Origin of the sequence: Streptomyces sp. NPDC006326, assembly GCF_040612915.1 — a bacterium.
GTDB lineage: Bacteria > Actinomycetota > Actinomycetes > Streptomycetales > Streptomycetaceae > Streptomyces.
Genome location: NZ_JBEXRC010000002.1, coordinates 226433 through 282966, shown reverse-complemented (window position 1 = coordinate 282966; position 56534 = coordinate 226433). Strand labels below are relative to the sequence as shown.

53 protein-coding genes, 3 tRNA genes and 2 pseudogenes (2 of these 58 running past the window's edge) are annotated in these 56534 nt (G+C 71.3%); 22 read left to right on the top strand and 36 right to left on the bottom strand.

Annotation, left to right across the window (positions count from 1 at the left end):
- The 3 genes in view from ABZ128_RS03000 to pdhA are tightly spaced (at most 50 nt apart) and all read right to left on the bottom strand, a layout consistent with a single transcriptional unit that may run on beyond the window.
- Positions 1 to 84, bottom strand: partial view of a dihydrolipoamide acetyltransferase family protein gene (locus tag ABZ128_RS03000; RefSeq protein ID WP_356845686.1) — the 5' end (the start) only. Its footprint begins 1242 nt before the window's first position; only the first 84 of its 1326 coding nucleotides appear in the window; it begins with the start codon at positions 82 to 84; the stop codon falls past the left edge of the window.
- The gene (locus ABZ128_RS02995) at positions 84 to 1052 is read right to left on the bottom strand and encodes an alpha-ketoacid dehydrogenase subunit beta (protein WP_356845724.1); all 969 of its coding nucleotides are present in this window, start codon (positions 1050 to 1052) and stop codon (positions 84 to 86) included. The genes ABZ128_RS03000 and ABZ128_RS02995 overlap by 1 nt, the downstream gene beginning before the upstream one ends.
- A 50-nt stretch (positions 1053 to 1102) precedes the next feature.
- Complete coding sequence (gene pdhA / locus ABZ128_RS02990) at positions 1103 to 2254, bottom strand: pyruvate dehydrogenase (acetyl-transferring) E1 component subunit alpha (RefSeq protein ID WP_356845685.1); 1152 nt, start codon at positions 2252 to 2254, stop codon at positions 1103 to 1105.
- 193 nt (positions 2255 to 2447) lie between these two features.
- Here pdhA and ABZ128_RS02985 point away from each other — a divergent pair, with 193 nt between their 5' ends.
- Entirely contained in the window at positions 2448 to 3002 is a 555-nt protein-coding gene (locus ABZ128_RS02985; protein WP_356845723.1) for an Lrp/AsnC family transcriptional regulator, read from the top strand.
- A 122-nt stretch (positions 3003 to 3124) separates the two neighbouring features.
- Here ABZ128_RS02985 and ABZ128_RS02980 read toward each other — a convergent pair whose 3' ends face one another.
- From ABZ128_RS02980 to ABZ128_RS02970, 3 genes are all read right to left on the bottom strand, one after another.
- Complete coding sequence (locus ABZ128_RS02980; protein WP_356845684.1) at positions 3125 to 4810, bottom strand: PKD domain-containing protein; 1686 nt, start codon at positions 4808 to 4810, stop codon at positions 3125 to 3127.
- 117 nt (positions 4811 to 4927) lie between these two features.
- On the bottom strand, positions 4928 to 5518 hold the full coding sequence (locus tag ABZ128_RS02975) for a TetR/AcrR family transcriptional regulator (protein WP_356845683.1): 591 nt from the start codon (positions 5516 to 5518) through the stop codon (positions 4928 to 4930).
- Positions 5515 to 7041, bottom strand: coding sequence for a 3-hydroxyacyl-CoA dehydrogenase (locus tag ABZ128_RS02970; protein ID WP_356845682.1), 1527 nt, complete (start codon positions 7039 to 7041; stop codon positions 5515 to 5517). Before ABZ128_RS02970 ends, ABZ128_RS02975 begins: the two co-directional genes overlap by 4 nt.
- A 168-nt stretch (positions 7042 to 7209) precedes the next feature.
- Here ABZ128_RS02970 and paaN point away from each other — a divergent pair, with 168 nt between their 5' ends.
- Positions 7210 to 8892 carry a phenylacetic acid degradation protein PaaN gene (gene paaN / locus ABZ128_RS02965; protein WP_356845681.1) on the top strand — a complete coding sequence of 561 codons (1683 nt, stop codon included), beginning with the start codon at positions 7210 to 7212 and terminating at the stop codon, positions 8890 to 8892.
- On the opposite strand, the gene ABZ128_RS02960 is transcribed toward paaN, so the two are convergent.
- Genes ABZ128_RS02960 through ABZ128_RS02950 form a run of 3 tightly spaced genes read right to left on the bottom strand, consistent with a single transcriptional unit; the run spans position 8889 to position 11648 of the window.
- Positions 8889 to 9659, bottom strand: coding sequence for a TrmH family RNA methyltransferase (locus ABZ128_RS02960; protein ID WP_356845680.1), 771 nt, complete (start codon positions 9657 to 9659; stop codon positions 8889 to 8891). The two genes, paaN and ABZ128_RS02960, sit on opposite strands and share 4 nt — an antisense overlap.
- A gap of 10 nt (positions 9660 to 9669) precedes the next feature.
- Entirely contained in the window at positions 9670 to 10809 is a 1140-nt protein-coding gene (locus tag ABZ128_RS02955) for an HTTM domain-containing protein (RefSeq protein WP_356845722.1), read from the bottom strand.
- A 47-nt stretch (positions 10810 to 10856) separates the two neighbouring features.
- On the bottom strand, positions 10857 to 11648 hold the full coding sequence (locus ABZ128_RS02950; protein ID WP_356845679.1) for a DUF5819 family protein: 792 nt from the start codon (positions 11646 to 11648) through the stop codon (positions 10857 to 10859).
- Positions 11649 to 11786: 138 nt separating this feature from the next.
- On the opposite strand from ABZ128_RS02950, the gene paaA reads away from it, so the two are divergent.
- The 6 genes from paaA (at position 11787) to ABZ128_RS02920 (ending at position 16773) form a co-directional block, all read left to right on the top strand.
- The gene (gene paaA, locus ABZ128_RS02945; RefSeq protein WP_356845678.1) at positions 11787 to 12830 is read left to right on the top strand and encodes a 1,2-phenylacetyl-CoA epoxidase subunit PaaA; all 1044 of its coding nucleotides are present in this window, start codon (positions 11787 to 11789) and stop codon (positions 12828 to 12830) included.
- The gene (gene paaB / locus ABZ128_RS02940; RefSeq protein ID WP_356845677.1) at positions 12827 to 13111 is read left to right on the top strand and encodes a 1,2-phenylacetyl-CoA epoxidase subunit PaaB; all 285 of its coding nucleotides are present in this window, start codon (positions 12827 to 12829) and stop codon (positions 13109 to 13111) included. The genes paaA and paaB overlap by 4 nt, the downstream gene beginning before the upstream one ends.
- Positions 13108 to 13833: a 1,2-phenylacetyl-CoA epoxidase subunit PaaC gene (gene paaC / locus ABZ128_RS02935; RefSeq protein WP_356845676.1), complete on the top strand. Its 726-nt coding sequence runs from the start codon at positions 13108 to 13110 to the stop codon at positions 13831 to 13833. Before paaB ends, paaC begins: the two co-directional genes overlap by 4 nt.
- Entirely contained in the window at positions 13830 to 14354 is a 525-nt protein-coding gene (paaD, locus tag ABZ128_RS02930) for a 1,2-phenylacetyl-CoA epoxidase subunit PaaD (protein WP_356845721.1), read from the top strand. Before paaC ends, paaD begins: the two co-directional genes overlap by 4 nt.
- Positions 14355 to 15509, top strand: coding sequence for a 2Fe-2S iron-sulfur cluster-binding protein (locus tag ABZ128_RS02925; protein ID WP_356845675.1), 1155 nt, complete (start codon positions 14355 to 14357; stop codon positions 15507 to 15509).
- 121 nt (positions 15510 to 15630) lie between these two features.
- Complete coding sequence (locus tag ABZ128_RS02920) at positions 15631 to 16773, top strand: acyl-CoA dehydrogenase family protein (protein WP_356845674.1); 1143 nt, start codon at positions 15631 to 15633, stop codon at positions 16771 to 16773.
- A 28-nt stretch (positions 16774 to 16801) separates the two neighbouring features.
- Here the strand turns inward: ABZ128_RS02920 and ABZ128_RS02915 are convergent, their stop codons facing one another.
- The 6 genes from ABZ128_RS02915 to ABZ128_RS02890 form a co-directional block, all read right to left on the bottom strand.
- Entirely contained in the window at positions 16802 to 17146 is a 345-nt protein-coding gene (locus ABZ128_RS02915) for a rhodanese-like domain-containing protein (RefSeq protein ID WP_356845673.1), read from the bottom strand.
- A gap of 89 nt (positions 17147 to 17235) precedes the next feature.
- A complete protein-coding gene (locus ABZ128_RS02910; protein WP_356845672.1) occupies positions 17236 to 18054 on the bottom strand; it encodes a J domain-containing protein in 819 nt (272 codons plus the stop codon).
- A gap of 121 nt (positions 18055 to 18175) precedes the next feature.
- A complete protein-coding gene (locus ABZ128_RS02905) occupies positions 18176 to 19621 on the bottom strand; it encodes a DUF2252 domain-containing protein (protein ID WP_356845720.1) in 1446 nt (481 codons plus the stop codon).
- A gap of 92 nt (positions 19622 to 19713) precedes the next feature.
- Positions 19714 to 20397 carry a response regulator transcription factor gene (locus tag ABZ128_RS02900; RefSeq protein ID WP_356845671.1) on the bottom strand — a complete coding sequence of 228 codons (684 nt, stop codon included), beginning with the start codon at positions 20395 to 20397 and terminating at the stop codon, positions 19714 to 19716.
- An 8-nt stretch (positions 20398 to 20405) separates the two neighbouring features.
- Positions 20406 to 22085 (bottom strand): sensor histidine kinase, encoded by a 1680-nt coding sequence (locus tag ABZ128_RS02895; RefSeq protein ID WP_356845670.1) that lies wholly within the window; start codon positions 22083 to 22085, stop codon positions 20406 to 20408.
- Positions 22086 to 22413: 328 nt separating this feature from the next.
- Positions 22414 to 22496, bottom strand: a tRNA-Leu gene (locus ABZ128_RS02890).
- 293 nt (positions 22497 to 22789) lie between these two features.
- Between ABZ128_RS02890 and ABZ128_RS02885 the strand changes: the two genes are divergently transcribed.
- The 6 genes from ABZ128_RS02885 (at position 22790) to pknB (ending at position 30838) form a co-directional block, all read left to right on the top strand.
- Positions 22790 to 23602 carry a DUF3662 and FHA domain-containing protein gene (locus ABZ128_RS02885; protein ID WP_356845669.1) on the top strand — a complete coding sequence of 271 codons (813 nt, stop codon included), beginning with the start codon at positions 22790 to 22792 and terminating at the stop codon, positions 23600 to 23602.
- A gap of 10 nt (positions 23603 to 23612) precedes the next feature.
- Positions 23613 to 24113 carry an FHA domain-containing protein gene (locus ABZ128_RS02880; RefSeq protein WP_356845668.1) on the top strand — a complete coding sequence of 167 codons (501 nt, stop codon included), beginning with the start codon at positions 23613 to 23615 and terminating at the stop codon, positions 24111 to 24113.
- Positions 24114 to 24257: 144 nt separating this feature from the next.
- A complete protein-coding gene (locus tag ABZ128_RS02875) occupies positions 24258 to 25721 on the top strand; it encodes a Stp1/IreP family PP2C-type Ser/Thr phosphatase (RefSeq protein WP_356845667.1) in 1464 nt (487 codons plus the stop codon).
- A gap of 31 nt (positions 25722 to 25752) precedes the next feature.
- Positions 25753 to 27177, top strand: coding sequence for an FtsW/RodA/SpoVE family cell cycle protein (locus ABZ128_RS02870; protein ID WP_356845666.1), 1425 nt, complete (start codon positions 25753 to 25755; stop codon positions 27175 to 27177).
- Positions 27174 to 28640, top strand: coding sequence for a penicillin-binding protein 2 (locus ABZ128_RS02865; protein WP_356845665.1), 1467 nt, complete (start codon positions 27174 to 27176; stop codon positions 28638 to 28640). Before ABZ128_RS02870 ends, ABZ128_RS02865 begins: the two co-directional genes overlap by 4 nt.
- Positions 28641 to 28816: 176 nt before the next feature.
- Positions 28817 to 30838 carry a Stk1 family PASTA domain-containing Ser/Thr kinase gene (pknB, locus tag ABZ128_RS02860; protein WP_356845664.1) on the top strand — a complete coding sequence of 674 codons (2022 nt, stop codon included), beginning with the start codon at positions 28817 to 28819 and terminating at the stop codon, positions 30836 to 30838.
- A 126-nt stretch (positions 30839 to 30964) separates the two neighbouring features.
- On the opposite strand, the gene ABZ128_RS02855 is transcribed toward pknB, so the two are convergent.
- The 6 genes and pseudogenes from ABZ128_RS02855 to ABZ128_RS02830 form a co-directional block, all read right to left on the bottom strand.
- Positions 30965 to 31681, bottom strand: coding sequence for a class E sortase (locus ABZ128_RS02855; RefSeq protein WP_356845663.1), 717 nt, complete (start codon positions 31679 to 31681; stop codon positions 30965 to 30967).
- Between the two features lie 49 nt (positions 31682 to 31730).
- A pseudogene (locus ABZ128_RS02850) lies at positions 31731 to 32573 on the bottom strand (class E sortase); the annotation flags it as partial.
- A 14-nt stretch (positions 32574 to 32587) separates the two neighbouring features.
- Positions 32588 to 33226, bottom strand: coding sequence for an aminodeoxychorismate/anthranilate synthase component II (locus tag ABZ128_RS02845; protein ID WP_356845662.1), 639 nt, complete (start codon positions 33224 to 33226; stop codon positions 32588 to 32590).
- Positions 33223 to 33399 (bottom strand): hypothetical protein, encoded by a 177-nt coding sequence (locus tag ABZ128_RS02840; RefSeq protein ID WP_356845661.1) that lies wholly within the window; start codon positions 33397 to 33399, stop codon positions 33223 to 33225. The genes ABZ128_RS02845 and ABZ128_RS02840 overlap by 4 nt, the downstream gene beginning before the upstream one ends.
- 91 nt (positions 33400 to 33490) lie before the next feature.
- Positions 33491 to 34255 (bottom strand): class E sortase, encoded by a 765-nt coding sequence (locus ABZ128_RS02835; RefSeq protein WP_356845660.1) that lies wholly within the window; start codon positions 34253 to 34255, stop codon positions 33491 to 33493.
- Positions 34221 to 35048, bottom strand: coding sequence for a DUF881 domain-containing protein (locus ABZ128_RS02830; RefSeq protein ID WP_356845659.1), 828 nt, complete (start codon positions 35046 to 35048; stop codon positions 34221 to 34223). The genes ABZ128_RS02835 and ABZ128_RS02830 overlap by 35 nt, the downstream gene beginning before the upstream one ends.
- A gap of 91 nt (positions 35049 to 35139) precedes the next feature.
- On the opposite strand from ABZ128_RS02830, the gene crgA reads away from it, so the two are divergent.
- The gene (gene crgA, locus ABZ128_RS02825; protein ID WP_356845658.1) at positions 35140 to 35394 is read left to right on the top strand and encodes a cell division protein CrgA; all 255 of its coding nucleotides are present in this window, start codon (positions 35140 to 35142) and stop codon (positions 35392 to 35394) included.
- A gap of 128 nt (positions 35395 to 35522) precedes the next feature.
- Here the strand turns inward: crgA and ABZ128_RS02820 are convergent, their stop codons facing one another.
- Together ABZ128_RS02820 and ABZ128_RS02815 are read right to left on the bottom strand one after the other, a co-directional pair.
- A complete protein-coding gene (locus ABZ128_RS02820) occupies positions 35523 to 36398 on the bottom strand; it encodes a rhomboid family intramembrane serine protease (protein WP_356845657.1) in 876 nt (291 codons plus the stop codon).
- 96 nt (positions 36399 to 36494) lie between these two features.
- Positions 36495 to 37022 carry a peptidylprolyl isomerase gene (locus tag ABZ128_RS02815; RefSeq protein ID WP_356845719.1) on the bottom strand — a complete coding sequence of 176 codons (528 nt, stop codon included), beginning with the start codon at positions 37020 to 37022 and terminating at the stop codon, positions 36495 to 36497.
- A 178-nt stretch (positions 37023 to 37200) separates the two neighbouring features.
- Here ABZ128_RS02815 and ABZ128_RS02810 point away from each other — a divergent pair, with 178 nt between their 5' ends.
- On the top strand, positions 37201 to 37890 hold the full coding sequence (locus tag ABZ128_RS02810; protein ID WP_356845656.1) for a DUF5324 family protein: 690 nt from the start codon (positions 37201 to 37203) through the stop codon (positions 37888 to 37890).
- Between the two features lie 80 nt (positions 37891 to 37970).
- Here the strand turns inward: ABZ128_RS02810 and ABZ128_RS02805 are convergent, their stop codons facing one another.
- Both ABZ128_RS02805 and ABZ128_RS02800 read right to left on the bottom strand, forming a co-directional pair.
- Positions 37971 to 38420, bottom strand: a complete 450-nt coding sequence (locus tag ABZ128_RS02805) for a LysM domain-containing protein (protein ID WP_356845655.1) — start codon at positions 38418 to 38420, stop codon at positions 37971 to 37973.
- Between the two features lie 161 nt (positions 38421 to 38581).
- Positions 38582 to 38654, bottom strand: a tRNA-Ala gene (locus ABZ128_RS02800).
- Positions 38655 to 38816: 162 nt separating this feature from the next.
- On the opposite strand from ABZ128_RS02800, the gene ABZ128_RS02795 reads away from it, so the two are divergent.
- Positions 38817 to 39365, top strand: coding sequence for a DNA-binding protein (locus ABZ128_RS02795; protein WP_356845654.1), 549 nt, complete (start codon positions 38817 to 38819; stop codon positions 39363 to 39365).
- Positions 39366 to 39398: 33 nt separating this feature from the next.
- Complete coding sequence (locus ABZ128_RS02790) at positions 39399 to 40562, top strand: serine/threonine-protein kinase (protein WP_356845653.1); 1164 nt, start codon at positions 39399 to 39401, stop codon at positions 40560 to 40562.
- Here the strand turns inward: ABZ128_RS02790 and ABZ128_RS02785 are convergent.
- The 11 genes from ABZ128_RS02785 to dnaA form a co-directional block, all read right to left on the bottom strand.
- Positions 40559 to 41860, bottom strand: a complete 1302-nt coding sequence (locus ABZ128_RS02785) for a hypothetical protein (RefSeq protein ID WP_356845718.1) — start codon at positions 41858 to 41860, stop codon at positions 40559 to 40561. The genes ABZ128_RS02790 and ABZ128_RS02785 overlap by 4 nt on opposite strands.
- A 123-nt stretch (positions 41861 to 41983) precedes the next feature.
- Positions 41984 to 42118 carry a DLW-39 family protein gene (locus ABZ128_RS02780; protein WP_208809277.1) on the bottom strand — a complete coding sequence of 45 codons (135 nt, stop codon included), beginning with the start codon at positions 42116 to 42118 and terminating at the stop codon, positions 41984 to 41986.
- Between the two features lie 143 nt (positions 42119 to 42261).
- Positions 42262 to 42335 (bottom strand) — tRNA-Ile (locus tag ABZ128_RS02775).
- Positions 42336 to 42429: 94 nt separating this feature from the next.
- Positions 42430 to 42999, bottom strand: coding sequence for a DUF3566 domain-containing protein (locus tag ABZ128_RS02770; RefSeq protein ID WP_356845717.1), 570 nt, complete (start codon positions 42997 to 42999; stop codon positions 42430 to 42432).
- An 87-nt stretch (positions 43000 to 43086) separates the two neighbouring features.
- Positions 43087 to 45681: a DNA gyrase subunit A gene (gene gyrA / locus ABZ128_RS02765; RefSeq protein WP_356845652.1), complete on the bottom strand. Its 2595-nt coding sequence runs from the start codon at positions 45679 to 45681 to the stop codon at positions 43087 to 43089.
- Between the two features lie 42 nt (positions 45682 to 45723).
- Positions 45724 to 47781, bottom strand: coding sequence for a DNA topoisomerase (ATP-hydrolyzing) subunit B (gyrB, locus tag ABZ128_RS02760; protein ID WP_356845651.1), 2058 nt, complete (start codon positions 47779 to 47781; stop codon positions 45724 to 45726).
- A gap of 297 nt (positions 47782 to 48078) precedes the next feature.
- Positions 48079 to 48567, bottom strand: coding sequence for a DUF721 domain-containing protein (locus tag ABZ128_RS02755; protein ID WP_356845716.1), 489 nt, complete (start codon positions 48565 to 48567; stop codon positions 48079 to 48081).
- Between the two features lie 59 nt (positions 48568 to 48626).
- Positions 48627 to 49763, bottom strand: coding sequence for a DNA replication/repair protein RecF (gene recF, locus ABZ128_RS02750; RefSeq protein WP_356845650.1), 1137 nt, complete (start codon positions 49761 to 49763; stop codon positions 48627 to 48629).
- Positions 49764 to 49881: 118 nt separating this feature from the next.
- The gene (gene gnd, locus ABZ128_RS02745; RefSeq protein WP_356845649.1) at positions 49882 to 50757 is read right to left on the bottom strand and encodes a phosphogluconate dehydrogenase (NAD(+)-dependent, decarboxylating); all 876 of its coding nucleotides are present in this window, start codon (positions 50755 to 50757) and stop codon (positions 49882 to 49884) included.
- Positions 50758 to 50932: 175 nt separating this feature from the next.
- A complete protein-coding gene (gene dnaN, locus ABZ128_RS02740; RefSeq protein WP_356845648.1) occupies positions 50933 to 52063 on the bottom strand; it encodes a DNA polymerase III subunit beta in 1131 nt (376 codons plus the stop codon).
- Between the two features lie 864 nt (positions 52064 to 52927).
- On the bottom strand, positions 52928 to 54697 hold the full coding sequence (dnaA, locus tag ABZ128_RS02735; protein WP_356845647.1) for a chromosomal replication initiator protein DnaA: 1770 nt from the start codon (positions 54695 to 54697) through the stop codon (positions 52928 to 52930).
- 355 nt (positions 54698 to 55052) lie between these two features.
- On the opposite strand from dnaA, the gene rpmH reads away from it, so the two are divergent.
- The 4 genes and pseudogenes from rpmH to yidC all read left to right on the top strand — a co-directional run.
- Entirely contained in the window at positions 55053 to 55190 is a 138-nt protein-coding gene (gene rpmH / locus ABZ128_RS02730) for a 50S ribosomal protein L34 (protein WP_018547628.1), read from the top strand.
- A 21-nt stretch (positions 55191 to 55211) separates the two neighbouring features.
- Complete coding sequence (gene rnpA / locus ABZ128_RS02725; RefSeq protein WP_356845646.1) at positions 55212 to 55586, top strand: ribonuclease P protein component; 375 nt, start codon at positions 55212 to 55214, stop codon at positions 55584 to 55586.
- A pseudogene (gene yidD, locus ABZ128_RS02720) lies at positions 55583 to 55837 on the top strand (membrane protein insertion efficiency factor YidD); the annotation flags it as partial. The gene rnpA and the pseudogene yidD, both read left to right, overlap by 4 nt.
- Before the next feature lie 30 nt (positions 55838 to 55867).
- On the top strand, positions 55868 to 56534 hold the 5' portion of the coding sequence (gene yidC / locus ABZ128_RS02715; protein WP_356845645.1) for a membrane protein insertase YidC. 437 nt of this gene lie beyond the right edge of the window; the window shows 667 of its 1104 coding nt (coding positions 1-667); it begins with the start codon at positions 55868 to 55870; the stop codon falls past the right edge of the window.

Genomic DNA, 56534 nt, shown 5'->3' with positions numbered 1-56534 from the left:
CACCGCGACCAGCCAGCGGACGATCTCGGCCTCGGTCAGGCCCTCCCCGAGGTCGGGGAGCTTGAACTCCATTACCTGGGGCATCAGTTCTCCCACTGCAGGCGGGCCACGGTGTCCAGGATCCGGTCGACGCCGGGCAGGTGGTGCTTCTCCAGCATCGGCGGCGGGTACGGGATGTCGAAGCCCGTCACCCGCAGCACCGGCGCCTCCAGGTGGTGGAAGCACTTCTCCTGGATGCGGGCGGCGATCTCCGCGCCCGGTCCGGCGAAGCCGTTCGCCTCGTGCACCACCACCGCGCGCCCCGTACGCCGTACGGACGCCACGACGGTCTCCTCGTCGAACGGGACCAGCGAGCGCAGGTCCACGACCTCCAGGTCCCAGCCCTCCTCGCGCGCCGCCTCCGCCGCCTCCAGGCACACGGGCAGCGAGGGCCCGTACGTGATCAGGGTCGCGCTCGTGCCGGTCCGCCGGACCACCGCCTTCCCGATGCCCGGCACGGTGGCCGGCGCCTCAGGGTTCCAGTCCGCCTTCGACCAGTACAGCCGCTTCGGCTCCAGGAAGACGACCGGGTCGTCGCTGGCGATCGACGCGCGCAGCAGCCCGTAGGCGTCCTCGACCGTCGCCGGGGTCACCACGTGCAGGCCGGGCGTGGCCACGTAGTACGCCTCGGAGGAGTCGCTGTGGTGCTCCACCCCGCCGATCCCGCCGCCGTACGGCACGCGGATGGTGATCGGCAGCGGCATGGCGCCCCGCGTGCGGTTGCGCATCCGCGCCACGTGCGAGATCAGCTGCTCGAACGCCGGGTACGCGAACGCGTCGAACTGCATCTCCACGACGGGCCGCAGCCCGTACATGGCCATGCCCACCGCGGTGCCGAGGATGCCGGCCTCCGCGAGCGGCGTGTCCGTGCAGCGGTCCTCGCCGAACTCCTTCGCGAGGCCGTCCGTGATCCGGAAGACCCCGCCCAGCGTCCCGACGTCCTCGCCCATCACGTGGACCGCCGGGTCCTCGGCCATCGCGTCCCGCATGGCCCGGCCGAGCGCCTGCGCCATCGTCGCGGGCTTCGCCGCCGCCTTCACCGCGGACTTCGCCGCCACCGTCGTCACGACTGCTCCTCCGCTTCGGCCGCTTCGGCCTCCAGCTCGGCCCGCAGCATCCCGGCCTGCTCGCGCAGTCGCTCCGTCTGCTGCGCGTACACGTTCTCGAACAGGTCCATCGGGTTGAGGACCGGCTCCGCGTTCATCCGTTCCCGCAAGGTCGCCGCCATCTCCTCGGCGGCGTCCTTGGCCGCCCGTATGCCCTCCGCGTCCAGCAGCCCGCGCGCGGTCAGCTCGCGCTCCAGCAGGTCCACCGGGTCGTGCGCCTTCCAGGCCTCGACCTCGGCGTCGCCGCGGTAGCGGGTGGCGTCGTCGGCGTTGGTGTGGGCCTCGATGCGGTAGGTGACGGCCTCGATCAGCGTCGGTCCGCCGCCGGCCCGGGCCCGCCGCACCGCCTCGGACAGCACCTCGTGCACGGCGGCGATGTCGTTGCCGTCGACGAGGCGCCCGGGCATCCCGTACCCGACGGCCTTGTGGGCGAGGGTCGGGGCGGCGGTCTGCTTGGCCAGCGGGACCGAGATCGCGAAGCCGTTGTTCTGGACGAGGAAGACGACGGGGGCCTGCCAGACGGCCGCGAAGTTCAGCGCCTCGTGGAAGTCGCCCTCGCTCGTCCCGCCGTCGCCCACCAGGGCGAGGGCGACCACGTCGTCACCGCGCAGCCGGGCCGCGTGGGCCAGGCCCACCGCGTGCGGCAGCTGGGTGGCGAGCGGGGTGCACAGCGGGGCGATGCGGTGCTCGTGCGGGTCGTAGCCGGTGTGCCAGTCGCCGCGCAGCAGGGTCAGCGCCTGGACGGGGTCGAGTCCGCGCGCCACGGCCGCGAGGGTGTCGCGGTAGCTCGGGAAGAGCCAGTCCTGCTCCTCCAGGACCAGGGCGGCCGCGATCTCGCAGGCCTCCTGGCCGACGGTCGAGGGGTACACCGCGAGCCGGCCCTGCCGGGTGAGGGCGGTGGCCTGGGCGTTGTAGCGGCGGCCGCGCACCAGCTCGGCGTAGCAGCGGCGCATCAGCTCGGGGTCGAGCCCGTCGGCGGCCGGAGTGCCCAGCACCCGGTACGGCTCGGGGTCCGGGAGCAGCGGCGCGGCGTCCGTACGGGGCCTCCAGGCGGGCGGCGGGGTGGAGCGGTGGGACGCACCGGCACCGGGCAGCTCTTGGACCGTCATGGCGGCGTGCACCTCCTCGTGGGAAGCGGGCAGGGGGTACCCCGGATGTGAGGCCCCTCACCAACCGATTGTTCGGTTGTCTGCGCAATTTGGCTACAGGCGGCTCCAGGCTGTGGACAAAGTGGCCCCGGGGCCCTGGGATGGATGCAGGACGTCCAGGAGAGTGAGGCAGTGGCCCATGTCGGATGAACAAATGGCCGCGGCGGGAGCTACCGCCGGTAGCGCACCGGCGGGCCCGGGAGGCGCCGGCGCGGTCCCACAGGTGCCGCCCCGTCCCCTGGACCCCATCGACCGTTCCATCATGCGACTGCTGCAGGCGGACGGCCGGGCGTCCATACGCTCGGTGGCGGAGCAGGTCCACGTCTCGCGCGCCAACGCGTACGCCCGTATCAACCGGCTGATCGACGACGGGGTGATCCGCGGCTTCACGGCCCGCATCAACCACGAACGGGCAGGCCAGGGCGCCTCCGCGTACATCACACTCAAGATCGTCCAGAACTCCTGGCGCACGGTCCGCGAGAAGCTCAGCGAGCTCCCGGGCGCGGCGCACATCGCCCTGGTCAGCGGCGATTTCGACGTCCTCCTGCTGGTCCACACGCCGGACAACCGCAGCCTTCGGGAGCTGGTCCTGACCCGCCTCCAGTCCATCCCGGAGGTCCTCTCGACGCGCACCCTCCTGGTCTTCGAGGAGACCGACCTGCTGGCCCCGGGGTCCCCGGCGGGGGCCCCGGGGATCGCCGAGGAGTAACGCGAAACGCCCCGGGGACGGCCTGGCAGGGCCGTTCCCGGGGCGCTTCAGGGAGCACTCGCCCCGCACGGAGGCTCGCGCCGCACGGAGCACTCACCCCGCAGGGAGCACTCAGCGGTGGATCACTTCGTCTCGTAGTACCCGAAGATGTCGACGATGAGGTCGGTGGTGTTGAAGCTCTGGTTCCAGAAGTCGACGACGCCGTTGACGCCGCCGGAGCTCGCCTGGACCAGGTTGGGGACCGTCTTGCCCGCCGTCCAGTTCAGGGTGGACGAGGTGGGCCGGGTCAGCGGGACCTCGGTGCCGTTGTCGTACTGGTCCGGGGTGTTCGAGTCGGGGGCGACCGACAGGAAGCCGCTGTCCTTGGTGTTGGTCACCGTGGTGTTGAGGACGTAGCCCGCGATGCCCTCCTCCCCGTGGGAGATGGGCATCCAGATGTAGCCGCGGGCGTACATCGGCCCGTAGCCCCAGGAGCGGGTGTCGAGCATCCGGTGCGGGGCCACCGACATGAAGGAGCCCGCGCTGTCCGGGCTGTAGTAGCCGACGACGTCGACGATGACGTCGGCACCGGCCCAGGCGCCGTTGAAGACGTTGATCCGCCCGTCGGAGCCGAGCGGGACGATCACCGAGTTGGCGACGGTCTGGCCGGCCCGGAAGTTCACGTTCGAGGTGTTCGGGGCCTGCTGGCCGCTCGGGTAGGCCGTCAGGTGGCCGTCCTCGCGCGGATTGGTGACCGTCACGTTCAGCGCCACGGCGGTCGCCCGCTCGGGAACGTACGAGCCGCCGAGCTGGACGCCGATCGAGCTGCGGCCCGCGACCTGGCGCGCAGGCGCGCCCAGGCCGGAGCGGGTGTCCACGGCGCGGACCGGGGTCATCGGCGTGTAACCGCTGGCCGCGGTGCGGGTGAAGTAGCCCGTGGCGTCGGCGATCAGGTCCACCGACTTCCAGCTGCCGTTGTACAGCTCGACGGTGCCGTCCTTGCCGACCGGGACGACGACCATGTTCGGGACGGTCTGGCCGGCCTCGAAGTTCAGGTTCGAGGTGGTCGGACGCGTGCCGCCGCCGGGGAACGCCGTGACGTGCCCGGGGGTTGCGGTGTTGGTGACGGTGACGTTGAGGGCCACGGCGGTGACCCCGGCGGGGATCTTGCCGTTTCCGCCGACCTGGAGCTTGACCGAGGTGTACGGGGCGACGTACCCCCGCGGGGCTCCGATGCCGTCCCGGGTGTCGAGGAGGCGGGTCGGCGCGTACGGGGTGAACTCCGAGCCGACCGTGGACAGCGGGAGCGTGTTGACGACCTCGGCCTGGTTCGCGACGTCCGTCACGGTGACCTTGACGTTGTACGCGCCGAGCTCGGCGTAGCTGTGCTTGAACGACACCTCCAGGCCGGGGGAGGCGTTCGTGGCGTCGGTGGTCCCGTCGCCCCAGTCGTAGGTGACGTGGAGCGTGGCGCCCGGGGAGCTGAGGACCTGGGACCGCACCTCGACGCCGTGCGCGGAGATGCTCTGGGCGTCGAGGACGAGGCCCAGGTCCGGGTTGCCCGCGGCCGCGTCCACACCCTGGGCGGTGGCAGCCGCCTTGCCCTGGGCCGCCGGCAGCGCCTTGCGGACCGAGTGCTCCTTCGGGCTGTGGAAGGTCTTGACGTCGGCCCCACCGAGCGCGGACAGGTCCGTCGCGGGAGCCGACACCCCCTTGGTTCCCGGTGCCGCCGGGCCGGCCGCCTGGGCCGTGCCCGCGACCAGGCCCATGCCGATGCCGGTCGCGGTGACCACGGCGACGGCGGAAAGTACGAGACGGCGATTGCGCACCGGCCCCCCCATTTTCATTTTTGAACGTGCTCAGGAACGAGTGGGCCCAGCCTACCCGCCGCGCGGGGGTTGTTCGGACACTTTTTCGGTCGATCGCCGCGGGCCCGGCCCGGACGGCTACGCCGCCGTGCGGCGCAGACCGTCGAAGGCCATGTGGACGATGGTGTCGGCCAGTTGGTCCGGGCTCGTGCCGGGGTGCGGGCGGTACCACTCGACCAGGGAGTTCACCATGCCGAACAGCAGGCGGGTGGCGAGGCGGATGTCCACGTCCGCGCGGAGGTCGCCCTCGGCTGCGGCGGCCTTGAGGAGGTCGGCGACCTGGTGGTCGAACTCGCGGCGGCGCTCCAGGGCCCAGCGCTCGGTGCGCGTGTTGCCGCGCACGCGCAGCAGCAGCGTCACGTACGGGAGCTCCGCGACCAGCACCTCGACCGTGCGCCGGGTGACGTACTCCACCCGCTCGACGGCCCGGCCGCGGACCGCGCCGGGCTCCTCTAGCACCGCGAAGAGGCCGTCCAGCGCGCGGCTGACGGCCCGCTGGAGGAGCTCCTCCTTGCCCGCGACGTGGTGGTAGATCGAGGACTTGGAGATGCCCGCCGCCTTGGAGAGGTGCTCCATGGACGTGCCGTCGTAGCCGCGCTCGTTGAAGACCTGGACCGCCACGGACAGCAGCGTCTCCGGGGTGTACGTGTCCCGCTTGGCGGTGGTCATTCCGTGTCCTCCCCCTCGTCCGCGTCCTGGCCGTCCTCCGCGTAGCCGAGCTTGAACAGCGCCAGCGAGGGCGCGTAGCGGCCGCCCGGGCAGCGCTCGTCGAGGTGGTGGAGCAGGTCGTAGGCCCAGTCGCGGCCGAGCCGGCCGTGCCATTCGGACGGGCCCAGCGGGTAGTTCACGCCGAGCCGCATCGCCGTGTCGATGTCCTCGGCGCTCGCCACGCCCCGTGCGACGGCGTCGGCGGTCAGGTCGATCAGCATGGCGACGGTACGCGCCACGATCATGCCGGGCACGTCGCCGATGACGGAGACCTGCTTGCCGAGCTTCTGGAAGAGGCCGACGGCCTCGGCGAGGGTCCGCTCGCTGGTGTCCGCCCCGGCGGACAGCGCGATGCGGGTGGCGCCGCGGTAGTCGAGCGCGAGGTCGAAGTAGACGACGTCGGCGAATTCGATCGAGGTCTTGCCGTCCGCGAGGACGAGCTGGCCCTCCCCGGGCAGCTGGATGTACGGGCCCCCGTGCTCGGTGGTGGTGACCGCGATCCCGGCCTCCTCCAGCAGCTCGACCAGTCCGGCGGCCGGTCCGAGGTCGCCGACGACCGTCACCTTGCCGGGGGCTTCCTCCGGACCCGCGGTGTGCGGGGCCGGCGCCGCGGCGTCCGGCCCGTACGGGAACCAGCCGTGTCCCGACTTGCGGCCGAGGCGGCCCGACTGGACCAGCCGGCGCTGCGCGAGGGACGGCGTGAACTTCGGGCTGCGGAAGAAGGACTCCCACACCGAGCGGGTCACGGCCTCGTTGACGTCCTGGCCGATCAGGTCGGTCAGGGCGAATGGGCCCATCTTGAAGCCGCCGCACTCGCGGAGCACGGCGTCGATGGTGGCCGGGTCGGCGCCCTGCTCCTCGTAGACCGCGAAGGCCTCGGCGTAGAAGGGGCGGGCGATCCGGTTGACGATGAAACCGGGGGTGTCGGCGCAGCGGACCGGCGTCTTCCCCCAGCCCAGCACGGTGCGGTACGCCAGGTCGGCGGCGGCCGGGTCGGTCGCGAAACCACTGACCACCTCGACGAGGGGGAGCAGCGGGGCCGGGTTGAAGAAGTGCAGGCCGAGGAAGCGGCCGGGGTGTCCCAGGCCCGCGGCGAGCTCGGTCACCGACAGGGAGGAGGTGTTCGTGGCCAGCAGGGCCTCGGGCGCCACCACCTCTTCGAGGGCGGCGAAGAGCGCACGCTTGACGCCGGCGTCCTCTACGACGGCCTCGATCACGAGGGCGGCGTCGGCGAGATCGGCGAGCGCGTGCGCCGAACCGATCCGGCCGACCGCGTCCTCGGCCTCTGCGGGATCGAGGCGGCCCTTCGCGGCCATCCGCTCGACGCGGTCCTGGACGATGCCGACGCCGTCGGCGGCGAGCGCGGCGTTGATGTCGTAGATCAGCACCCGGTGACCTGCGAGGAGGGCCACCTGGGCGATGCCCTGGCCCATGGTGCCGGCGCCGACGACCGCCACAGTGCGGGACCGCTCGATTGCTGTCATGGATCTGATCCTCCCGCACCGGGTTGTCCACAGGTCTGGCGGGCCCTCTTGTCCCGACCGATCGTTCGGTTACTCTAGCTCCAGTCTGCTCTTCTTCACCCGCCCCTGCCTGATCTCAGACTGCGAACCAGCCTGATCTTGCCCGGCTCAACGAGGAGTTGGTCCCTGATGGCCGCCGAGCTCACCGTCCCCCAGCTGTCCGCCAAGCACCGGACGACCCTCGACCAGGCGCTGGCCGCCATCCGCAGCCGCGCCTACTGGTCACCGCACCCCGAACACCCCAAGGCGTACGGCGAGACCGCGCCGGCCGACGGGCTCGCCGCCTTCCAGGCGCTGCACGGCACCCGGCTCGACCTGGGCCAGCCCGGCACCGACGGCTGGACGGGCGGCGAGGTGTCCCCGTACGGCCCGGAGCTGGGCGTGGAGTACCCGCACGCCGATCTTGACGTGCTGCTGCCCGCGATGCGGGAGGGGATGGGCGCCTGGCGGGACGCCGGCCCCGAGGCGCGCGCCCTGGTCTGCATCGAGATCCTGTCCCGGATCAGCGCGCGGACGCACGAGTTCGCGCACGCGGTCATGCACACCAGCGGCCAGGCGTTCATGATGGCGTTCCAGGCGGGCGGCCCCCACGCGCAGGACCGCGGCCTGGAGGCCGTGGCGTACGCGTACGCGGAGCAGACCCGGGTTCCCGGCCGGGCCGACTGGTCCAAGCCGCAGGGCAAGAAGGACCCGCTGGAGCTGGGCAAGACCTTCACCGCCGTCCCGCGCGGCATCGCGCTCGTGATCGGCTGCAATACCTTCCCGACCTGGAACGGCTACCCGGGCCTGTTCGCCTCCCTCGCCACCGGCAATGCGGTGCTGGTCAAGCCGCACCCGCGGGCCGTGCTGCCGCTGGCCCTCACGGTGCAGGTCGCCCGCGAGGTCCTCGCCGAGAGCGGCTTCGACGCCAACCTGGTGGCGCTGGCGGCCGAGCGCCCGGGGGAGGGAATCGCCAAGACCCTCGCCGTCCGGCCGGAGATCAAGCTGATCGACTACACCGGGTCGACGGAGTTCGGCGACTGGCTGGAGTCCAACGCCCGCCAGGCCCAGGTCTACACGGAGAAGGCCGGCGTCAACACGGTCGTCATCGACTCGACCGACGACTACAAGGGGATGCTCTCCAACCTGGCCTTCTCGCTGTCCCTCTACAGCGGCCAGATGTGCACCACCCCGCAGAACCTGCTGATCCCGCGCGACGGCATCGCCACCGACGCCGGCCACAAGACGTACGACGAGGTCGTCGCCGACCTCGCGGCCTCCGTCGGCGGCCTGCTGGGCGACGACGCCCGGGCCAATGCGCTGCTCGGCGCCCTGGTCAACCCGGACGTCAAGGCCCGCCTGGAGGCGGCGGCCGCCCTCGGCGAGGTCGCCCTGCCGTCCCGCGAGGTCGTGAACCCGGAGTTCCCGGGCGCGGTGGTGCGCACCCCGGTCATGGTGAAGCTGGACGGCTCCAAGCCGGACGCGGAGGCTCCCTACTTCTCGGAGTGCTTCGGCCCGGTGTCCTTCGCGGTGGCGGTCGACTCGACCGCGGACGCGCTGGAGCTGCTGCGCCGCACGGTGCGGGAGAAGGGTGCGATGACGGTGGGCGCGTACACGACGTCCGCGGACACCGAGCGGGCGATCGAGGAGGTCTGCCTGGAGGAGTCGGCGCAGCTCTCGCTGAACCTCACCGGCGGGGTCTACGTCAACCAGACCGCGGCCTTCTCCGACTTCCACGGCTCCGGCGGCAACCCGGCGGCCAATGCGGCCCTGTGCGACGGGGCGTTCGTCGCGAACCGCTTCCGCGTGGTGGAGGTCCGCCGCCAGGCCTAGGCGGTCGCGGGGTGCGGCCCGCCCGGGTGCGGGCCGCCCCAGTGGAAGAGCGTCATGGCCACGCTGGTGGCCAGGTTGTAGCTGGAGACCTGCGGCCGCATCGGCAGCGACACCAGGTGGTCGGCGCGGGCGCGCAGCTCGGGCGAGATGCCGTGGCGTTCGGAGCCGAAGGCGAGCAGGGCGTCGTCCGGGAGCGTGAGGGCGCGGATGTCCTCGCCCTCCGGGTCGAGCGCGTAGAGCGGACCCTGCGGCAGGGTCCCGATCTCCACCCGGTCGACGGTGGTGGCGTAGTGCAGCCCGGCACCGGCCCGGACCACGTTGGGGTGCCAGGGGTCGAGGTCGCCGCGGGTCACCACCCCGGTGGCGCCGAAGCCGGCGGCGAGCCGTACGACGGCGCCGACGTTGCCGAGGTTGCGGGGGTTGTCCAGCACCACCACGGGCGCGGTGCGCGGCATCCGCTCCAGGTGCGCCCGGCCCTCGGCCCGGTCCGGCCTGACCGCCAGCGCGGCGACGCCGGTGGGGTGGCTGCGGGTCAGCAGCGTCCGCAGCTCGGCCGTGCGCACCAGCCGTGCCACGTCCGCCTCCACGTCCGGGGCCAGCTCGGCGGCGAGCGCCCGTACCGCCTCGGGGTCGTCGGCGACGGCGGCCACCACGCGGGCCCCGAACCGCAGGGCGTGCTTCAGCGCGTGGAACCCGTCGAGGAGTACCACGTCCTCCCGTTCGACGGCTTCCCGCCACGCCCGCGCCGTCTGCTCCCGCTCACTCATACCGCCGACCCTAAGGCCCCGCCGGAGCAGGCACGGGATCGCCGTCCGCGGCCGTCCGCGCGGCCCCGTCCCGCCGAGCAGCCGGCACGAGCCCGGCGGCCCTGCCCCCCGCCCACACCAGGAACCCCGTCGGCAGGAACACCGCGTCGGCGGCGATCATCGCCAGCGAGAAGAACGGCAGCCCCAGCAGCACCGCGATCCCGGCGTGCTCCAGCATCATCAGCGCCAGCAGCACGTTCTTGATCCGCCGGTTGAACACGGTGAACGGGAAGGCGACCTGCACCACCACCGTCCCGTACGACAGCACCATCACCACCAGCCCGCTGCCCGCCACCAGCGAGGACAGCCCCGGCCACGGGCTGAAGTAGTCCAGCCCGAGCGGGTAGTACAGCGCGGTCCCGTCCTGCCAGCGCGAGCCCTGGACCTTGTACCAGCCGGCCGTCGCATAGATCAGGCAGACCTCCGCCATGATCACCAGCATTCCGGCGTTGTGCAGCACGTTCGCCAGGACGTCCAGGACCGCCCGGCCCTCTCCCTGCGGCTCGTACCGGTCCACCATCCACCACACCGCGCCCAGCACCCACAGCGCCGCGAAGACCGCGAGCCAGCCGTAGCCGAAGCGCGCCGTCACCGCCCCGTACGCGAACACCGAGCCCAGCACGGCCCACAGCACGGGCCCGGCCGCCCCGGCCGTCGCCGAGCCGCTGCGGCGGGCCCTGCGCGCGTCCAGCGACCACACCTGCGCACACCGGGTCAGCACCAGGTACATCGCCATCAGGTGGATGACGTTGTCCCCGCCGTCGCCCATGAACACACTGCGGTTCTGCAGGGACAGCACCCCCACCATGAACAGCAGGGACATCGCCCGCGTCCGCCAGCCCAGCAGCAGCAGCGCGCTCGCCAGCAGGGCCACCGCGTACACGGCCTCGAACCACAGCGCCGAGTCCGACCACATCAGCACCGTGAAGGCCCGGTTCGAGTGGGTCAGGCGGCGCGCCAGCTCCCAGCTCCAGGGCCCGTCCGGGCCGTACAGCTCGTGCCGGTTGGGGAACTCCCGCAGCAGGAAGAACAGCCAGGTCGCGGAGAAGCCGATGCGGACCACCGCGCTCTGGTACGGGCCCAGTGCCCGCCCCGTGACCTCGGCGAGCACCCGTCCGGCGGCGGCCCGCGCAGCCCGGCCGGCCTCCGCCGGGCGCCTCACACCGTCCACCACGGCAGCTCCCGGTAGTACGTCTGCGTGTCCGTCGTCTCGTCGCTCCACTTGGGCGCGGCCACCGCCCGCGTCGCCGAGCGCAGCTGGATCCGCACGATCTCGCCCTCCGCCGCGCCTCCCCCGGGGGCGGTCAGCCGCTCCAGCGCGATCCGCCGCAGGTACTGCTCCGAGAGCTCGCCGCGTTCGCCGGACGGCTTCTCGTCCTCGTCGTGGGAACTGGTGTAGAAGTCCCAGGCCCGGCGCAGCTCGTTCTGCCGCGTGTGGCTCGGCAGCAGGCGGTGCCGGATGGCCGCGCCGTCCTCGGCGGACAGGTCGCGCCAGCTGCCGGTGACCACCGCGCCGCCGGCCGTCCGGGTCTCCGCGCGGACCTCGACGGCGATGTTCTGCTGGAGCGGGTTGGGGGCGAAGAGCTTCCAGTTCTGCTCGAACTCGGGGTAGATCCAGTCGTCGATCGCCTCCGCGTGCCGCTTGCTGACGGTGTTGGCGGGGGCGACGTGCAGGAAGACCAGGGCCAGGTGGGTGCAGGCGGCGAGGGCCACGACCGCCGCCGCGAGGGCCGCGAGGACCCGATAGGGGGCGGACAGCCCGGCGATCCCGGCGGCCCGCGCCGGAGCACCGGCGGGCGGCGGGCCGGGGGACGGGTGGCGGGACGCGTCGGGGGATGGGTCCGGTGACGCGTCCGGTGACGCGTCCGGGGAGGGCCCGCCCGGGGAATCGCCCGGCGGGGCGACCGTCGGAACGACCCGTTCCGCGGCCTCGCGCTCGTTCGAAACCATCCCGCCCCGTCCCGTCCGGCGACCACACGGTTGACCACAGAGGTTGACACCCTACGGGCCCTCGTCTCACCATTGAAGAGGACGAACCGAACGATCGGTCGGTCGGGCGGTCAACGAAGACTCTGGCAGGGGGCCGGGATGGTGGCAGTGACCCCGGAAACGGGGCAGGACACGGGCCTCGGGGCTGACCTCGGGGCACAGCTCGCGGCAGCCTTCGACGCGGCCGTGGCCGCGGACGAGCGGGTGGAGCCGCGCGACTGGATGCCCGAGGAGTACCGGGCCTCGCTCGTACGCCAGATGGCCCAGCACGCCCACTCCGAGATCATCGGCATGCAGCCGGAGGCCAACTGGATCACCCGGGCGCCCTCGCTGCGCCGCAAGGCCATCCTGATGGCCAAGGTCCAGGACGAGGCCGGGCACGGGCTGTACCTCTACAGCGCCGCCGAAACCCTCGGCACCAGTCGCGACGAGCTGCTCGACAAGCTCCACTCCGGCAAGCAGAAGTACTCCTCGATCTTCAACTACCCCACCCTGACCTGGGCCGACGTCGGTGCGATCGGCTGGCTCGTGGACGGGGCGGCGATCACCAACCAGGTGCCGATCTGCCGCTGCTCGTACGGGCCGTACGCGCGCGCCATGGTCCGGATCTGCAAGGAGGAGTCCTTCCACCAGCGCCAGGGCTTCGAGCTCCTCATGACCCTCTCCAAGGGCACCGAGGCGCAGCACGCCATGGCGCAGGACGCGGTCGACCGCTGGTGGTGGCCCTCGCTGATGATGTTCGGCCCGCCCGACGACGAGTCGGCGCACTCCGCGCAGTCGATGGCGTGGCGGATCAAGCGGCACTCCAATGACGAGCTGCGCCAGCGCTTCGTGGACATCGCCGTGCCGCAGGCTGAGGCGCTGGGCCTGACCCTGCCCGACCCGGACCTCAAGTGGAACGAGGAGCGCGGGCACTACGACTTCGGCCCGATCGACTGGGCCGAGTTCTGGGACGTGCTGAAGGGCAACGGCCCGTGCAACGAGCAGCGGATCGGCCAGCGGCGCCGGGCCCACGAGGAAGGCGCCTGGGTCCGCGAGGCAGCCGCGGCGTATGCGCGCAAGCACGCGCCGGAGCCCGAGGGCCGCACCGGAGCCCCGGGCGGGAACGCCCACCAGAACGTGAACGAGGAGGCAGGGGTATGACGCAGAACTGGCCACTGTGGGAGGTGTTCGTGCGCTCGCGCCGCGGCCTCTCGCACACGCACGCGGGCAGCCTGCACGCACCCGATGCGGAAATGGCCCTGCGCAATGCCCGCGACCTCTACACCCGGCGCGGCGAGGGCATCTCGATCTGGGTGGTGCCCTCCACCGAGATCACCGCCTCCTCGCCCGACGAGCGGGACCCGTTCTTCGAGCCGTCCGCCGACAAGCCGTACCGCCACCCCACCTTCTACGACATCCCCGAGGGGGTGAGCCACCTGTGACCAGCACCGACGTCACCCACGCGGCCGCCCTCGCGCTCGGGGACGACGCGCTGATCCTCTCCCACCGCCTCGGCGAGTGGGCCGGTCACGCCCCGGTCCTGGAGGAGGAGGTCGCCCTCGCCAACATCGCGCTCGACCTGCTCGGCCAGGCCCGCGTCCTGCTGTCCATGGCCGGCGACGAGGACGAGCTCGCCTTCCTGCGCGAGGAGCGGTCCTTCCGCAACCTCCAGCTGGTCGAGCAGCCCAACGGCGACTTCGCCCACACCATCGCCCGGCAGCTGTACTTCTCCTTCTACCAGCACGAGCTCTACGCGGAACTCGCCGCCGGGGACGGCCCGTTCGCCGCCCTCGCCGCCAAGGCCGTCAAGGAGACCGCGTACCACCGCGACCACGCCGAGCAGTGGACCCTGCGGCTCGGCGACGGGACCGAGGAGAGCCACCGCCGGATCCGGGCCGCCCTGGACGGGCTGTGGAAGTACACGGGCGAGCCGTTCCAGCCGGTGGAGGGGCTCGACGGGGTGGAATGGAGCGCCTTGGAGGGCCGCTGGCTCGCCGCGGTGGGCGACGTACTGGAGCGGGCCGGGCTCGCGCTCCCCGCGGGGCCGCGCACCGGGGCCTGGGTGGCCGGAGCGGGCCGCGAGGGCCTGCACACGGAGCCGTTCGGCAGGCTGCTGGCCGAGATGCAGCACCTGCACCGCAGCCACCCGGGGGCATCGTGGTGACGGACCCGGCGCAGACCGCCGCACCGCACGAGGGTTCGACCCGCCTGGAGGCGGAGCTGGCCGAGCTCGCCGGCTCCGTCCCGGACCCGGAGCTGCCCGTCCTCACCCTCGCCGAGCTCGGCGTGCTGCGCGGGGTGCGGGTGCAGGAGGACGGCCACGTCGAGGTCACCCTCACCCCCACCTACACCGGCTGCCCCGCCATCGAGGCCATGTCCGCCGACATCGAGCGGGCCCTGACCGACCACGGCATGGCGGACGTCCGGGTGCGCACGGTCCTGTCCCCCGCCTGGTCGACCGACGACATCAGCGCCGAAGGACGCCGCAAGCTCGCCGAGTTCGGCATCGCCCCGCCCCGTCCGCACGCGGCGGGCGGGCCGGTCCCGCTGATCCTCTCGGTCCGCTGCCCCCACTGCGGCTCGACCGACACCGAGCTGCTCAGCCGGTTCTCCTCCACCGCATGCAAGGCGCTGCGCCGCTGCACCGCCTGCCGTGAACCGTTCGACCACTTCAAGGAGCTGTAGATGGCCGAGTCCACGCCGTCGCCCGCGCCGTCGTCCGCTGCGGTGGCCCCGCGCCCCGCGCGCCACGGCGCCTTCCACCGGCTGACGGTGGCGGCGGTCGACCGGCTCACCGACGACTCGGTGGCACTGACCCTGCAGGTCCCGCCGGAGCTGCGCGCCGAGTACCGGCACGCCCCCGGCCAGCACCTCACCCTGCGCCGCAGCACCCCGGAGGGCGTGGAGATCCGCCGCACCTACTCCATCTGCTCGCCCGCACCGGAGCCCGGCGGCCCCGGTCCCGCGCAGCTGCGGGTCGGCGTGCGGCTGGTGGAGGGCGGCGAGTTCTCCACCTTCGCGCACAAGGAGGTCGCGGCCGGGGACGTGCTCGACGTGATGGTCCCGGCCGGCCGGTTCGTACTGGACCCCGCCGCCGCCCCGGACGCCGGGCACTATGCGGCGATCGTCGGCGGCAGCGGGATCACGCCGGTGCTGTCGATCGCGGCCTCGTTGCTGGCGGCGCGGCCCGACGCCCGGTTCTGCCTGGTCCGCAGCGACCGTACGGCGGCCTCGACGATGTTCCTGGAGGAGGTCGCCGACCTCAAGGACCGCTACCCGGACCGCTTCCAGCTGGTGACGGTGCTGTCCCGGGAGGAGCAGGAGGCCGGACTGCCGTCCGGGCGCCTGGACGAGGAGCGGCTGAAGTCCCTGCTGCCGGCCCTGCTGCCGGTCGCGGAGGTGACGGGCTGGTTCCTCTGCGGCCCGTACGGGCTGGTGCTGGGCGCGGAGCAGGCGCTGGGCGCGCTCGGGGTCGGCCGGAACCGGATCCACGAGGAGGTCTTCCACGTCGAGGACGCCACGGTGCCGGCTCCCGCGGCGGCGTCCGCGGCCGCGGCGGCATCGTGCGGGCAGGTCACCGCCCGCCTCGACGGCCGCTCCGGCACCTGGCCGGTCCGTGAGGGGGAATCCCTGCTCGACGCGGTCCTGCGCAACCGCGCCGACGCCCCGTACGCCTGCAAGGGCGGGGTGTGCGGCACCTGCCGGGCCTTCGTGGTGCGGGGCGAGGTCCGGATGGACCGGAACTTCGCGCTGGAGGCGGAGGAGACGGAGGCCGGGTTCGTGCTGGCCTGCCAGTCGCACCCGGTGACGGACGAGGTGGAGATCGACTTCGACCGCTGACCGACGGGCACGGACCGCTGGTCGGGCTGCCGTTCCCGCCCCTGGGCATTTACGGGAAGCTGTTCTATCTTGACGCACCGTCAGAACAGAACGGGTTCCGGTGTGCGCGGGAGGACTGGCAGTGGACTTCACCTTCACCGAGGAGCAGCAGGCCGCCGTCGAGGCGGCCAAGGCCGTCTTCACGGACGTCGCCCCGGACGGCGTGCCCAGCCCCGCGCTCACCCCGGGGGCGGTCGCCGACGACTTCGACCGGCCCCTGTGGGCCAAGCTCGCCGCGTCGGACCTGCTGGGCCTGGTGCTGGCCGAGGAGCACGGCGGGGCCGGACTCGACACCATCGCCCTGTGCCTGGTGCTGCGCGAGGCCGCGAAGGTACTGGCCCGGGTGCCGCTCCTGGAGCACTGCGCCACCGCCATGGCCGTCCAGGCCCACGGCAGCCCCGAACTGGCCGCCGCCCTGCTGCCCGGCGCAGGGCGCGGAAGCCTGGTCCTCACCGCCGCCGCCCAGGGCCGCAGCGGGCACGACCCGGCCGAACTCGCCGTCACCGCCCGTCACGAGGGCGGCGGGTGGGTCCTCGACGGGGTGCAGACCGCGGTCCCCTGGGCGCACGGCGCCGACTGGATCGCCGTACCGGCCCACACCGGCGAGGGGGAGGCCGTCCTCGCGCTGGTCCCCCGGTCCACCGGAGGACTCTCCCTGGCCGACCAGTTCTCCACCAGCGGGGAACGGCTGGCCCAACTCGTCCTGGACGGGGTGCGGGTGCCCGGAACCCACCTCATCGAGGCCCCGGAAGCCTGGGAGCACCTCCGCCGGCTGCTCACCACGGGGACCTGCGCACTGGCGCTGGGCCTCGGCGAGCGCGTCCTCGGCATGACCGGCGAGTACACCGGCAAACGCGAGCAGTTCGGCTTCCCGGTGGCCACCTTCCAGGCCGTGGCCGTCCAGGCCGCCGACCGCTACATCGACCTGCGCGCCATGGAGGTCACCCTCTGGCAGGCCGCCTGGCGGCTCGATGCGGCGACCGGCGCAGCGGGCGGCCCGCTGCCGGTCGCCGGCGATGTCGCGGTCGCCAAGATATGGGCCTCGGAGGGGGTGCGCCGGGTCGTACAGACGGCCCAGCACCTGCACGGCGGCTTCGGTGCCGACACCGACTACCCCCTGCACCGCTACCACGCCTGGGCCAAACAGCTGGAACTCCAGCTCGGCCCGGCCGCAGCGCACGAGGAGGCCCTGGGCGACCTCCTGGCCGCCCACCCCCTCGCCTGATCCCCGCCCGGGCGCCTCGCCCAGGCCCTCAGAGCACGAAGGCCGGGTTCCCGGTGGCGGAGACCATCGGGCGCCCGGCACCGTCCCAGGCCTGCATCCCGCCGTCGACGTTGACCGCGTCGATGCCCTGGCGCACCAGGTACTGGGTCACCTGCGCGGAGCGCCCGCCGACCCGGCACATCACGTGCACGCGGCGGCCGTCCTCGACGACCTCCGCCAGCTCACCGAACCGGGCGACGAAGTCGCTCATCGGGATGTGCAGAGCGCCTTCCACATGGCCGGCAGCCCATTCGTCGTCCTCGCGGACGTCCAGCACAAAGCCTTCGGAGGGCACCGCGGCGGCGTCCACCGAGGGAAGCGGCCCGAAGTTCATACGTCGCCTTCTCTCATCACGGATCTCCCACCCAACCTATCGGACACCGCCCCCGGGACACGGCCCCCACGGCGCCCCGCACCGGGAGATCACTGCGCGGCGATGGCCTCAAGCTCGGCCTCGCGCTCGGCCACCTGCCCGAGCAGCTGCTCCGCGATCTCCTCCAGCAGCCGGTCGGGATCCTCCGGTGCCATCCTCAGCATCGACCCGATCGCACTGTCCTCCAGCTCCCGGGCGACCGCCGCCAGCAGCTCCTTGCGCTGGGCCAGCCACTCCAGCCGGGCGTACAGCTCCTCGCTCTCGTTCAGCCGCCGTACGGCCTCCGGCACCGGACCCGCCGCCCACTCCTCGGCCAGCGCCCGCAGCACCTGCTCGTCACCGCGCCCGTACGCCGCGTTGACCCGCGCGATGAACGCATCGCGCCGCTCCCGCTCGGCCTCGTCCTGCGCGAGGTCGGGATGCGCCTGGCGGACCAGCTCCCGGTAGAGCCGGCGCACCTCCTCCGAGGGCCGCACCCGCTCCGGCGGCCGCACCGGCCGTTCGGTGAGCATCGCGGAGGCGTCGTCGGACATGCCCTCGGAGTCCAGCCAGTCGTGGAACAGCTCGTCCACTCCCGGCATCGGCATCACCAGCGACCGCGCCTCGCGCGCCCGCCGCAGATCCTCGGCATCACCGCTGCGCGCCGCCTTCGCCTCGGCGATCAGGGCGTCCAGTTCGTCGAGCCGCGAGTACATCGGGCCGAGCTTCTGGTGGTGCAGGCGGGAGAAGTTCTCCACCTCCACGCGGAAGGTCTCCACCGCGATCTCGAACTCGATCAGCGCCTGCTCGGCGGCCCGCACGGCCCGCTCCAGGCGGGCCTCGGGACGCTCGTCGCCGGGGACGGTCTCTTCGGTCTGCTGCTCGCTCACCCGGCCAGACTAAGCCCGGTGCGGCGGGGGCCGATGTTTCACGTGGAACACGGTTTCCCGCGGTCTTACCCGCTCTCGCACGGTTTCACGTGAAACATCTCTCCCCGGGCCGGGGCAGGGCTCAGACCCCGGCCTCCGCCGCGATCCGCCCATTGCGCACCGCGGCGACCAGCACGGCGTGGTCGGCCTCACTCCGGTCCGCGTAGGCCACCGCGAACGTGGCCATGGCCTCGTCCAGCTCGTCGTTCTTCCCGCAGTACCCGGCGAGCAGCCGCGGATCGGCGCTGTGGGCGTGCGCGCGGGCCAGCAGGGCGCCGGTCATGCGCCCGTAGTCGTCGATCTGGTCGGCCGTCAGCGCCGCCGGGTCCACGCTGCCCTTGCGGTTGCGGAACTGCCGCACCTGGTACGGCCGCCCCTCGACGGTGGTCCAGCCCAGCAGGATGTCGGAGACCACCTGCATCCGCTTCTGGCCGGCCACCACCCGGCGGCCCTCGTGCTCCTCGGGCGGGGAGACGAAGCCCAGCGCCGGCAGGTACGGCAGCAGGACCGAAGGCCGGGCCTCCTTGACCTGGAGCACCAGGGGCTCGCCCCGGTGGTCGAGCAGCAGCACCACGTACGAGCGGGTACCGACGCTGCCGGTGCCCACCACCCGGAAGGCCACGTCGTGGATCGCGTACCGGGCCAGCAGCGGCAGCCGGTCCCCCTGGAGCGTGTGCAGGTACGGGCCCAGCGAGGCCGCGACGGCCGCCGCCTCGCCGTCGCCGACCCTGCGCAGCACCGGCAGGGCGTCGACGAAGCGCCGGCCCCCGTCGGGACCGATCTCGGTCGACTTGGCGGCGAACCGGGCCGAGGTGTTGTTGCGGGCCTTCTCCGAGACCCGCTCCAGGGTGCCCAGCAGATCCCGCGCATCGGTGTGCGAGACGAGCTCCTCGTCCGCGATGGCGTTCCAGGCGTCCAGGGCCGGCAGCTTGGCCAGCAGCCGCATGGTCCGGCGATAGGCACCCACCGCATCGAGCGCCGCGGCCCGGCAGGTGTCCTCGTCTGCGCCGGCCACCCGGCCGGCCAGCACCAGGGAGGTCGCCAGCCGCTTCAGGTCCCACTCCCATGGACCGAAGACGGTCTCGTCGAAGTCGTTGAGGTCGATGACGAGCCGGCCGCGCGCATCCCCGTACAGCCCGAAGTTCGCCGCGTGGGCGTCTCCGCAGATCTGCGCGCCGACGCCGGTCACCGGTCCGCCGGACAGGTCGTGCGCCATCAGCCCGGCCGACCCGCGCAGGAACGCGAAGGGGTTCGCCGCCATCCGGCCCACCCGTATCGGCGCCAGTTCGGCGACCCGGCCGACGTTGGACTCCTCCACCGCGCGCACCGCGTCCGGCCGCCTGGCCGGTGCCTCGAAGCGTGCGTGGGCCGACCGCGGCACGCGCGTGCGCAGCGCCTTGCCCGCCTCCTTGGGCGATCCGGCGACCACCCGGGGGGCGAACCCCTCGACGGCCGGTATCCGCCCCCCACCCGCCGGTACCGGCGCCGCCGCAGCTCTCGCCGCCGCCACCACCGCGAGTTCGTCCATCACAGCCGCCATGCCCTGCCGCCCCCACCCTCGTGTTCCAGGCCAACACCGCCCGCATGATGGCCAACATCATCAATGCGGCCCGACGGTACCTAGAGCCCGGCGTCCCTGGCCAGCAGGGCGGCCTGCACCCGGTTCTCGCATCCCAGCTTCGCCAGGATCCGGCTGACGTAGGTCTTCACCGTCGCCTCGCTCATGTGGAGGCGACGGCCGGCGTCCGCGTTCGACAGCCCTTCCCCCAGCAGCGCCAGCACCCCGCGCTCCCGCTCGCTCAGCCCGGCGACCCGTCCCCGCGCCTCCACGGGGGAGATCCCGTGCCGGCCCTCGGCGCGCCCCGGGCCCGGCCCCGCGGCGAGCTGGTCCACCACATGCCGGGTGGCCCCCGGAGAGAGGTACGCATCGCCGTTGGCCGCGGCCCGGACCGCGCCGATCAGCTCTCCCGGCGCCGAATCCTTGAGCAGGAAGCCCGCGCCGCCCTGCCGGAGCGCACGCAGCACGTTCTCCTTCTCCCCGAAGGTGGTGAGGATCAGCGCCCGCACCTCGGGAGCCGCCCGGCCCAGCTCTTCGAGCGCGCTCAGCCCGTCCATCACCGGCATCTGGATGTCCAGCAGCACGACGTTTGGCGCGTGCCCGCGGGCCAGCTCGACGGCCTCGCGGCCGTTCGCCGCCTCCGCCACGACCTCGATGTCCGGCGCCGAGGTCAGGATCATCCTGATCCCGGCCCGGATCAGCGGCTCGTCGTCCGCGATCACCACTCGGATCGCCTTGGCTGTCATCCGCGCTCCTACTGCTTGACCTCGTACGCCTGCTTGTCGACGAGCTTGCCGTCCTTGAAGCAGAACCGGAAAACGGTATCGGTGGACAGACCCGAGTCCTCGCTCGACAGCAGCGCCAGGCACTGCGCCCCCTGGGGCCGCTCCGGGCCCCGGCGTTCCATGCCGGTGGTCAGGAAGCCCTCGCCCTCGGGCAGCCGGGCGCGGACCGCCTCCTCCGACTCGCCCACCTGCACCCGCTCGTACTCGGCCCTGCTGATCATCGACTCGTTCACCGAGCCCACCAGCAGCACGAGGAAGGCCCCGACCACGATCACCAGCAGCACCACCGCCGCCACGGCGATCCCGCAGCCGAGCGCCATCCCACCGGTCCGGCTGCGCCGGCGCACGGTCAGCTCACGGTCCACCGCCGCCCAGTCCATCGGCGGCCCGCCCCCGGGCCCGGGCCCCTGCGTCTGCTGCTGGAAGTCGTCGGCGACCTCCTCCGCCCCGGCCGGCTCCGCCCCGTAGGGCAGCACCCCGGCCACCCGGAAGCCGCCGTCCTCGGTGGCCCCCGCGTGCACCATCCCGCCGACGAGCCGCGCCCGCTCCCGCAGCCCCGTCAGCCCCTGGCCGCCCGAGACCACCTCGCCGGGCCCCGTCCCCTGCCCCGGCCCGTTGGCGATCTCCACGACCAGCGAGTCGTCCTCGTACCGCAGCTCCACCGAGATCGACGACCCCGACGCGTGCTTGTACGCGTTCGTCAGGGCCTCCTGCACGATCCGGTACGCCGCGTGATCGCACGCGGCGACCAGCGGCCTCGGCCGCCCCGACGTGCTCATCCGTACGTCGGTCCCCGCGCTGCGCGCCGCATCGACGATCCCCCCGATCCCGGCCACACCGCGCGCCGCGGGCTGCGCCTCCTCCACGGGAGCCGGGGCCTCCACCCCGTCCCGCAGGATGCCGACCACCTCGCGCAGCTCGTGCATGGCCGCGACCGAGGCCTGCCGCAGCACCCCCACGGCCTCCCGCTGCCGGTCGGTGAGCGCCGGGTCCACCTCCAGCGCACCGGTGTGGACGGAGATCAGGGCGAGCTGGTGGCCGAGGCTGTCGTGCATGTCCTGGGCGATGCGCTGGCGCTCCCGCAGCCGGGCCTGCCCGGCGACCATCGCCCGCTCCCGCATCAGTTGGGCGTTGCGTTCCTGGAGCGCCCGCAGCAGGGTCCGGCGCTGCGACCAGTACCGGCTGGCCAGGCCCGGCATCACCGTCGTCGCCAGGAACATCAGCGTCGAGAAGACGATCACCAGCACGGGCCGCATCTGCGCCCACTGCTGCACCACGCTGAGCCCGACCTCTGCGAGGAAGGCCACGGTGAAGGCGCCCAGCGCCCGGCCGACCCCGATGATCCGTCGCCCGGCCGACCAGCCCAGCAGGCTCGTGACCAGCAGTGTCCCGGGCAGGAACGGGGACACCGCGGCGCCCACCACCAAGGTCGCCACCGGCAGTCGGCGCCGCAGCAGGGTCAGCACCACCACGACCGTGGCGCCGGCGAACATCCGCCGCACACCGCCGTGGTCGAGCTCCTCCACGCCCAGGCCGAGCAGGGCCAGCACCCCCGCGATCGCCAGGTCCCCCGCCAGCATCCGCCGGGTCCAGGGCTCGGGCCCCCTCAGCCAGTCCCAGCCGGCCCGCGCTCTCGCCTTCGCATCCACGCGCCCGACCCTAGACACCGACGTCCGGCCCGGACAGCTCTCTTTCGTCGCGGGCCCTTCCGACGAAAGTCGTCCGGATGAGACCCGCGTCACACCGGAAAACGCGCCAACTCGGCGCCCGCCGCCCGTGATCGGCGTCCGGGACGTCCTGCGGGGAGTCAACCACCGCGGAGGCAGCGGGGGATGACAGTCGACCGGCCCGACGGAGGAGAAGAAAAAAATCTTGGGCGCCCCCGCGGGACCGGCACAGGAGGGACACCGGCACGACGTGGAACGCCAAAGCGAAACGGCCGCCACCGCTTTCGCGATGACGACCGTTTCGTCGATGTGGGCGAGGGGGGATTTGAACCCCCACGTCCCGAAGGACACTGGCACCTGAAGCCAGCGCGTCTGCCGTTCCGCCACTCGCCCGAGCAGCGTCCCAGTGGCTCTTCCCTTTCGGGCCGTTCCCCTGGCGACGTCGAAACATTAGCACGTCGCAGGGGGTGGAATCACATCGCTTTCCCCGCACCCCGCGGCCCCGCCCCGACGGGCCCCTCCCGCACCGCACTCCCGGTGCGGGACACTGTCCCCCGGGCGCCCCTACGATCCCTTGTGAGGACCAACACTCCTGCACACAGGACCTGTGGGGAACCAGCCGAATCCGCCACGCGTGGATACGATCAGTAAGCAGTACAGGGCGACAACGACGGAGGAGGTGCCCCATGGGAGTCCTGAAGCGTTTCGAGCAGCGACTCGAAGGTCTGGTGAACGGCACCTTCGCCAAGGTGTTCAAGTCCGAGGTCCAGCCCGTCGAGATCGCCGGCGCGCTCCAGCGGGAGTGCGACAACAACGCCACGATCTGGAACCGCGAGCGGACGGTCGTCCCCAACGACTTCATCGTCGAGCTCAGCACCGGCGACTACGAACGCCTCAGCCCGTACTCCGGCCAGCTGGGCGACGAGCTCGCGGGCCTCGTCCGCGACTACGCCAAGCAGCAGCGCTACAGCTTCATGGGTCCGATCAAGGTGCACCTGGAGAAGGCCGAGGACCTCGACACCGGTCTCTACCGGGTCCGCAGCCGCACCCTCGCCTCCAGCACCTCCCAGCCGCAGCCCCAGGCCCCCCAGGGCCAGCAGGGCGGCTACGGATACCCCCCGGTCGCCGCCCCGCCCATGCCCGCCGGGCCGCCCCCGGGCCCGCCCGTGCGCCGGCCGGCCGGCAGCGGACCGGCCCCCGCCCCGGCCGGCGGCGCCCCGCGGCGCCACTGGATCGAGATCAACGGCACCCGCCACCAGATTTCCCGCCCCACGCTCGTCCTCGGTCGGAGCACCGAGGCGGACGTGCGGATCGACGACCCCGGCGTATCCCGCCGGCACTGTGAGATCCGGACCGGAACGCCCTCGACGATCCAGGATCTCGGGTCCACCAACGGCATCGTGGTGGACGGGCAGCACACCACCCGCGCTACGCTCCGCGACGGCTCGCGGATCGTCGTGGGCAGCACCACCATCATTTACCGGCAAGCCGAAGGGTGAAGCGGGGGCAATGTCAGAGCTGACCCTGACGGTCATGCGGTTGGGTTTCCTGGCCGTTCTGTGGCTGTTCGTCATCGTGGCCGTCCAGGTCATCCGCAGCGACCTGTTCGGGACGCGCGTCACGCAGCGCGGCTCGCGCCGCGGCGGCGGCGCCGGCGCCCCGCAGCAGGGCGGCCGCCAGCAGGCCGCGCCCCCGCAGCAGCGCCAGCGCCGCGGAGCGCCCACCAAGCTCGTGGTCTCCGAGGGCACCCTCACCGGCACCACGGTGGCCCTCGCCGGCCAGACGATCACGCTGGGCCGCGCCCACGACTCCACGATCGTGCTGGACGACGACTACGCCTCCAGCCGCCATGCCAGGATCTACCCCGACCGTGACGGCCAGTGGATCGTCGAGGATCTCGGGTCCACCAACGGCACGTATCTCGACCGGACCCGGCTGACCACCCCGACGCCCATTCCGCCGGGCGCCCCGATCCGCATCGGCAAGACCGTCATCGAGCTGCGGAAGTAGTACGAGAATGAGCGAGCGGAGCGAGCGAGCCGCGGCAGTCCGTCCCTCCCGGGGACCGGACCCGAGCGCGCTCCCGACCGGAGGGTGGGCAGTGTGGCTCGAGACCGGTTGTACCCGGAGTCAGCGGCGACAGGGCAGGTGCGCATGAGTCTGTCCCTGCGGTTCGCCGCCGGATCCCACAAGGGCATGATCCGCGAGGGCAACGAGGACTCCGGCTACGCCGGCCCCCGTCTCCTCGCGGTCGCCGACGGCATGGGCGGCCAGGCCGCCGGCGAGGTCGCCAGCTCCGAGGTGATCTCCTCGCTCGTGCAGCTCGACGACGACGTCCCGGGCTCCGACATCCTGACCTCCCTCGCCACCGCGGTGCAGCGCGCCAACGACCAGCTACGCGTGATGGTCGAGGAGGACGCCCAGCTCGAAGGCATGGGCACCACCCTGACCGCCCTCCTGTGGACCGGCCAGCGCCTCGGTCTCGTCCACGTCGGCGACTCCCGCGCCTACCTGCTCCGCGACGGCGTCCTCACCCAGATCACCCAGGACCACACCTGGGTGCAGCGGCTCGTCGACGAGGGCCGCATCACCGAAGAGGAAGCCACCACCCACCCGCAGCGCTCCCTGCTGATGCGCGCGCTGGGCAGCGGTGACACCGTCGAACCCGACCTCTCGATCCGCGAGGTCCGCGCCGGCGACCGCTACCTGATCTGCTCCGACGGGCTCTCCGGCGTCGTCTCCCACCAGACCCTGGAGGAGACCCTCGCCGACTACCACGGCCCGCACGAGACCGTGCAGGCCCTGATCCAGCTCGCCCTGCGCGGCGGCGGACCCGACAACATCACCTGCATCGTCGCCGACGTCCTCGACACCGACAGCGGGGACACCCTCGCCGCCCAGCTGAGCGACACCCCGGTCGTCGTCGGCGCGGTCGCCGAGAACCAGCACCAGCTCTTCGACGGCGGCAACGCCATGCAGACCCCGGCCGGCCGCGCCGCGGGCCTGGGCCGCCAGGTTCCCCCGCCCGCCGGTGCCTTCGGGCCCCCGGGCAGCGGCGAGGCCCCCGGCTACGGATACCCCGACCAGAGCCAGGGGGGCGGCGCGTACGGCAGCTTCGGCGAACCCGACCCGTACGACGACGAGGCCCGCTTCGACGACACGTACGACAACCCCCGCAGGCGCCGCAGCAAAGGGCGCAAGTGGACCACCCGCACGCTGATCCTGCTGCTCGTGGCCGGGGTCGTCGGAGGCGGCCTCTACGCCGCCCACCGGTGGACCCAGACCCAGTACTACATCGGCGTCAAGGACAACCACGTCGCACTGTTCCGCGGCATCAGCCAGAAGCTCGGCCCGCTGGAGCTCTCCCAGGTGGAGACCGACCGCCCCGAGATCGAACTGAAGTACCTGCCGCCCTTCAAGCGCAAGCAGGTCGAGGCCACCATCAGCGAGACCAGCCTCGCCAGCGCCCGCCAGAAGGTCGACGAACTCGGCGTCCAGGTCTCGGCCTGCAAGAAGGACGAGGAGCGCCGAGTCGCCGAGGCGCAGAACAGCCAGACACCCGGCCCCACCCTGACTGCCGCAGAGCAGCAGCTGGTGGGCCAGTGCGAAAAGCAGTAGTCACACGCGGGCACAGGGGGCCTGCCACACCATGAGCGTTGTCACCAACACGACCACCATCGGCGCCATCGAGCTGCCGAGCCGGCGGAACACCGAGCTCCTGCTGCTCGTTTTCGCCGTGGTCATCCCGATCTTCGCCTACGCCAACGTGGGCCTGTCGATCCACGGCAAGCTGCCGCCCGGCATGGTCGCCTATGGTGGCGGCCTCGCCGTCCTCGCCGGCATCGCCCACCTCGTCGTCCGGCGCTACGCCAAGTACGCCGACCCGCTGCTGCTGCCGATCGCCACCCTCCTGAACGGGCTCGGCTGCGTCCTGATCTGGCGGCTCGACCAGTCGGAGCGGCTCCAGAACCTGGCCAAGCGCAGCTTCGGCACCTTCTCCGAGTCCGCACCGCGCCAGATGATGTACACGGCGGTGGCCATCGCCCTGTTCGCCGGCGTGCTGCTGCTGCTCAAGGACCACCGCACGCTCCAGCGGTTCACGTACATCTCGATGGCCGCCGCCCTGGTCCTGCTGATCCTCCCGGTGATCCCGGGCCTGGGCGCCGACGTCTTCGGCGCCAAGATCTGGATCAGCGTCGCCGGCTTCTCCATCCAGCCCGGCGAGTTCGCGAAGATCGTCATCGCCATCTTCTTCGCCGGCTACCTGATGGTGAAGCGCGACGCCCTGGCCCTGGCCAGCCGCCGCTTCATGGGCCTCTACCTGCCGCGCGGCCGCGACCTCGGCCCGATCCTGATGATCTGGGCGATGAGCCTGCTCGTCCTCGTCTTCGAGAACGACCTCGGCACCTCGCTGCTCTTCTTCGGCATGTTCGTGATCATGCTGTACGTGGCCACGGAGCGCACCAGCTGGATCGTCATCGGCCTGCTCATGAGCGTCGGCGGCGCGGCCGTCGTCGGCGCCACCGCCAGCCACGTCAAGGCCCGTGTCACCGCCTGGCTCGACCCCTTCGCCTGCTACTCCAAGTCGGGCGCCTGCGAGCAGGTCGGCCAGTCGATCATGAGCTTCGGTTCCGGCGGCGTCCTCGGCACCGGCTGGGGCCAGGGCAATTCCGACCTCATCGGCTTCGCCGCCAACTCCGACTTCATCTTCTCCACCGTCGGCGAAGAGCTCGGCCTGGCCGGGGTCATGGCCTTCCTGCTGCTCTACGGCCTGATCATCGAGCGCGGCGTGCGCACCGCCCTCGCCGCCCGCGACCCCTTCGGCAAGCTGTTCGCGATCGGCCTGTCCGGCGCCTTCGCCCTCCAGATCTTCGTCGTCGCCGGCGGGGTCATGGGCCTCATCCCGCTCACCGGCATGACCATGCCCTTCCTCGCGTCCGGCGGATCGTCCGTCCTCGCCAACTGGGCCCTCATCGGGATCCTCATCCGGATCAGCGACACCGCACGCCGCCCCGCACCGGCCCCGGCACCGTCCCCCGACTCCGAGATGACCCAGGTGGTCCGCCCGTCATGAACAAGCCCCTGCGCCGCATCTCGATCTTCTGCGGGCTGCTCATCCTCGCGCTGCTGATCCGGACCAACTGGCTCCAGTACGTCCAGGCCCAGGAACTCAGCACGCGCAAGGAGAACCGCCGGGTCCAGATCGCCCAGTACGCGACCCAGCGCGGCAACATCATCGTCGCCGGCGGGCAGGCCATCACGGGTTCCGCCGTCACCAACGGCAGCGACTACAAGTACAAGCGCACCTACGTCGACGGCCCCCTGTGGGCACCGGTGACGGGCTACGCCTCCCAGGCGTTCGGCTCCACGCAGCTCGAATCCCTCGAAGACCAGATCCTCACCGGCAACGACGACCGGCTCTTCTTCGACCGCACCATCGGCATGTTCACCGGCGAGAAGAAGGCCGGCGGCAATGTCGTCACCACGCTGATGCCCGAGGTGCAGAAGGCCGCGTACGACAAGCTCGGCACCAAGAAGGGCGCCGTGGCGGCCATCGACCCGCGCACCGGAGCCATCCTCGCCCTGGTCAGCACCCCCTCGTACGACCCCTCCACCTTCGCCGGCAACTCCAAGACCGACGAGAAGGCATGGGTCGCCCTGAAGGACAGCGAGGACAAGCAGCTCGTCAACCGCGCCCTGCGCGAGACCTACCCGCCCGGCTCCACCTTCAAGGTCGTCACCTCCGCGGCGGCCCTGGAGAACGGTGTCGTCACCGACATAAACGCGCCGACGGACACCCCCGAGCCGTACATCCTCCCGGGCACCAAGACCCCGATGGTCAACCACGCCAACGGGTGCGAGAAGGCCAGCCTCATGAAGGCGCTGGAGGTCTCCTGCAACTCCGTCTTCGCCAACATGGGCGACAAGGTGGGGCGGGACAACATGGTGAAGACCGCCGAGAAGTTCGGCTTCAACAACGACAAGATCGACACCCCGGTCCGCGCGTTCGCCAGCATCTACGACAAGACCATGGGCAAGGACGGCAACGCCCAGAGCTCGATCGGCCAGTTCAACACGGCCGCCACCCCGCTCCAGATGGCCATGGTCACCGCCGCCATCGCCAACGACGGCAAGCTGATGAAGCCGTACATGGTCGACCAGCTGACGGCGCCCAACCTCGACGTGATCGAGAAGCACGAGCCGCAGGAGATGAGCCGGCCGCTCTCCGCCGCCAACGCGCAGAAGATCCAGCAGATGATGGTCAACGTCGTCGAGAAGGGCACCGGCACCAACGCCAAGATCAAGGACGTCACCGTCGGCGGCAAGACCGGCACGGCCCAGCACGGCGAGAAGAACGCCAAGCGTCCGTACGCCTGGTTCATCTCGTATGCCGAGAACCCCGACGGCACGTCCCCGGTCGCCGTGGCCGTCGTCATCGAGGACAGCAGCGCCGACCGCGAGGACATCAGCGGCGGCGGTCTCGCCGCCCCGGTCGCCAAGGCCGTGATGGAAGCCGTACTGAAGAACAAGGGCTGAGGCGAACGTGACCCAGACCACTGTTCCCGCCCGGATCCGAGCGTACGGTACCGGTCCGGTATCAGGCTGTGGTCACGAACCGATCACCGACGATCGGCCGGTAGCCTTTGCGCGAACAGCACACCGCCGGACCACACACGGGTGCGGTCGGGACTGACGGAGAGGGCTGCAACGTTATGGAAGAGCCGCGTCGCCTCGGCGGCCGGTACGAGCTGAGCCACGTGCTCGGCCGCGGTGGCATGGCCGAGGTCTACCTCGCCCACGACACCCGGCTCGGCCGTACCGTCGCCGTCAAGACCCTGCGCGCCGACCTCGCCCGCGACCCGTCCTTCCAGGCCCGGTTCCGGCGCGAGGCCCAGTCGGCCGCCTCGCTCAACCACCCGGCGATCGTCGCGGTCTACGACACCGGCGAGGACTACGTCGACAACATCTCCATCCCGTACATCGTGATGGAGTACGTCGACGGCTCGACCCTGCGCGAGCTGCTGCACTCGGGCCGCAAACTGCTGCCCGAGCGCACCCTGGAGATGACCATCGGCATCCTCCAGGCCCTTGAGTACTCGCACCGCGCCGGCATCGTGCACCGCGACATCAAGCCCGCCAACGTCATGCTCACGCGCACGGGCCAGGTCAAGGTCATGGACTTCGGCATCGCCCGCGCCATGGGCGACTCCGGCATGACCATGACGCAGACCGCGGCCGTGATCGGGACCGCGCAGTACCTCTCCCCGGAGCAGGCCAAGGGCGAGCAGGTCGACGCGCGCTCCGACCTCTACTCCGCGGGCTGCCTGCTGTACGAGCTCCTCTGCGTCCGGCCGCCGTTCATCGGCGACTCCCCGGTCGCCGTGGCGTACCAGCACGTGCGGGAAGAGCCCCAGCCGCCGTCGAACTTCGACCCCGAGATCACGCCCGAGATGGACGCGATCGTGCTGAAGGCCCTCGTCAAGGACCCGGACTACCGCTACCAGTCGGCCGACGAGATGCGCGCCGACATCGAGGCCTGCCTGGAGGGCCAGCCCGTCGCCGCGACCGCCGCCATGGGCGCGGCCGGCTACGGCTACCCCGACCAGGGCCACGGCTACGGCCACCCCGGCTACGACCAGCCCACCACCGCCCTGCGCGCCGCCGATTCCGGCGGCCAGACCTCCATGCTCCCGCCGATGCCCCCCGGCGACGGCGGGTACGGGTACGGGGACCAGGGCCACGGCGGCTACGACCAGGGCCACGGGCGCCGCCAGAAGAAGAGCCGGGCCTCCACGATCCTGCTCGTCACGGCCGGCATCCTCGTACTGGTCGGCGCGATCCTCATCGGGCGCTCCCTCTTCAGCGGCGGCGCCGACAACCGGCCCAACGTGCCCAGGCTCATCGGCCAGACCTTCGAGCAGGCGCAGAAGAGCGCCGACAACGTCGAGCTCAAGGTCGAGAAGGGGCCCGACGAGGCCTGCGAGGACCAGCCCAAGGGCAACGTCTGCAAGCAGGACCCGGCGCCCGACACCAAGGTCGACAAGGGCTCCACGATCAAGCTCACGATCTCCTCGGGCGCGCCCAGCCTGCCGATGATCAACGTGCTCAACCTTCAGTTCGAGGAAGCGGAGAAGGCCCTCAAGGACAAGGGCTTCCAGGTCGAGAAGAAGACCCAGGAGTCCGACCGCCCGGCCGGCATCGTCCTCGACCAGAACCCCAAGAGCGGCCAGCAGGCGCAGAAGGGCTCCCTGGTCACCCTGACCGTCGCCAAGGAGCAGTCCAAGGCCGAGGTCCCGAACCTCCTCGGGAAGACCAGGGACGAAGCGGAGAAGGCCCTCAAGGCCGTCAACCTCAAGCTGGGCAGCACCACGGAGGTCGACTCCCCCGGAGCCGCACCGAAGACGATCGTGCAGCAGCAGTACCCGGCGGGGGAGCAGATCGCCCCGGGCAGCGCGGTCAACGTCTCCATCGCCAAGGCCTCGCAGCAGACCCAGGTCCCGCAGCTGGCCACCAAGACGGTCTCCCAGGCCAAGGCCGAACTCGCCGCCAGGGGCCTGAGCTTCGGCGCGGTGCTGGGCGGCCCGACGGACGACAACGCGATCGTCATCGCGAGCGACCCGCCCGCGAACACCCCCGTCCCGACGGGCACGGTCGTCAACGTCCAGACGATCGCGAACCAGCAGGGCGGCCAGCAGGGCGGCATCTTCGGCGGCCTCACCGGCGGCCGCCGCTAGCCACCCGCCGCCGCCGGCCACCGGCCGCAGCGCAGCCGCAGCCGCAGCCGCAGAGCACGGGAAAGGGCCCGGCTCCTCTCACCGAGAGGAACCGGGCCCTTTCCCGTCCGCCCCGCAGGGCGTCCGTCAGCGCAGCTCCGCCGGCGGCGTCCGCTTCGCGTCCACCTGCTGCGTGCGCACCAGCTCGCCCCAGACGACGTAGCGGAACTTGGACGTGTACACCGGCGTGCAGGTCGTCAGCGTGATGTAGCGGCCGGGCGCCGTCCGCCCCGACTCCTTCGGGACCGGGGCGAGCACGTCCACGTCGTACTTCGACGTCTGGCGCAGCTCCGCGAAGACCTTGTACACGTACCAGGTGTCCCGCGTCTCGAAGACGACGGCGTCGCCGTTCTTCACCTTGTCGATGTTGTGGAACTTCGCCCCGTGCCCGTCCCGGTGCGCGGCCAGCGAGAAGTTCCCCCGCCGGTCCCACGGCAGGGCCGATTTCACGGGCTCCGTGTAATACCCGGCCACGCCGTCGTTCAGGACTTCCGGCGCCGTGCCCCGCTTCACGAGCACCTCGCCGTTCTTCATGGCCGGTACGTGCAGGAAGCCGATGCCGTCCCGGGTGTCCAGTGCACCGGGCCCGGCCGGCGCCCCCGGCGCCGGGGCCGTCTGCCACTGGCGGCGGACCTCGTCGCCCCGCGCCGACGCCTGCCGGTCCGCGAGCACGTTCGTCCACCACAGCGAGTACGCGACGAACAGGGCCAGCACCAGACCGGCCGTGATCAGGAGTTCGCCCAGCAGGCTCAGGAACCCGGCGAGCACACTGCTGTTGCGGGGCGGAGGCGCGGAACGTGACACTGCTGGTTCGTCCTTACGGCGGCTTGCCTACGGCGACTTGCGACGTGGCTTACGGGCTGCTCAGCGCGGGCGGAGCGCCCTGGCTGCGGGGGCGTTCGTCGATCATCCTGCCCCATACGATCATCCGGTACGTGCTCGTGAACTCCGGGGTGCAGGTCGTCAGCGTGATGTACCGGCCGGGTGCGGTGAAGCCCGAACCCTCCGGCACCGGCTTGATCACCGACACGTTCGTGGGGGACGTCTGCGGCAGCACCGAGGTCATCTCGTACGTGTAGTACGCGTCCCGGGTCTCGACCACGACCGGGTCGCCCGGCACCAGCCGGTTGATGAAGCGGAACGGTTCGCCGTGGGTGTTGCGGTGGCCCGCCAGCGCGAAATTGCCCTGCTTGTCGGCCGGCATCGCCGTCTTCAGCGCCCCCTCGCCGTAGTGCCCGACCATTCCCCTGTCGAGCACCTTGGGCTTGCTGATCCCCTCCGCCACCGGCACCTTCACGTCCAGCTTGGGGATGTACAGGATCGCGAACCCCTGTCCCGGCTCGAAGGCCGAGACGGGCGGGGCGGCAGCCCCGCCCCGGTCGCTCTCCCAGGTCTGGCGCAGTGACCCGGCGGCGCCGTCCGCCGTGCGCTGCGCCAGCACGTTCGTGTACCAGAGCCGGTAGGCCACGAAGAGCAGCATCACCACGCCCAGCGTGATGAACAGCTCCCCGGCCAGCCGGCTCGCCACGACCAGCGGGCCGCCCGAGGCGGGCCGCCTGCGCCGCCGCCCGCCCGCCCGGCCACCGGGCCGGCCTCCGGGTTGCCCTCCGGCCCGCCGGCCGGCTCGTCTCCGCGTGCGCTTCGCGGCCTCCTGAGCTGCCCTGCGCCGCGCGGCCCGGCCCTCCGTGGGCGCGGACGGCGCGAGCGCCGTCACGCGACGGCCTTGCCCACCACCGGGGCCAGCCCCACCGACCGCTCGACCGCTCCGGCGTCACCGCAGCGCACCAGCCAGTTCGCCAGCATCCGGTGCCCCCACTCGGTCAGCACGGACTCGGGGTGGAACTGCACACCCTCCACGTCGTGCTCCCGGTGCCGGAGCCCCATGATGATCCCGTCCTCGGTGCGCGCCGTGACCTGGAGGACGTCCGGCAGGGTCTGCGGTTCGGCCGCGAGCGAGTGGTAGCGGGTCGCGGTGAACGGCGACGGCAGCCCCTCGAAGACGCCGAGGCCCTCGTGGACCACCGGCGAGGTCTTGCCGTGCAGCAGCTCCGGCGCCCGGTCCACGACCCCGCCGTACGCCACCGCCATCGACTGCATGCCCAGGCACACCCCGAAGACCGGGACGCCGGTGTCGGCGCAGTGGCGGACCATGTCGATGCAGACGCCCGCCTCTTCGGGGGTTCCCGGCCCCGGCGAGAGCAGGACGCCGTCGAAGCCGTCCTGCGCGTGTGCGAGCTCGACCTCGTCGTTGCGCAGCACCTCGCACTCCGCGCCGAGCTGGTACAGGTACTGGACCAGGTTGAAGACAAAGCTGTCGTAGTTGTCGACCACCAGAATGCGCGCGCTCACGGAGTGGCTCCCGATCCCTCGTCCACCGTCACGTCGTTGAAGGGAAGCAGCGGCTCGGCCCACGGGAAGACGTACTGGAACAGTACGAACACCACCGCGAGGACCAGTACGAGACAGATCAGCCCGCGTACCCACGCGTTGCCCGGCAGATGCCGCCAGATCCAGCCGTACATGCCGCCCTGTTTCCTTTTCGTCCCACGTTCGTCCCATGCACCGCAAGGGCGGTACGCGAACAGACTAAAGCCAGCGGCCCGGCACGGAGGGTCAGCTCGGCAATCCCTCCGGTCGGCCCTGCCCGGCCGCCCGGGTCCCGGTCAGCTCCGCCCAGACGATCAGGCGGTGGCTGTGGCCCCATTCCGGATCGCAGGTCGTCAGCGTGAGATAGCGGCCGGGAGCCGTGAACGGCGACCCGGCGGGGACCGGATCGATCACGCCGACCTCGCTGGGGAGGGTCCGCAGCGGCCCGGCGCGGACGGTGTACGTGTACCAGTGCGTCGCGTCCTTGAGGATCACGGCGTCCCCCGGGCGCAGCCGCGGGACGTCCTTGAAGGGGTCCCCGTACGTCCGCCGGTGGCCCGCCACCGCGAAGTTGCCGGGGCCGCCGAGCCGGGCCGTGCCCGCGTAGTGGCCCAGCCCCTTCTTCAGCAGCTCGGCGTCCGTGCCCTCCAGGACCGGCTTGTTCCAGTCCGGACCGAAGCGCGGGACGTACATCTCGGCGAAGGCCTGGCCGGACGGGTACCCGGGGTCGGTCTGCGGGGCCGCTGAAGGGGCCGGGGAGGCCCCAGGAGGCTGCGTGGGCCCCGCCCCGGCCGCGGGGGCCGCCGCGGGCGCCCCGGCCGTCCAGCGGTCGTGCAGACGGGCCACCTCGCCGTCCATGGCCTGGTCGGCCTTGACCCCCGTCCACAGCAGCAGGTAGGCCACGAACAGGACGATCAGGGTGCCCGCGGTCAGGCACAGCTCGCTGAACGTCCGCAGGGCCAGGCGCAGGACGGCGTCAGCGCGCGGTCGGCCCCGAGCCGGAGCTCGCACTTGAGCTTGAGCTCGGGGTCGTCGGGGATCCGTCCACCGGCTTCGCATAGTGGAGGTCCACTGTGCCGGAGTAGCCGGGAAGTTTCAGCTCCTTGTGCTCGTCCACTTTCCAGCCGAGGCCGTACGCCGCGACGTACAGCTGGTAGTTCTGCAGCGCGGGCGAGGCGCCGAGGGCCTTGCGCAGCGCGCCCGGGTCGCCGACCGCCGTCACCTTGTACGGGGGCGAGTACACCCGGCCCTGGAGGATCAGGGTGTTGCCCACGCAGCGCACGGCGCTGGTCGAGATCAGCCGCTGGTCCATGACCTGGATGCCCTGGGCGCCGCCCTGCCACAGGGCGTTCACCACGGCCTGGAGGTCCTGCTGGTGGATCACCAGGTCGTTGGGCTGGGGTTCGGGCACGTTGGGGATGCGGGCGGTGGCGTTCGGCGGGGCGTCGTTCAGGGTGACGGTCAGGCCCCTGCCGGACAGCTCGTCCGTGCCGGACGCGGTGCGCAGGGCGGCCAGCTTGGCGTCCTCGGCCTTGGTGCTGCCGTCGTCGCGCTCGGCGAGGGCGTCGACGCGGCTGCGTACGGCCGCGGTGCTCTGTTCCAGCTGCGCGTTGTTCTGGCTGCGCTCGTGGATCAGGTCGGACAGCTTCAGGAGCGAGGCGTCCGTGCGGATGTTCGTCCCCTTGGACGTGTTGAAGCTGGTGACGAAGATCAGGCCGGCCAGGGCGAAAACGGCGGCCGTCAGCAGCCGGACGGCACCGGCCCGGGGACGGGGACCCGCGGAGGAGTCGTCGGAATTGCTCAACGTACCCTTCTCCTTCAACGCCACAGGTCCACTACGCTAACGGACGCCCGGGGCAGGCAAGGTCCCCAGCGCATCGACAGGAGAGCCCCTCGTGCCGAAGTCACGTATCCGCAAGAAGGACGACTACACGCCGCCGCCGACGAAGCAGGCGCAGGCCATCAGGCTGACGAACCGCAGCTGGGTCGCCCCGGTCATGCTGGCGTTGTTCCTGATCGGTCTCGCGTGGATCGTCGTCTTCTACGTGACCGACACACAGCTGCCCGTGGAGTCCCTGGGCAACTGGAACATCGTCGTCGGATTCGGGTTCATCGCGGCGGGATTCGGCGTCTCCACGCAGTGGAAGTAGCGGGGCCCGATAGCGGGGCGGCCACCGCCCCGCAAGCTCTCCCCATGAGTTATCCACAGCGTCATCCACACCTGAGGAAAAGACAGAAGATCTGTGGATAACCCTGTGGAGTGTTGACGCCGGTGTGATCAGGTGAGTTCGGCCGTGCGCAGCAGGATCAGCGCCGCTGCCAGCAGGAACGCGGCCGCGCAGGTCCCCCACTGGACGAGGCTGCGGGCGCGGCCGGCGGTGGGCGCCACCATGCCGAGGCCGACCAGTACACCGGTCACCAGACCCCCGACGTGCGCCTGCCAGGACACCGACAGGCTCCCGCCGAAGGGCACGAAGGTCAGCACCAGCATGAGGACGACCATGGTCATCACCGGCCGCATGTCGTACCGCAGGCGGCGCATCAGCACGACCGTGGCGCCCAGCAGGCCGAAGACGGCGCCGGAGGCCCCGAGGGTCGGCACGTTGGGCGGGGTCAGCAGATAGACGAGGGCGCTTCCGCCGAGGCCGGACAGCAGGTACACGGCGAGGTAGCGGAGCCTGCCCAGAGCCGCCTCCAGCGGCCCGCCGATGACCCACACGGCCAGCAGGTTGCCCGCGATGTGCCACCACTCGGCATGCAGGAACACCGAGGTCAGGAGCCGGTAGTACTCGCCGGTGGCCACCCCCTGGACCGGGGCGCCGAAGTACGCGGCGTACCGCCCGAGCAGCTCCAGCTGCACCACGAGCGCGGGCGCGAGCAGGCCCGCCAGGAACACCGCCGCATTGATCCCGATCAGGATCTTGGTGACGAGGTGCGGATCGCCGGCGACGACGCCGCCCGCGACCGTGCGCGGCGCGTTCGCGGCCGGGGCGTGGCCCGTGCCCGACCCGGCGCGGACGCACTCGGGGCACTGGAAGCCGACCGAGGCGCTGATCATGCACTCCGGGCAGATGGGTCGCTCGCAGCGGGTGCAGCGGATGCCCGTGTCGCGGTCCGGGTGGCGGTAGCAGCCCGGCAGACGGTCGGTGTCCATCGGTCCCCTCGATCAGCGGGCGGGGCCGGGGGTGCGCCCCGCCGGTCCGGTACGTATCGAGTACGGACGGACGGGGCTGAAGGTTCCCGGGCCGGATCAGCGCCGCTCGACGACGACGGACTGGATGATCACGTCGTCCAGGGGCCGCTCGGTGCGCGGGTTGGTCGGCAGGCCGGCGATCGTGTCCACGACCTTCTGGCCGGCCTTGTCGGTGACCTCGCCGAAGATGGTGTGCTTGCGCGTCAGCCACGCCGTGGGGGCGACGGTGATGAAGAACTGGCAGCCGTTGGTGCCCGGGCCGGCGTTGGCCATCGCCAGCAGGTAGGGCTTGGTGAAGGCCAGGTCGGGGTGGAACTCGTCGGCGAACTGGTAGCCGGGGCCGCCCGTGCCGTTCCCCAGCGGGTCGCCGCCCTGGATCATGAAGCCGCTGATGACGCGGTGGAAGACGGTGCCGTCGTACAGCGGGTCCGTGGTCTTCTGGCCGTCGGTGGGACGGGTCCACTCGCGTGCCCCGGTGGCGAGCTCCACGAAGTTGCGGACGGTCTTCGGCGCGTGGTTCTCCAGCAGCTCGATCTCGATGTCGCCGTGGTTCGTCTTCAGGGTGGCGTAGAGCTTCTCGGCCACGTCGGATCTGCCTTCCATAGTCGTCACTGTCGGTTCCGAATCCTCCCACGGAGGGGTGTACACGGCTGAAATCCTCCACCCGTATGCGCTGTCGCGCATGCCGCGCGGCCCGGGGACAGGCATGATCCGACAAAGGGTGGAAAGGTGAACTGTGTCCGCCACCGAGGAGGAGGATCCCGTGACCCGCAAGGACAGCGTCCGCCTGGCCGCCGAGAGCGCCAGGGACAGTGCCCGGCACGCAGCGGAAGTGGTGGCGCCGTACGCAGGAAACGCCAAGGACGCGATGGTGCACTACGCACACGAGGCGAACGTACGCCTCGCGCCGAAGGTCTCCCATGCCGCCGGGCAGGCCTCGCGTCAGGCCCGCACGGCGTACGACGCCCATCTGCATCCCCGCATGAGGGCCGCCCGTATGCACGTGCCGCCGAACGTCGACCGGGTGGCGAGCACCGCGGTCAAGCAGACCCGGCGCGCGGCACGTCAGGCGGCGGACTACACGGGACCGCGGATCGAGAGCGCGATCGCGGCGGCCCAGCCGGTGGCGGAGGAGGCCGCGTCGCGGTCGGCCGCCGCGCTGGCGGCGCTGCGCGGCCAGGTGACGGCGAAGGAAGTGCAGAAGCTGGTGCGCCGCCACGAGCGGCGGGCCCGCGCGGGCCGGCTCTTCAAGGGCGTCGCGGTGATCGGCCTCCTGGCCGGCGGCGCGTTCGCGGCCTGGAAGTGGTGGGACCAGCAGTCGAACCCGGACTGGCTGGTGGAGCCGCCGGCGGCCACGGAGGTGTCGCGGGAGAGCGCCGCGACCGGCTTCGACGAGGAGCTGGCGGCGAAGGAGCGCGAGGCCTCGGACGCCGCGGAGGACCAGCAGACCTGACGCGCACGGCCATACGGCAGGGGCCCGGATCCGGTGGATCCGGGCCCCTGCCGTGGCCATGTCGGACGGTGCGCGGGGCGTCAGTGGGGGAGGGTGAGGACCTGACCCGGCTGGATCACCTCGGGGTTGGCGCCGACGACGCCCCGGTTCATCGCGTAGAGCTCGCGCCAGCGGCCCTCGTTGCCGAGCTCCCGGCGGGCGATCGAGGACAGGGTGTCACCGGCCTGGACGGTGTACGTACGCTTCACGGCGCTGATCGGCGGCTCATAGGTGGGCGCCGCGGGAACGGCCTTGTGCGCCGCGGAGCCGGGGGTCGGGGTGCGGTGCGGCGGGTGGCCGGCCTCCGGGGGCTTCGGCGGCGCGGACGCGGCCCTCGGCGGGGCAGCGGCGGCCATGCGCTCGGCGGCCGCCTTGGTGGCCGAGACGGCGTCGGCGTACTTCGTCGCGTAGTCGGCGGACGCACGTCCCGCCGCCCTCTCGGCGGCGGCGTGCTTCTTCTTGTCGGACTTCAGGAAGTTGAAGAGACCCATGTCTGTACGCCTCCGGCGTGGTGTCGCCCCCCGGCTCGGTGCCTCTACCCACTCTCGGCCAGCCGACGCCGCCCTGCTCCGCGACGGACCCGTCCGGGCGACGCAGGACCGCAAAAAGCTCCCCTGACCCGCGTTTCCGCAGGTCAAGGGAGCTTGAGGTGTGGAGCTTAGGAGATTCGAACTCCTGACATCTGCCTTGCAAAGGCAGCGCTCTACCAACTGAGCTAAAGCCCCGAAAAGGTGGACGCGACCGTACCCCCGCGAAGGAGTGGCCGTTCCGCAGAACAGAGTACCGGGTGTACCCCCGCATCCCGCAAAATGATAGGGACTCCCGCCCCGCGACCACTCTCCGTAAGATGCTCGCGAGGTTCGCACCAGCGAAGGGGAGTAGTGAGCGTGGACGCAGTACAGCAAGAGGCCACGGCCAGAGCCAGAGAACTTCAGCGCAGTTGGTACGGGGAGCCGCTCGGGGCTCTCTTCCGTCGGCTCATAGATGACCTCGGCTTGAACCAGGCCCGCCTCGCTGCCGTCCTCGGACTGTCGGCACCCATGCTCTCCCAGCTGATGAGCGGCCAGCGCGCCAAGATCGGAAACCCGGCCGTGGTCCAGCGGGTCCAGGCCCTGCAGGACCTGGCGGGCCAGGTGGCGGACGGCAGCGTCAGCGCCGCCGAGGCCACCGACCGGATGGACCAGATCAAGAAGACCCAGGGAGGCTCCGTCCTCAGCAACAGCGGCCAGTCCACCACCACCTCGGGCGCACCCACCGTCAAGCGCGTCGTCCGCGAGATCCAGTCGCTGCTGCGCTCGGTCTCCGCGGCCGGCGACATCATCGACGCGGCGGACTCCCTCGCCCCGAGCCATCCCGAACTGGCAGAGTTCCTCCGGGTGTACGGCGCGGGCCGCACCGCCGACGCGGTGGCCCACTACGAGGCCCACCAGAACTGACGGCGTGACGGGGGACGGGGGACGGGCACAGCGATGGGGGAGGTCTTCGCCGGTCGGTACGAGCTGGTCGACCCGATCGGGCGCGGGGGTGCGGGGGCCGTCTGGCGGGCCTGGGACCACCGCCGCGGCCGCTACGTCGCCGCCAAGGTCCTGCTCCAGAGCGACGCCCACATGCTCCTGAGGTTCGTGCGCGAGCAGGCGCTGCGCATCGACCATCCCCACGTACTCGCCCCGGCCAGCTGGGCGGCGGACGACGACAAGGTCCTGTTCACGATGGACCTCGTCGCCGGGGGCTCCCTCGGTCACGTGATCGGGGACTACGGGCCGCTGCCGCCCCGCTTCGCGTGCACCCTGCTCGACCAGCTCCTCGCGGGGCTGGCGGCGGTGCACGCGGAGGGTGTCGTCCACCGCGACATCAAACCGGCCAACCTCCTGATGGAGGCCACCGGAACCGGGCGGCCGCACCTGCGGCTGTCCGACTTCGGCATCGCCATGCGCAAGGGCGAGCCCCGCCTCACCGAGACCGACCACGTGGTGGGCACGCCCGGCTATTTCGCCCCCGAGCAACTGCTGGGCGCCGAGCCCGACTTCCCCGCCGACCTCTTCGCCGTGGGGCTCGTCGCCCTCTACCTGCTGCAGGGCCGCAAACCCGACTCCCGTGCCCTGGTGGAGCACTTCCTCGCCCACGGCACCCCCGGCGCCACCGAGGGCGTCCCCGCGCCCCTGTGGGACGTCCTCGCGAACCTCCTCCAGCCCGACCCGCAGAGCCGGTTCAAGACGGCCACAGGGGCCCGCAAGGCCCTTGCCGAGGCCGTGGAGCTGCTGCCGCCGCCCGCCCCGGACGAGGAGCCCGTGGAGGTCTTCGACCAACTCGGCCCGCTCCCCGCCCCCTTCGGCCCCGGGGGCCCGCAGACCACGGTGGCGGTCTCCCCGGCGGCCCCGGCGGCGGCTGCCTCCCCGACCGGCAGCTTCCACCTGGCACCCCCGGCGCAGCCGGCTCCCGCCGTGCAGTCGCCTCCCGCCGCTCGGCCGGCCGCCTCCCCGTACGGGCCCGCCTCCCCGTACCCGTCGACGCCGCCCCCGCCGCCCGCCCGTACGAGCGGGCTCGCCCCGCCGCGGCCGAAGGTCACCGCGGCCTTCCTCGCCGCAGCGCTGCTCTGCTTCGCCGTGGGCGTCTGGGCCCTGACCCGGATTTAGCCCGGGCGGCGCCGGGCCAGCAGCATCCAGCCCCCGAGCACCAGCAGCAGCACGGTCCCCGTGCCGAAGCCCGCCCCGGCCACCACCTGCATCACGGAGCGGGTCCTGGCCGCCTCCGCGGCCTCCGGGGCGGTGAGCCCCTCCCTGGCCGCGGTCCGGTCGCCGGCGCCGACGCCGAAGCCCGCCGCGGTCAGGCTCTCCCCGTACGCCGGGGCCTCGGCCGCCGCACCGCCCACCTCCAGGCGCAGCGTCAGCGGGACCGGGCTGGCGTCCTGGGTGAACTCGCCGACCTTCCGCCCCATGGTCACGGCGATGTAGTACCAGCCCGCCACCCCGGTGGCCCGCACCTCCCTGGCGTTCGAGAAGCGGTTCCCGTACGCCACCGGCGCCGTCGGCGGCAGGGTGGCCCCGGCCTGCTTCCCGTCGTACGAGACGCCCTTGGACCCGATCAGCCCCCGGTAGGGGCTGTAGAGCGAGACGGTGAGCCCGTCCGGGGCGCTGCCGTACTGCTTGGTCAGCACCGCCGCGGAGAGCTCCGCACCGACGGCGAGCTGCTGCCCCCAGTCCAGCGGGACCCGGTAGAACCGGGTCTGGCCGGGCCGCAGGTCGTCGCTCCACACCCCGCCGCCGAGAGCCCGTGCGTCGTTGAAGCCGGTGCCGCCCGGGCGGGCCGCCGGCTCGGTGCCGGGAAGGGTCGGGGAGGCCGAGGGCGCCGCGCTCGGTACGGGGCCGGGGGCGCTGCCGGCGGCGAGGCCGGGCTCGCGCTGGACCCGCAGTTCCAGCGGCCAGGCTGCCCGGCCCGCGTCCTTGGGCGCCTCGCGGGTGACCTTGGCGTAGTAGACGCCGGCCCGCTGGCACTCGGCGTCCTCCCGCAGCAGCCGGACGCCGACCGCGCTGACCGGCACGGGGTCGTCACCGAAGCCGGCCCGGCCGGGGTTGCCGGGGCAGGGCCGCCCCTCGGTGGTCATGATCTCGACTTCGAGGCCGTCAGCGTAGGAGACCTCGGCCCCGGCCGGCGGCTGGACGACGGCCGAAACGTACACGGTGGACTTCTCGTCGAGGACGAGCCGGTAGACGCGTTCTCCGGGGGCGAGGTCGTCCCGGTAGACCGATCCGGCCTCCAGCAGCGGGGCCCCGGCCGTGGAGGGCTTCCCCTCGATCCTCTTGGCGTCCGCGGCCCCGCGGTACGCGGGCACCGGCTGCGGGGCGCCCGTGGCGGCGTGCCCGGCCCCGGCCGGCCCGGCCGCCACGGCCAGGGCCACCGCCCCCGTCGCCACCGCCCGCCACACCCGCACCATCACGCCCACCCCGATTTTGCTAGCGCAAGCCAAATCTTTGCATAACGCAATTTTTCGTCACAGAACAGCACAAAGCCCCGGCCGCAGCGGCAGCCGGGGCTTCATGGGATCAGCCTTCGGGTCTCACACGCCGGAACCAGAGGGCACGGAGTCGGTTGCCTCCGTCCACAGGTCCTGCTCGGCGCGGTCCGCCTGGATCTGGCGGTACACGAGGAGCCCGCCGATGGCGGCCAGTGCGACCAGGAGCAGCTTCTTCACCGCGCGACCTCGTCTTTCGTTGACGTTGGGTACTTCTGACGGCCAACAATACACACGGACCGATACCGTTCGGTGACCTGGGAAGCCCCAACCGGGCCCACGACAAAGACCCCCAGGCCTTGGCCTGGGGGTCTTCGACACTGTGGGGCTAACAGGATTTGAACCTGTGGCCTCATCCTTATCAGGGATGCGCTCTAACCAACTGAGCTATAGCCCCATCCGCGCTGCGCGCTGACTCCTGAAGATTAGCGCACAGACACGGTCACGCCAAAATCCGTTCCGCGCGGGCGTCCCCGCAGGTCATCCGTCGGTCATTCGTCCTCGGCGAGCGTGAGCTCCACACCGCCGACGAAGCCCGCCGACAGGTTGTAGATGAACGCGCCCAGCGTCGCCAGAGCCGTCGCCAGCACCACGTCGATGACCGCGATCACCGACGTGAAGATCAGCACGCGCGGGAGCGACAGGAACGACTGGAGGTCGAAGCCGTTGCTCTCGTTCGAACCGGTCGCCTCGCTGATCGTGCCGCCGACGGTCGAGAAGACGCCCATGGCGTCCATGACCATCCACAGCACCGCCGCCGCCACGATCGTGCACACGCCGAGCGCGATCGACAGCAGGAAGCTGACCTTCATCACCGACCACGGGTCGGCCTTGGCCACCCGCAGCCGCGCCTTGCGGGTCCTCGGCGTCGTACGGACCGGCGTACGCGGCTTGCGCTTCGCACCGGCCTCGGCGGCCCCCCGCGGCGCACCAGGGCCCGCCGGGGCCGCGTAGGCCTGCGGGGGGTGGTAGGGCCCCGGGCCGGGCTGCCCGGCGGCCGGAGCCGCCGCGGGCGCCGACGCGCCGGCCTGCTGCGGCTGTGAGCCGCGCTCGTCCGTCACAGTGCTCCCCTGGGAGTCCGCGGCGGGGCCACGGGCACCGCCGTCTCCAGTCTTGGCCGGTCCGGCGCCCGTGGCTCCACTCACGACTTACTCCTCGTGCTCCCCAGCCGAGGGCTGCGTGCCCTCGGCGGCCTCGGCGGCCTGTCCTTCGGCCGCCTCGGTCTCGTCGACCTCGTCGGCTTCCGGGCCGGCCTCGGCGTTACGGGCGATGCCTACCACGGCATCGCGCTTGCCCAGGTTGATCAGCTGGACGCCCATGGTGTCACGGCCGGTCTCCCTGACTTCATTGACGCGCGTACGAATCACACCACCGCCGAGCGTGATGGCGAGAATCTCGTCCGTTTCGTGCACCACGAGCGCCCCGACGAGCGACCCGCGGTCCTCGACGATCTTCGCGGCCTTGATGCCCAGGCCACCGCGGCCCTGGACGCGGTACTCGTCCACGGCCGTGCGCTTGGCGTAGCCGCCGTCGGTCGCGGTGAAGACGAACGTACCGGGCCGGACCACGCTCATGGAGAGCAGTTCGTCGCCCTCGCGGAAGCTCATGCCCTTCACGCCCGAGGTCGCACGGCCCATGGGGCGCAGCGCCTCGTCGGTCGCGGTGAAGCGGATCGACTGCGCCTTCTTGCTGATCAGCAGCAGGTCGTCCTCGGCGGAGACCAGCTCCGCGCCGATCAGCTCGTCATCGCTGCCGTCCTCGGTCTCCCGGAGGTTGATGGCGATGACACCACCCGAACGGGGCGAGTCGTAGTCCTTGAGCGCCGTCTTCTTCACCAGGCCGCCCTTGGTGGCCAGGATCAGGTACGGGGCGGCCTCGTAGTCGCGGATCGCGAGGATCTGGGCGATCTTCTCGTCCGGCTGGAAGGCCAGCAGGTTCGCCACGTGCTGCCCGCGCGCATCGCGGCCGGCGTCCGGGAGCTCGTACGCCTTGGACCGGTAGACGCGGCCCTTGTTCGTGAAGAACAGCAGCCAGTGGTGGGTGGTGGACACGAAGAAGTGGTCGACCAGGTCGTCCTGCTTGAGCTTCGTGCCGCGCACGCCCTTGCCGCCGCGCTTCTGCGAGCGGTAGTCCTCGGTCTTGGTGCGCTTGACGTACCCGCCGTGGGTGATCGTGACGACGATGTCCTCTTCGGCGATCAGGTCCTCCATGGACATGTCGCCGTCGAAGGGCACCAGCTTGGAGCGCCGGTCGTCGCCGTACTTCTCGACGATCGCCGCCAGCTCCTCGCTGACGATGGAGCGCTGCTTGTGCTCCGAGCGCAGGATCTCGTTGTACTCGTCGATCTTGGCCTGGAGCTCGTCGTGCTCGGCGACGATCTTCTGCCGCTCCAGTGCCGCCAGGCGCCGCAGCTGCATCTCCAGGATCGCGTTCGCCTGGATCTCGTCGATCTCCAGCAGGCCCATCAGGCCCTCGCGCGCGATCTCGACGGTGTTGCTGCGCCGGATCAGCGCGATGACCTCGTCGATGGCGTCCAGGGCCTTGAGCAGACCGCGCAGGATGTGCGCCCGCTCCTCCGCCTTGCGCAGGCGGAACTTCGTGCGCCGGACGATGACCTCGATCTGGTGCGTCACCCAGTGGCGGATGAAGGCGTCGATCGACAGGGTGCGCGGCACGCCGTCCACCAGCGCCAGCATGTTCGCGCCGAAGTTCGTCTGCAGATCGGTGTGCTTGTAGAGGTTGTTCAGCACGACCTTGGCGACGGCGTCGCGCTTGAGCACGATCACCAGGCGCTGGCCCGTCCGCGAGGAGGTCTCGTCGCGGACGTCGGCGATGCCGCCGATCTTGCCGTCCTTCACCAGGTCGGCAATCTTCTGCGCCAGGTTGTCCGGGTTCGTCTGGTACGGAAGCTCCGTGACCACCAGGCACTGGCGGTTCTGGATCTCCTCGACCTCGACCACCGCGCGCATCGTGATGGAGCCGCGGCCGGTCCGGTACGCCTCCTCGATGCCCTTGCGGCCCACGACCAGCGCACCGGTCGGGAAGTCCGGGCCCTTGATCCGTTCGATGAGCGCGTCCTGCAGCTCCTCGTGCGTGGCGTCCGGGTGCTCCAGCGCCCACTGGGCGCCGGCCGCGACCTCGCGCAGGTTGTGCGGCGGGATGTTGGTGGCCATGCCGACCGCGATACCGGCGCTGCCGTTGACCAGCAGGTTCGGGAAGCGGGCCGGCAGGACCGTGGGCTCCTGGTTGCGGCCGTCGTAGTTGTCCTGGAAGTCGACGGTCTCCTCGTCGATGTCCCGGAGCATCTCCATGGCCAGCGGCATCAGCTTGCACTCGGTGTAGCGCATCGCCGCCGCCGGGTCGTTGCCCGGGGAGCCGAAGTTGCCGTTCGAGTCCACCAGCGGCATGCGCATCGACCACGGCTGGGCCAGGCGCACCAGGGCGTCGTAGATCGAGCTGTCGCCGTGCGGGTGGTAGGTGCCCATGACGTCGCCGACGACGCGGGCGCACTTGTAGAAGCCCTTCTCGGGCCGGTAGCCGCCGTCGTACATCGCGTACAGCACGCGGCGGTGGACCGGCTTGAGGCCGTCCCGCACGTCCGGCAGGGCGCGCGAGACGATGACGGACATCGCGTAGTCGAGGTAGGAGCGCTGCATCTCCGTCTCAAGCCCCACGGGCTCGATGCGCAGCTGCGGGCCTTCTTCTTCGATGTTCTCGGCGGTGGGAGTGGTTTCGTCGGCCATTGCTGGTCAGAAATCCTTTCAGGCGGTCAGCGTCAGACCGACTCAGATGTCGAGGAAGCGGACGTCCTTGGCGTTGCGCTGGATGAAGGAGCGCCGCGCCTCGACGTCCTCACCCATCAGCACCGAGAACAGGTCGTCGGCCTGGGCCGCGTCGTCCAGCGTGACCTGGCCGAGCACGCGGTGGTCCACGTCCATGGTGGTGACGCGCAGTTCCTCGGCGTTCATCTCGCCCAGACCCTTGAAGCGCTGGATCGAGTCTTCCTTGATCCGCTTGCCGTTCTGCTTGCCGAGCTCCACGAGGGCGTCGCGCTCGCGGTCGGAGTACGCGTACTCGAAGTCGTCCCGGCCCCACTTGATCTTGTACAGCGGCGGGCGGGAGAGGTACACGTGCCCGGCCTCGACCAGCGGCCGCATGAAGCGGAACAGGAAGGTCAGCAGCAGGGTGTTGATGTGCTGGCCGTCGACGTCGGCGTCCGCCATCAGGATGATCTTGTGATAGCGGAGCTTCTCGATGTCGAAGTCCTCGTGCACACCCGTGCCGAAGGCGCTGATCAGCGCCTGGACCTCGGTGTTCTGCAGGATCTTGTCGATGCGGGCCTTCTCGACGTTCAGGATCTTGCCGCGGATCGGCAGGATGGCCTGGTACATCGGGTTGCGGCCGGACTTGGCCGAGCCGCCGGCCGAGTCGCCCTCGACGATGAAGATCTCGCACTTGGTCGGGTCGTTCGACTGGCAGTCGGAGAGCTTGCCCGGCAGCGAGGCGCTCTCCAGCAGACCCTTGCGGCGCGTCAGGTCACGGGCCTTGCGGGCCGCGACGCGCGCCGTGGCGGCCTGGATGGCCTTGCGGACGATGTCCGCGGCCTCGACCGGGTTGCGGTCGAACCAGTCGCTCAGGTGCTCGTGGACGACCTTCTGCACGAAGGTCTTGGCCTCCGTGTTGCCCAGCTTGGTCTTGGTCTGGCCCTCGAACTGCGGCTCGCCCAGCTTCACCGAGATGATCGCCGTCAGACCCTCGCGGATGTCCTCGCCCGCGAGGTTGTCGTCCTTCTCGCGCAGCAGCTTCTTGTCGCGGGCGTAACGATTGACCAGACCGGTCAGCGCCGCACGGAAGCCCTCCTCGTGCGTACCGCCCTCGTGCGTGTGGATCGTGTTCGCGAAGGAGTAGACGCCCTCCGTGTACTGCGAGTTCCACTGCATCGCGATCTCGACCGAGAGCATGCGCTCCTTGTCCTCGGCCTCGACGTCGATGACGGTCGGGTGGATCAGCTCGCCCTTGCGCGAGTTCAGGTACTTCACGAAGTCGACGATGCCGCCCTCGTAGTAGTACTTGACCGTCCGCGCCGGGGGCTCCTCGACCTCTTCCGCGCTGTCCGCGCCCATGGTCGCCTTCGCCGACTCGCGCTCGTCGGTCAGCGAGATCGTCAGACCCTTGTTGAGGAAGGCCATCTCCTGGAAGCGGCGCGACAGCGTCTCGAAGGAGTACTCGGTGGTCTCGAAGATGTCGCCGTCGGCCCAGAAGGTGACCGACGTGCCGTGCTCGTCGGTCTCCTCGTTCTGCGCCAGCGGAGCCGTCGGCACGCCCAGCTTGTAGTCCTGGGTCCAGCGGTGGCCGTCCGTCTTGACCTCGACCGCGACCTTGGTCGACAGGGCGTTCACGACGGACACGCCCACGCCGTGCAGACCGCCGGAGACGGCGTAGCCGCCGCCGCCGAACTTGCCGCCCGCGTGCAGGACCGTCAGGACGACCTCGACGGCCGGCTTCCCCTCGGAGGGCACGATGCCGACCGGGATGCCGCGGCCGTTGTCGACCACGCGTACCCCGCCGTCGGCGAGGATCGTCACGTCGATGGTGTCCGCGTGCCCGGCCAGTGCCTCGTCGACCGAGTTGTCGACGACCTCGTAGACGAGGTGGTGGAGACCGCGCTCACCGGTCGACCCGATGTACATGCCGGGCCGCTTGCGGACCGCGTCCAGGCCCTCCAGGACCTGGATCGCACTGGCGTCGTACGACGAGGTGGCCTCGCCGCTCTCGCCGGCTGTGGACTGGTTGTCGTTGGGGTTGCCGGAATCGGCCACGAAGCGCCCTTTCTGGCACAGCACAGGCCGTACTCCGGGCCAGCAGGCATGCAAGCAGGAGCGGCTGCGTCGATCTGCGTTGTCAGCGTTTGTCAGCGTGATCCCGCAAGCGGGCGGGATTCGCTTCAGTCTACCGGTACCACGGACATGAATGGGGGTTTGCCGGTACCTGAGTCCGCATGTGCCGCCCTGAACCTCCACTCTCCGACTCCCCATATCCGGGAAGGGGCTCAAAGAGGCTCACACGGGCATTGAGCGCTTCGGCCTGTCAACCTCCCGCTACCGTGAGGGACGCCACCCGCGACCACCCGCCGACGGGGGCTACCCGTAGGTATCCCCGGGGCCCGTGCTCCCCGGCGCGCGCCAGGGCCCGTACCCCTTGGGCCGGCCGCCCGGCCCCTGCACCTTGATCAACCGGACGGTGCCCTGTCCCAGGTCCGCGTTCAGGCGCGCCACCAGCTGCGGGGCCAGCAGCTTGAGCTGCGCCGCCCAGGCCGAGGAATCGCACCGCACGACCAGTTCACGGTCCTCGTAGCGCTCCGGTTCACAGTGCGCCGCGATCTCCGGCCCGACGATCTGCGCCCAGCGCTCCATCACACCGGCCACCGCCATCGGCATCTCCCAGCCGCGTTCCGTGCGCAGCCGGTCCAGTGCGGCCATCAGCGGCATCGGGTCCCGGCCGTCGGCCCGCGCACCCGAGCGCAGCCCGGGGTTGCGGGCCCCCTTGCGGCCGCCGACGGCGTTGCCGCGCGCCCGGGCCTGCTCCCGGGCCGCCGCCAGGGCCTGGCGGGCGAGGTCCACGCCGGACATCTCGGGCGCCTTGCGCGGGGCGGACACCTCGCGCGGCTCCTTCCCCTGGTCCTGCTCGCTCACAGCCGGGTCACCTCACCGCCGGACACCCCGAACCGGGCCCCCGCCAACACGTCCGGAACGTCATCGTCCACAGCCGCCGTCACCAGCACCTGCTCGCCCGGGGCCACCAGCTCCGCCAGCCGCTCCCGGCGCCGCGCGTCCAGTTCCGCGAAGACGTCGTCGAGGACCAGCACCGGCTCGCTGCCCTCCGAGCGCAGCAGCTCGTAGGAGGCCAGCCGCAGGGCCAGCGCGTACGACCAGGACTCGCCGTGGCTCGCGTACCCCTTCGCCGGCAGCTCCCCCAGCCGCAGCAGCACGTCGTCCCGGTGCGGGCCCACCAGGGTCACGCCCCGCTCGATCTCCTGCTTGCGGACCTCCGTGAGCGCCGCAAGCAGCGCCTCGTACAGCGCCTCCCGGGACCGCGCCGCCCCGCTGTCCACCGGCTCGCCGGCGGAGGAACGGTACGCCAGCCCCAGCGGGCCGCCGCCGGGGGCGAGCTGCTCGTACGCCTTGTCCGCCAGCGGCAGCAGCGTCGCGATCAGGTCGAGGCGCTGCGCCAGCAGCTCCGCGCCCGCGCGCGCCAGGTGCTGGTCCCACACGTCGAGGGTGGACAGGTCCATCGAGCGCCCGCCGTGCCTGCGTGCCATCGCCGCGGACTTCAGCAGCGTGTTGCGCTGCTTGAGCACCCGCTCGTAGTCCGAGCGGACCCCAGCCATCCGCGGGGAGCGCGCGGTGACGAGCTCGTCCAGGAAGCGCCGGCGCTCGCCCGGGTCGCCCTTGACCAGGGCCAGGTCCTCCGGCGCGAACAGCACCGTCCGTACGATCCCCAGCACGTCCCGGGGCCTGACCTGCGAGGAGCGGTTGATGCGGGCCCGGTTGGCCCGGCCGGGATTGAGCTCCAGCTCCACCAGCTGCCGGCGCTCGCCCTGCGTGACGGCCGCCCGGATGACCGCCCGTTCCGCTCCCATGCGGACCAGCGGGGCGTCGGAGGAGACCCGGTGGCTGCCCAGGGTCGCCAGGTAGCCGACGGCCTCGACCAGGTTCGTCTTGCCCTGGCCGTTGGGGCCCACGAAAGCCGTGACGCCCGGGTCGAGGGGAACCTCGGCCCGGGCGTACGAGCGGAAGTCGGCCAACGAGAGATGCGAAACGTGCATACGGCGCCGACCTCCCCCGGCTTCCTGCTGTGGTGCGTCCTGCTGTGCTGCTGTCGTGCTGTCCTGCTGCTCACGCGTCCGGCCGGGCCGGAGTCCTGCCGGTGCCGCCGCGAGCGGGCTACTTCTTCTCCACCGCGTGGCCGCCGAACTGGTTGCGCAGCGCGGCGATCATCTTCATCTGGGGCGAGTCGTCCTGCCGGGAAGCGAACCGCGCGAAGAGCGAAGCGGTGATCGCGGGCAGCGGCACGGCGTTGTCGATCGCCGCCTCCACCGTCCAGCGGCCCTCGCCCGAGTCCTGCGCGTAGCCCTTCAGCTGCTCCAGGTGCTCGTCCTCGTCGAGGGCGTTCACCGCGAGGTCCAGCAGCCAGGAGCGGATGACCGTGCCCTCCTGCCAGGACCGGAACACCTCGCGGACGTCGGTGACCGAGTCCACCTTCTCCAGCAGCTCCCAGCCCTCGGCGTAGGCCTGCATCATGGCGTACTCGATGCCGTTGTGGACCATCTTCGCGAAGTGGCCCGCACCGACCTTGCCGGCGTGCACCGCGCCGAACTCGCCCTCCGGCTTCAGTGCGTCGAAGACCGGCTGGACGGTGGCGACGTGCTCCTTCTCGCCGCCGTACATCAGCGCGTAGCCGTTCTCCAGGCCCCAGACCCCGCCGGAGACACCGCAGTCGACAAAGCCGATGCCCTTGGCCGCCAGCTCCTCCGCGTGCTTCTCGTCGTCCGTCCAGCGCGAGTTGCCGCCGTCCACGACGATGTCGCCGGGCGCGAGCAGCTCCCCGAGCTCGTCGATGGTGGACTGCGTCGCCGCACCGGCCGGAACCATCACCCACACCACGCGGGGGGCCTCCAGGCTGTCCACAAGTTCCGACAGGCTGTGGACATCGGCGAGGTCCGGGTTGCGGTCGTATCCGATGACGGTGTGGCCTGCGCGGCGAATGCGCTCGCGCATGTTGCCGCCCATCTTGCCGAGACCGACGAGACCAAGCTCCATCAGGTGCTTCCTTAAGCGTTGTGGCCGTCTGTGCCGGGCCCCCGACTGCCGGGGCGCCCAGCCTCCGAGCCTACGCCGGGCCGTGCCGCACGGCCCAAGGGCGCTCCGCGCACGGCGGACGGACGGCGCCGGGCCCGGCCCGCAGCCTGCGGGACCGGACCCGGTGAAGACGGTGTCAGCCCGAGAGGCGGACCGGCATGATCAGGTACTTGTACGCCTCGTCGGCCTCGGCGTCGACCGCGGGGCGGCCGCTGAGCAGCGCCGGCTTGGTCGAGGTGGTGAAGCTCAGCTGCGCGGCCGGGGAGTCGATCGCGCTCAGGCCGTCCAGCAGGAAGGTCGGGTTGAAGGCGATCGAGATGTCGTCGCCCTCCAGCGTGGCGTCCACGCGCTCCACAGCCTGTGCATCGTCGCTGGAGCCGGCCTCCAGGATCAGTACGCCCTGCTCGAAGCTGAGGCGGACCGGGGTGTTGCGCTCGGCGACGAGGGCCACGCGCTTGACGGCCTCGACGAACGGGGCGGTCTCGATCACGGCGATCGAGTTGAACTCCGTCGGGAACAGCGTGCGGTACTTCGGCAGGTCGCCTTCGAGCAGACGCGTCGTGGTGCGGCGGCCGGCGCCCTCGAAACCGATGAGGCCCTCGCCCGCGCCGGACCCCGACAGGGCCAGGGTGACCGTGTCACCGCTGGTCAGGGACTTGGCGGTGTCCAGGAGCGTCTTGGCGGGCACCAGGGCCACGGCCGAGGCGTCCGGGTTCTCCGGCTTCCACAGGAACTCGCGGACCGCGAAGCGGTAGCGGTCGGTGGAGGCCAGGGTGACGCGGTCGCCCTCGATCTCGATGCGGACACCGGTGAGCACGGGCAGCGTGTCGTCGCGGCCGGCGGCGATGGCGACCTGGGCGGCGGCGGAGGCGAAGACCTCGCCGGGCACGGTGCCGGTCGCGGTCGGCATCTGGGGCAGCGCCGGGTACTCCTCCACAGGCAGGGTGTGGAGGGTGAACCGGGAGGAGCCGCAGACCACGGTCGCCCGTACACCGTCTGTGGAAATCTCCACGGGGCGGTTGGGGAGGGCGCGGCAGATGTCGGCCAGCAGGCGGCCGGAGACCAGGACGGTGCCGTCCTCCTCGACGTCCGCCTCGACCGAGACGCGGGCCGAGACCTCGTAGTCGAAGCCGGAGAGGGACAGCGTCCCGTCCTCCGCCTTCAGCAGCAGGCCCGCGAGGACGGGCACCGGCGGCCGGGCCGGGAGGCTGCGGGCCGCCCAAGCCACCGCCTCCGCGAGTACGTCGCGTTCCACCCGGATCTTCACCGGAACCGCCTCCTGCTGTCGCTCGCTCGTCTGCCGGCCTGTCGTCGTCGGCCTCGGTGTCTCGATGGCTCGGAGCCGTCGGGGCCTCGATGCCGGGGACCAGTCTGACGTACGGCGCCGACAGTCGGTGCTGCCGGCGGTCAAATCGGGAGCGAGGCGTCGGGGCGGGCTTCCGACGAGTTGTGCACAGGACCCGCTTGAAAACCGAAACCGGCCTCTCTCTCCATGGGGGTAGTAGTAGGGCCTGTGGAAACGGTGGATAACCCCGTTCTCGCACGTCAGGTGCCGTTTTTTATCCACCGGCCCTGTGGGCGGCACCGGTGGACAACCCGGGGGTGCTGTGGAGAAACAAAAGTTCTGCACAGGTCGTCCCCAGGCGACCCGGACTACTCCACAGGTGTGTCCCCAGCTTTCCCCAGGTACTCCACAGCCCAAACGTCGACTTCCGTGTGACCGCTTTCACTCGCGGCGGTGAGAGGGGGTGGCCGGTTGCCGAACAGTGGACAAGGGTGTGGGTAAGTCGTCCGATCCTGTGCACAGGATGCGGGAACCTGTGGGTCGGCGGTGGACAGAGCCGTGGACAGCCCTGTGGACGGATCTTCTGTCCACAGCCTGTGGACAGTGGTTGCGCACAAATACACAGCCGACTGACCAGGGCTGATGGTGCCTCAACCGGCACCCCTGTGGACAGATTGTGGGTGACGGAACCCGTCCCCAGGGTGTGGACGGAAGAAAGTCCGTGAATCTGTGGATGAGTTGCTCTCCAGGGGGCGTATTCGAACAGGTCAGGGGCGCGCGAAAGAAGAAGGGCGCTCCCGGAGTGACCCGGGAGCGCCCTCTGAAAGCGTGCGGAGCCGCGGTGGCTCAGCCGTTCTTGATGCGGTTGGTGAGCTCGGTGACCTGGTTGTAGATGGAGCGCCGCTCCGCCATCAGGGCCCGGATCTTGCGGTCCGCGTGCATGACGGTGGTGTGGTCGCGGCCGCCGAACTGCGCCCCGATCTTGGGCAGGGACAGGTCGGTGAGCTCCCGGCACAGGTACATGGCGATCTGCCGGGCGGTGACCAGCACGCGGCTGCGCGAGGAGCCGCACAGGTCGTCCACCGTGAGGCCGAAGTAGTCGGCGGTGGCCGCCATGATGTCCGAGGCGGTGATCTCGGGCGCCGAGTCCTCGCCGCCGGGGATCAGGTTCTTGAGGACGTCCTCGGTCAGGCCGAGGTCCACCGGCTGCCGGTTCAGGCTCGCGAAGGCGGTGACCCGGATCAGCGCCCCCTCCAGCTCCCTGATGTTGCGGGAGATGCGGGAGGCGATGAACTCCAGTACCTCCGGAGGGGCGTTGAGCTGCTCCTGGACGGCCTTCTTGCGCAGGATCGCGATACGGGTCTCCAGCTCGGGCGGCTGGACGTCGGTGATCAGGCCCCACTCGAAGCGGTTGCGGAGCCGGTCCTCCAGGGTGACGAGCTGCTTGGGCGGCCGGTCGGAGGACAGCACGATCTGCTTGTTGGCGTTGTGGAGCGTATTGAAGGTGTGGAAGAACTCCTCCTGCGTCGACTCCTTGCTCGCGAGGAACTGGATGTCGTCGACGAGCAGGATGTCCATCTCGCGGTAGCGCTTGCGGAAGGCGTCGCCCTTGCCGTCGCGGATGGAGTTGATGAACTCGTTGGTGAACTCCTCCGAGCTCACGTAGCGCACGCGGGTGCCGGGATACAGGCTCCGCGCGTAGTGCCCGATGGCGTGCAGCAGATGCGTTTTGCCAAGGCCCGACTCCCCATAGATGAAGAGCGGGTTGTACGCCTTCGCCGGCGCCTCCGCGACGGCCACCGCGGCGGCGTGCGCGAAGCGGTTGGACGCGCCGATGACGAAGGTGTCGAACAGGTACTTGGGGTTGAGCCGCGCGGTCGGTTCCAGCGGGCCCGAGGTCGAGCCGCCGGAGGAGGAGGGCGGCGGCGCCGGCCGGCCGGGGGCCGGTCGGGGGGCGGACTGCTGCTCGTACTGCTGCTGCTCGTACTGGTGGCTCTTCTGGGAGTCGTACGGGGACTGCTCGTACTGCTGCTGCTCGTAGGAGCTCTGGTCGTAACCGCCGCTCTCCGGCTGCTGGAGGTACCCGGGCTGCGGCGAGGCGTACGGATCGCGCTCGGGGAAGCCGCCGAGGCGCTGCTGCTGCCAGCCGTAGTCCTCCTGCTGGCCGCCGCGGGGCCAGGAGCCCGGCTCGGGGCGCGACTGCTGGTAGTCCGGGTAGGCGGGACGGGCCGTGGGGAGCTGGTCGTCGGGCCCGCCGTGGCCGCCGGGGCGCTGGCCGCCGTAGGCGTCGTACGCGTCACCGCCGCGCTGGGCGGCGGGGGCGGGCGGCGGGGCGGGCTCGCCGGCGGAGTCGTCGACCGTGATGGCGATGCGGATCGGGCGGCCGCACTCACGGCTGAGCGCGTCGCTGATCAGGGGTGCGAGGCGGCCTTCGAGGACCCGCTTGCCGTATTCATTGGGGACGGCCAGGAGCGCCGTGTCGGCGACGAGGGCCAGCGGCTGGCAGCGCTCGACCCACTGCTTGTCCTTCGGCTCGATGGCCTGCTGCCCCTCCCCGAGGAGCTTTTCGAGCACCCTTGGCCACACTGCGGCAAGATCGGCAGGTACGTCAGCCACAGAGCACGCTCTCTCACAGGGGTCCCACGAATGTGTGGTTCTTTGGGACGGTCGGGACAAAAAATCCAGGGTCAGGCAACGGTAGTCAGCCCGACGGGTACGGTTCAAGTCGTTGTCCACAGCCTGTGCACAGCGCGGGGCGCTCTCGCCTCGGTTTGACCGGATGGCGTAGCCGCGCGTACCGTAACGAGGTCGAGTTGTCGATGGCTGCTGCCGCCTGCCTACCGATGGGCGAAGGTCACTGATCGTGATCGTTTAGCGGTGCCACTCGGGCGAACACGCGAGTTTCCTCGTGGGCGCACGGTGACAGCCAGGCGATGTCCCGCCACAACGATTCATTCTCTGGAGCCCCCGAGTGAGCAAGCGCACCTTCCAGCCGAACAACCGCCGTCGTGCCAAGACCCACGGCTTCCGCCTGCGGATGCGTACCCGTGCCGGTCGCGCGATCCTGGCGAACCGCCGCAGCAAGGGCCGCGCCGCCCTCTCCGCGTAACAACGCGCAGGTCGTGACGTCGTGCTGTCTCCCGAAAATCGGCTGAGGCGGCGCGAGGACTTCGCGAGCGCGGTGCGCCGGGGGCGCCGGGCCGGTCGCCCGCTCCTCGTCGTCCACCTACGTACAAGCGGTGCAACGGACCCGCACGGGCCGGGGGAGACTGATCCCTCGACGCGTGCGGGTTTCGTCGTCAGCAAGGCCGTCGGCGGCGCGGTCGTCCGTAACCGGGTCAAGCGTCGTCTGCGTCACCTCGTACGGGAGCGGCTCTCCGGGCTGCCCGCCGGTAGCCTGGTGGTGGTGCGGGCATTGCCCGGAGCGGGTGAGGCCGGCGTCGACGAACTGGCCCGGGACCTGGACGCCGCTTTGCTGCGGCTCCTGGGAGGCGTGGCTCGATGAAGTACCCGCTGCTCGCTTTGATCAAGCTGTACCAGTGGACGATCAGTCCGCTGCTCGGGCCGGTGTGCCGCTATTACCCCTCGTGCTCGCACTACGGGTTCACGGCCATCGACCGGCATGGTGCGGTGAAGGGGACGGTTCTGACCGCCTGGCGGATCCTGCGGTGCAACCCGTGGTCCGCCGGTGGTGTTGATCATGTCCCACCTCGTAAACGCCCGCGTTGGCACGAGCAGCTGCGCAGTGCGTTGCGTAGATCTCGCAATGCTCAAGGAGCCTGATTAGTGGACACGATTGCCAGTCTGTTCAGCTTTATCACCACGCCCGTCTCGTGGATCATCGTCCAGTTCCACAGCCTGTACGGCGCGATCTTCGGCGCGGACAGCGGGTGGGCCTGGGGCCTGTCCATCGTGTCCCTGGTGGTCTTGATCCGTATCTGCCTGATCCCGCTCTTCGTGAAGCAGATCAAGGCGACGCGCGGAATGCAGGCGCTCCAGCCGAAGATGAAGGCGATCCAGGAGCGCTACAAGAACGACAAGCAGCGTCAGTCCGAAGAGATGATGAAGCTGTACAAGGAGACGGGTACCAACCCGCTGTCCTCGTGCCTTCCCATCCTGGCGCAGTCCCCGTTCTTCTTCGCGCTGTACCACGTGCTCGCCGGCATCGCGAACGGCAAGCCGATCGGTGAGATCGACGGCCCGCTGCTGGAGAGCGCCCGCAAGGCGCACATCTTCGGTGCCCCGCTGGCCGCGAAGTTCATGGACAGCGAGGACAAGGTCGCGGCGCTCAACGCCTCGCTGACCGACGTCCGGATCGTGACCGCCGTCATGATCATCCTGATGTCGCTGTCGCAGTTCTACACCCAGCGTCAGCTGATGCAGAAGAACGTCGACCTCTCGGTCAAGACGCCGTTCATGCAGCAGCAGAAGATGCTGATGTACATCTTCCCGC

Coding starts and splice junctions, on each gene's coding strand:
- ABZ128_RS02995 (WP_356845724.1), bottom strand. CDS start 1,052: ATGGCGCAGGCGCTCGGCCGGGCCATGCGGGACGCGATGGCCGAGGAC.
- pdhA (WP_356845685.1), bottom strand. CDS start 2,254: ATGACGGTCCAAGAGCTGCCCGGTGCCGGTGCGTCCCACCGCTCCACC.
- ABZ128_RS02985 (WP_356845723.1), top strand. CDS start 2,448: ATGGCCGCGGCGGGAGCTACCGCCGGTAGCGCACCGGCGGGCCCGGGA.
- ABZ128_RS02975 (WP_356845683.1), bottom strand. CDS start 5,518: ATGACCACCGCCAAGCGGGACACGTACACCCCGGAGACGCTGCTGTCC.
- ABZ128_RS02970 (WP_356845682.1), bottom strand. CDS start 7,041: ATGACAGCAATCGAGCGGTCCCGCACTGTGGCGGTCGTCGGCGCCGGC.
- paaN (WP_356845681.1), top strand. CDS start 7,210: ATGGCCGCCGAGCTCACCGTCCCCCAGCTGTCCGCCAAGCACCGGACG.
- ABZ128_RS02960 (WP_356845680.1), bottom strand. CDS start 9,659: ATGAGTGAGCGGGAGCAGACGGCGCGGGCGTGGCGGGAAGCCGTCGAA.
- ABZ128_RS02950 (WP_356845679.1), bottom strand. CDS start 11,648: ATGGTTTCGAACGAGCGCGAGGCCGCGGAACGGGTCGTTCCGACGGTC.
- paaA (WP_356845678.1), top strand. CDS start 11,787: ATGGTGGCAGTGACCCCGGAAACGGGGCAGGACACGGGCCTCGGGGCT.
- paaB (WP_356845677.1), top strand. CDS start 12,827: ATGACGCAGAACTGGCCACTGTGGGAGGTGTTCGTGCGCTCGCGCCGC.
- ABZ128_RS02925 (WP_356845675.1), top strand. CDS start 14,355: ATGGCCGAGTCCACGCCGTCGCCCGCGCCGTCGTCCGCTGCGGTGGCC.
- ABZ128_RS02915 (WP_356845673.1), bottom strand. CDS start 17,146: ATGAACTTCGGGCCGCTTCCCTCGGTGGACGCCGCCGCGGTGCCCTCC.
- ABZ128_RS02905 (WP_356845720.1), bottom strand. CDS start 19,621: ATGGACGAACTCGCGGTGGTGGCGGCGGCGAGAGCTGCGGCGGCGCCG.
- ABZ128_RS02900 (WP_356845671.1), bottom strand. CDS start 20,397: ATGACAGCCAAGGCGATCCGAGTGGTGATCGCGGACGACGAGCCGCTG.
- ABZ128_RS02885 (WP_356845669.1), top strand. CDS start 22,790: ATGGGAGTCCTGAAGCGTTTCGAGCAGCGACTCGAAGGTCTGGTGAAC.
- ABZ128_RS02880 (WP_356845668.1), top strand. CDS start 23,613: ATGTCAGAGCTGACCCTGACGGTCATGCGGTTGGGTTTCCTGGCCGTT.
- ABZ128_RS02875 (WP_356845667.1), top strand. CDS start 24,258: ATGAGTCTGTCCCTGCGGTTCGCCGCCGGATCCCACAAGGGCATGATC.
- ABZ128_RS02870 (WP_356845666.1), top strand. CDS start 25,753: ATGAGCGTTGTCACCAACACGACCACCATCGGCGCCATCGAGCTGCCG.
- ABZ128_RS02865 (WP_356845665.1), top strand. CDS start 27,174: ATGAACAAGCCCCTGCGCCGCATCTCGATCTTCTGCGGGCTGCTCATC.
- pknB (WP_356845664.1), top strand. CDS start 28,817: ATGGAAGAGCCGCGTCGCCTCGGCGGCCGGTACGAGCTGAGCCACGTG.
- ABZ128_RS02840 (WP_356845661.1), bottom strand. CDS start 33,399: ATGTACGGCTGGATCTGGCGGCATCTGCCGGGCAACGCGTGGGTACGC.
- ABZ128_RS02820 (WP_356845657.1), bottom strand. CDS start 36,398: ATGGACACCGACCGTCTGCCGGGCTGCTACCGCCACCCGGACCGCGAC.
- ABZ128_RS02805 (WP_356845655.1), bottom strand. CDS start 38,420: ATGGGTCTCTTCAACTTCCTGAAGTCCGACAAGAAGAAGCACGCCGCC.
- ABZ128_RS02790 (WP_356845653.1), top strand. CDS start 39,399: ATGGGGGAGGTCTTCGCCGGTCGGTACGAGCTGGTCGACCCGATCGGG.
- ABZ128_RS02785 (WP_356845718.1), bottom strand. CDS start 41,860: ATGGTGCGGGTGTGGCGGGCGGTGGCGACGGGGGCGGTGGCCCTGGCC.
- gyrA (WP_356845652.1), bottom strand. CDS start 45,681: ATGGCCGACGAAACCACTCCCACCGCCGAGAACATCGAAGAAGAAGGC.
- ABZ128_RS02755 (WP_356845716.1), bottom strand. CDS start 48,567: ATGTCCGGCGTGGACCTCGCCCGCCAGGCCCTGGCGGCGGCCCGGGAG.
- recF (WP_356845650.1), bottom strand. CDS start 49,763: ATGCACGTTTCGCATCTCTCGTTGGCCGACTTCCGCTCGTACGCCCGG.
- gnd (WP_356845649.1), bottom strand. CDS start 50,757: ATGGAGCTTGGTCTCGTCGGTCTCGGCAAGATGGGCGGCAACATGCGC.